We start from the raw sequence: 57,671 nt of genomic DNA, 5'->3' as shown, positions 1-57,671 counted from the left end.
TGATGAGTTCCTCCACGGTGACATCACCCTTGGTGAAACCGCCGATTTCGGGCAGCTCATTAACTTTAGGGACGCTCTTTTCCAGCTCGCGGTAGTAGTCGGGCACGTTCTGCTTGAGATCCGAGCCGATGGCTACAACCTTGTCGAGGGGGTCTTCAGCATTCAGGACGCCGGTGGCAAATACTGCGCGGCCCTCGCCCAAAATGACGCGCTCTGGCTCATGGTCCAGCTCCACGTGGCGGCCAGCCAGGTCCGTGAAACTCACGGCAGCGGTGCCGTCAGCAGATGCGGACTGCGTAGAGTCCTCGGCTGTTGTTCCGGCGGCGCAGCCTGCCACGGTACTGGCCAGTGCTGCCACTAGGGCGAAGGTTCCTACCGCTCGCGGTCGTGCTGTCAGATGCTGTGTGGGGCTGTGAACCACTGTTGTTCCTCGAACTTTCATCGTCGTGTGCGGAACCCACGTGGGGAGTGCGCACTCCAATCAGGACGAGTTCATATTACACATTCAGGTTAGGCTACCCAAAGCCGATATAGGGTAGGCTCCACTTTTCTTGGAGGCGGCAGAGCATAAAAAAGACCCTGCCGTGAAGGTGTCCACGACAGGGGTGCTCGCGCTGCGCCGTCGGCGCAGCGCACAAGGAGTGGCGTTTAGCGGCGCTCAGCCAGCAGGCGCTGCAGCTCCTTAATGTCGGACTTGCGGCGCCTGGAGCGGAAGACGGAGAAAGCGATGAGTCCTACGACGGCAGCGCCGACGCCAGCGAGCGCCATCTGCACGTTGCGGTCCTGCAGCTTCTGGGTGGCAGCTCCCTTGGCGTCGTCCACGAAGTTCTGCGGCTTGCTACGGTAAGCCAGCTCATCCAAGGTGCTAGCCAGCTGACGGCGGGTGCGCTCGATGTCGCGCTGGATATCATCAATGTTGCGTGCCACGGGAAATCTCCTGAGATTTTGACTGTGTTTTTGTTCTAACGTCGACATTCTACATTGACCCCAGCGTTGCCCGCATGTCTACTCGCGGGGAGGGTAGGGCCGCGATCACGGTAGGGTGGGGACCATGACTGAAGCACAACGACTGTCTGTAGGAGACACTGCACCAGCCTTTTCCTTGAGCGACGATGCCGGTAACACCGTAAGCCTGAGCGACTTTGCCGGCCAGCGCGTCGTGGTCTACTTCTACCCGCGCGCCAATACCCCTGGCTGCACCAAGGAGGCCTGCGATTTCCGCGATAGCCTCGAGCAGCTCAACGGAATGAATATCGCCGTCGTGGGCATTTCCCCCGACAAGCCGGAGGCCCTGGCAAAGTTCCGTGAGGACCACGAACTGAACTTCCCCCTTCTGTCTGACCCCGACAAGGAAGTTATGACTGCTTATGGCGCTTTCGGGGAGAAAAAGAACTACGGCAAGGTTGTCCAAGGCGTTATCCGTTCTACCTTCCTTGTGGAGGAAGACGGCACCATTGGCCAGGCCATGTACAACGTGAAGGCCACCGGCCACGTTGCCCGCGTGCTTAAGGGGCTCAACTAGACCGTGGAATCCAGCTCAAAGTCACCGGAGATACTGGTCCCGAGGCGTCGGCCAGCACAGGCGCGCAGCCGCGCCAAATATGACCGGATTTTGTCCTGCGCGCGTCAGACGCTCGTGGACCATGGCTTTGAGTCTTTTACCTTCGACGAGGTCTCGCGCCGCGCGGAGGTACCCATTGGCACGCTGTACCAATACTTTGCCAACAAGTATGTGCTAATTTGCGAGCTTGACCGCCAAGATACCGCGGAGATGTTGGCAGAAGTCGAGCGTTTCTCGCATCGCGTTCCAGCACTTCAGTGGCCGGACTTTCTCGAGGAATTCATCGACCGCATGGCGCGAGTGTGGCGCAATGACCCCTCACGCCGCGCGGTGTGGCATGCCGTGCAATCCACGCCGGCCACCCGTGCCACGGCCGCCGACACGGAGCTCAGCCTGCTCAAGCCCATCGCGGAGATCATCAAGCCCCTAGCCCCCGACATGGACGATGCCGCCCGGATAGAAATCGCGGCCTTCCTCGTCCACACGGTGGTGTCCTTGCTCAACTACAGCATCATGCGCTCCGAAGACAGCGTCGACGGCGTGGTGGAAGAAATTAAGCGCATGCTCATCGCTTACCTCTTCGCTATTGCGACTGGCGGCTAAGAATGACCGTGGCGGTGGCATAGTCGCCGTCATGGCTGATGGTGAGCGCTGTGGTGTACTCCCCCAAGGAGTCGTGGGCTTGGCTGGCTATCTCCCCGCGCAGTGCTAGGGCCACGCGGCCCCAGGCGTCGGGGCGGACCTCAATCTCTGCCCAGTCCACGTCCTCCTCTGCCATGACCGGAGCACTCCCATAGAGCGCCTGGGACCATGCCTTGATGAAGGCTTCCTTGGCGGCCCAGCGCCCAGCCAGGTGCTGCGCACGGGCCTCCCCATCCATCCCTCGGGACTGTGCGACGCGTAGCTCGAAGGCACTAAAGACCCGCTCGAAACTCGTGCCCGGGGTATCCAGCTGCTGGGCAAAGGAGGGAATGTGCACTAGGTCGGTGCCCACGCTCACGCCGCTTACTGTCATGCGGGCTAGCTTAGCGCGCCAGCTCCTGCTTGAGCTCCTCCAGCTCATCGCCGCCGGCCATCCACTGGGTCAACTCAGGAAGGGTAACGTCCGCCTTGGCGGCATCTAAGGACATCTCTCCAACGGTCAGGACCACGAAGTGGTCGCCCACCAGATAGGCGTGCTGTGGGTTGTGAGTAATAAACACCACGCCCATGCCGCGCTCGCGGGCAGCGTTAATGAATCGCAGCACCATGCCGGACTGCTTTACGCCGAGCGCGGCGGTGGGCTCGTCCAGGATGATGTAGCGCGCGCCGAAGTAGATGGCACGCGCGATGGCGACCACCTGGCGCTGGCCGCCGGAGAGTGCGGAGAGTTCCACGGAGACGTCGCCAAGCACAATGCCCATCTCAGCCAGCTGGTCGTGCGTAATGCGCTTCATTTCTTCCTCGCGTAAGAGCCCCAAGGGACCGGTCAGCTCCTGACCCAGGAAGAAGTTGCGCCACACCGACAGCGAGGGCACCAAGGCCAAATCTTGGTACACGGTGGCAATACCAGCATCGAGGGAATCGCGCGGACTATCGAAACGAACCTCGTTTCCATCGACAGTGATGGTGCCACCGGTGGGCTGGTTGAGGCCCGCCAGAATCTTGATCAGCGTGGATTTGCCCGCGCCGTTGTCACCTAAAACGCAGGTCACCGCACCTTCCTGCACGGTAAGGTTGATGCCGCGCAGGGCGTGGAAGTTGCCGAAAGTTTGGGAAATATCGTGCAGCTCAATCATGGTTTATCGCCTCTTGGTGAAGTTGGCTACCGACGTATTCGTCAGCACGGCAAAAAGCAGCATGGCGCCGAGGAAGAACTTGAACCAGTCCGGGTTCCAGCCGGCATATACGATGCCCTGATTGGTCATGCCGAAGATGAGCGCGCCGATGGCGGTGCCCACCGCGGTACCGCGCCCGCCGGTCATGGAACAGCCACCAATTACGGCGGCGATGATGTAAAGGAACTCGTTGCCAATGCCTTGGCCTGCCTGGATAGAGTCAAAAGCAAAGAGCGTGTGCATGCCCACAAACCACGCGGCAAAACCGACGAACATAAACAGCGCCACCTTGACGCGGCGCACGGGAACGCCTACGGCACGGGCGGCAGCATCGTCACCACCCACGGCGAAGATCCAGTTTCCCCAGCGCGTTTTGTACAGCACCCACGAGGCAATCGCCACGAAGAGGATCCACCACAAGACCGTGGCACGGATACTCAGCGAGCCCACGTGCAGGGTTCCGGCGAACACCACGCGCGCGGAGGGAAAACCTTCCATATCCGCGATGGTGGGCGTGGCCACCTGGCCGGTGACCAGCTTGGTGATAGCCAGGTTAAGGCCCTGCAGCATGAGGAAGGCCGCCAGGGTGATGAGGAAGGAATCAATCTTGGTGCGCGTGACCAACAGGCCGTTGAGTGCACCGATGGCCAGCGCGGTAAGCAGAGACAGTCCCACACCTACCCAGGAGTTGAGGTGGAAATTGTAATTGAGCATCGTGGCCACGAGCGCCGCAGAAGTCACGGCCACGCCGGAAGACAGGTCGAACTCGTTGCCGATCATGAGCAGGCCCACTGCGAGGGCCACAATTCCCAGCGTGGAGCTGGCATACAACACCGTGGAGAAGGCCTCCAGGGAACGGAAGGCAGGGGCGACAATCATGAACAGGGCAAAGATGACCACCGCGCCGAGCAGGCTAGCCAACTCTGGGCGGCGGATTAGACGGGAGAATCCGCTGCGTTGGGTCAGGCGGGTATCGCCTGTGCTTGTCGACGCCTCCTCGTCACCCCTTACCGGCACCGCTTGGCTCATCGCAGGCCCTCCTTTGCCGACTCAGAAATGATGTCGACATTGGTGGAATCCACGAAGGACGGACCCGTGTAGACCGGGCGGCCGCCGCCCAGCGTGGATCCGTTGCGGTGCGCTAGCCACAGGGCGTCGACAGCAAGGTAGCCCTGCATGTAAGGCTGTTGGTCCACGGCCCATTGCACCTTGCCGTCCGCGATGGCGCCGACAAGTTCAGCGTTGGTGTCGAAGGTGGCGACCTTCGCTTCAGAGCCAGCATCCGCCACCGCGGCGGTCGAGCGCATGGCGACCGAGGCCTGCAGTGCCATGACCCAGTCGATGGACTTGTCCTGCGCCAGCTTGGCGTTGATGGTGGACTGCGCAGCGGTGAGGTCCTTGCCGTTGACGTAGAGGATCTCCACCTTTCCGCCGGTCATTCCTTCCTTCAGGCCCGCGCAGCGCGCCTCCTGGGAGGAGTTGCCTTGCTCGTGAATGACACACAGCGCGTGTTTCGCGTCCTCGGATTTGAGGCGCTCGCCTGCCTTGGTGCCCGCGACCTTTTCTTCTTGTCCGAAGAAAGCACTCATGCCGTACTTTTGGTAATCATCCATGCCGGCGTTGAGCCCCACGGTGGGGATTCCAGCGTCGGCGGCCTTCTTGGCCACAGGGCCGATAGCGCCCGCATTCGGCATGGTCACGGCGATGCCGTCCACGCCAGAGTCGATGGCGGACTGGACCAGGTTGGCCTGGTTGGGAGCCTCCGGGTCGGAGGAATAGCGCAGTTCAATGTTGTCCTTGCGCGCGGCATCCTCCGCGCCCTTGCGTACGAGGTCCCAGTACGTGTCACCCGGCGCGCCGTGGGAGACCATGGCGACAACGAGGCGTTCGGTATCGACGCCTCCGGCTAGTTCGCCGTCGGCGCTGGGGCGGGGTGCCCCGCCGGTGGCGGAGCACCCCCCAATCGTGGCGGCGAGGGCAACAGTAATAACACCAAGTAAAGGTTTTGTGCTGATTTTCACCCTTGCATGGTGCCCCAGCCCACACCTTGGGTTCAACCCGTCTGACCTGCTTCTTTATCGTTTCAGACGGCGCACGCTGGGGGTATCCGGTGGCTTTCTACCCCCGCTCGGCGTCAGGTTGGAGTACGCCGTGACGCATGCGCGCGCCTTCACTGAGCAGCACGGCAGCCTCGCGTTCCTTGACCTCCGCGGCGTCGCCGCCGCCCAGGTTGCGATCGACCGGCCTCTGATACAGCGCCGAACCGCCCCGCATGGCTTCCTCGAGGCGGCGCAAGCCAGAGCGTTCTCGCGCCTCGGCTTTGTCACGCCATGCCTGTGCATAGTCCTCGCCGTGTTCAGCCACGAGTGCCGTCACGAAGGCCACTGGATGCACGACCGCAATGAGCGCGGAAACATGGCCGAAGCCCAAGGACGTCACCAGTCCTGCTTTGGGTGGGGTCCGGCGCAGGTCCAGCGGCTGGCGCAGCCACACGAGGTGCTCGTGCCGGCGCAGCTCAGGATCCACGCAGTCCAAGGAACGGTTCGGCGGAATGATACCTCCGCGCAGCACCTGGCAGAGTCCAATGAGTTGGAAGGCCGCAGCTCCACCTTTAGCGTGGCCAGTCAGGGTCTTTTGCGAAATAACGTAGAGCGGGTTCCCGTCGCTGCGCCCGAGGGCACGCGCGATGCGCTCATGTAGGTCGGACTCGTTGGGGTCATTAGCGCTCGTGGAGGTGTCATGTTTGGATACCACCGCAATCTCGTCTGGCACCACACCCAGTTCCTGCAAAGACTGCGCGAGGCGCGAGTCTGTTCCCCCGCGCGCGGCAGACAGCGCGCCAAGGCCCGGTGCGGGGATGGAGGTGTGCGCGCCGTCGGCGAAGGACTCGGCAAAGCCCACCACGCCGAGGACCGGCAGGCCCAGCTCCGCGGCTAAACTTCCGCGCGCAAGCAGCAGCGTGCCGCCACCTTCAGACTCGACAAAGCCGCCGCGGCGGCGGTCGTTGGCCCGGGAGAAGAAGCGGTGCTCGATCCCCTTGGCCTCCATTTCTGAGCTATCAGCGGTGGCTGCCATGTCGCCGAAGCCTGTAATCCCCTCGACGGAGAGCGCATCAATCCCGCCGGCGACAACGAAATCCGCCTTATGCAGGCGCAGCTTGTCCACCGCCTCCTCGACGGACACCGCCGCCGTCGCGCACGCCGCTACTGGATGCACCATCTGTCCGTAGCCGCCGACGTAAGACTGCATCACGTGCGCGGCAATGACGTTGGGCAGGGCTTCCTGCAAGATGTCGTGTTGGCGGGGATGGGCCAGGAGCTTATCGACGTACAACGAGCGCAATGCCTCCTGTCCCGCCATACCGGTTCCCTGGGTGGAGCTCACCCGCGCCGGGTGGACGTGGGCAAGCAGCTCGGCAGGGCTAAAGCCAGCGGCGAGGAACGCCTCGATGGTGCATACAAGGTTCCATAGCGCTAGGCGGTCCACGCTATCTAGCATGTCCGCGGGGATGCCGTAGACAGCGGGATCGAAGCCTTCCGGAATCTGGCCGCCGACGAATCGCGTCATGGCTACGCGCCGCGGCACGCGTACAGCGGATCCGGCAGGGCGGGTCACCTGCCATTCGGCCTCACCGCCAGGGCTCGTGAGCACTCGTCGCATCGTGGCACCTTCGCAGCTATCCACGAAGGACTGTGCGGTGGCTTCATCTTCCACGGCGAAGGTGAGCGGTTTCTCCAGGTAGATGGTGGTGAGTTCAGGCGCGAGGTTATCCACCATGGGCAGGTGCGGGCCAAAGTCATCGTGGAAGCGGCGCACTCCTATTCCGGCAAGGACCTCATCGTGGAAGCGGTCGTAGATATCTTCCTCTGCGATTTCTTCGCCCTCCGGTGTGGTCCACGTCGCCGAAGTGTCATCCCACGTCACGAGGCCACGGCTCCACGCCAACTCCAGCACGCCCGCCGCCGAAAGATCTCCGCCGACCTCCGCCTCGAAGCGCGTGCGCGAAGTGCCCAGCGGGCCCAACTCCCCTGCTCCCACGATGACGACCATGTCCTCCAGGGACTGGCTAACCCCCTCGAAGCGGGGTGTTGTCCACTCCAGTGGCGCAAGCACATTCGGCAGAGCCTTGACGGTGCGCGGCGCTGGGCTGGAGGACTTGGTGGGGGTCGGGGGGACGTCGCCAAGCGCGGCGTCGCGAGCAAGCGCAGCGAAGTCCAGGTCGGCCCCAGCCAAACCACCTGTGAAGTCCATAGCCACCGGCGCTTCAGCAGCCTGGATGAGTATGTCCTCGTTCGCGGCGTTATCCACAAGGCGTATCGCCATCTCCTTCGCCGAGAAAGTGCTCACGCCGTGGGACTCAACCTGCTCGACGAGTGGATCGTTGCCCGCCATGAGCCCTGTACCGCGCACCCAACCAATAAGTGCGTGGACCAGCGAGGTCCGCGCGCCCCAGGTGTTTTGCTCGGAGTGCCAGCGCTGTACCAGGGCGTCGAACGCTGCCTTAGCCTCGCCATAAGCACCGTCGCCACCGAAGCGCCCGCGATTGGGCGAACCCGGCAGCACCACGTGGAGGCGATGCCCCAGATGGGTATCCGCGCCGAGCGCAGACAGGCCCGCGATGAGCTTTTCTACCGACCACAGCAGCAGGCGCATCTGGGCTTCTGCTTCAGGACCAGCCTCCGCCACGGTGCCGCTTACGCGCGGGGCGGCGAAGGGGAAGAGCAGGTCCGGCACGAAGGCCGGCTTGCTCAGCTCGGTCTTTCCGCCCACGGTGGCCGTCTGTTCTGAGCCTATCCACTCCACCAGCGCGTCGATGTCGGCGAAGGAGTTGAGGTTGGCCGGTACTACCCACAGCGCTGCTGTGCCAACGGCACGGGTGCGGTACAGCTCCTTGAAAAACTCCAGGCGGCCCGGGGTAAGCTGCGAGGTCGTCGCGATAACGGTGGCTCCTTCGACGAGCAGCTCGGAGATAATTTCCGCGCCAATCGAGCCCGGCGAGCCACCTGTTACCACGGCCACCTGCCCGGAGTGAAGCAGGAATTCGCCGGGTACCTCAGCATCCACCGCTTGGTGGTGATAGCCCAGGTACTCGGCCATACGCGCGACCTCCGCGCCAGCCCCCAGGACATCAAGGGGCGGATCTTCTACGCCCGCCGCCGCAGCGCGGACGAGGTCTTCGCGGGCATAAGCCCAAAAGTCATCAAACAGCACGGCCTTCTTCGCGTCGAAGGCCGGCGCTACGCGCTGCGCCCAGTCCGGGCCCAACTCCGCGGACACAAGTTCAGCGAGGTGCTTGTCATGCACCGTCTCCTCACCGTGCTCAGTGTCGTGACCGTGTTCGGTCTCTTCACGGCCGAGAGCTTCCAGCAGCGTGTGGGCGGTACCCTCGAGCGCGGATTCGAGCCGCTCCGTGTATGCAGCCAGCGCTGCTGGATCCACGGTGGTGGCAGCGCTCGCGTGCGAAACCCTGGCTACCGTGACGCCGGCGCGGGTTGTGGTGGCTATGAGGGAGGCGTCGATAAGCTCATCCAGCTCCTGTGCGGTGCTGGCAGCGGTGACGGGTAATGTGGCCAGCTCCCCGCCGCGCAGGGACGCGCCCTCCCGGCTGCCCAGCACGAGCTCCGCCAGTGTGTGGTCGACCCAGCCCGGTCCCAGACCCCACTCACTGTTCACACGTTCGGCAATGTATCCCGGCTTCTTTCCCGCCGGTCCGGTCACACGGCGCACGGCCTGCGCTACCTGCTCGGTAAGCACTGGGCCGAAAGCGTGATAGCCCGGCGCGCGCTGTGTCACGGTCTGTGCCAGCTCGCTCACCGGCATGTCCGCCGCACCGTCGATGGCGGCGATGCCGAACTCTACGCCCAGGTCCAGCAGCAGCTGGTTGCGGCGGGAGGATACGCCCTCCACCAAACCTTCAATCGTGTCGGTAGCCGCAATCTGATCGGGACGCACCTTCGTCCACAGGGCGATGAGCATCTCAACCGCCTGCTGTGTGCTCAACGGCTGGTCAGGAACCTCTTCGGTCACGGCAGCCGGAGTAGCAGTATCGGCACTCGCCGGCTCATCGGTCGCGAGCTGCGACGTGGACTGTGACGGCTGAGAGTGCTCGTCAGCCGGCACGGTCTCACGCGCCGGGACTGAGTCCGTAACAGTGTCCTCGGCGAACACCCGGGCATGGTCGCGCTCGGTGTTGAGGACCTCGACCTGAACGCCGTCGTACTCCGGCAAGCTAAGAGTCTGCCCCATCATGTTGGCCACAGTGGGGGCATGGCCCACCCCAACCTCGACGAAGCGCTCTATGCCTAAGCCCGGAAGCCCAGCGGCAGTTTGCGCACCGCGCGGGGTCAGCAGCAGGTCCTGCGTTTCGATCCAGCGCACCGGGGAGGCAAACTGCCAGGCCAACAACTCCACCAGCAGCGTGCGGCCAAGCCTCTGCGGGTGCGCCGCGGCTGCTGCGAAGTCCTCCAGGATGGCCGTAATACGTGGCGAATCAACAACCTCTGCGATGGCCTCCACAAAGTCACGGTCCACGGCGAAAGGCCGGGCAACGAGGTTGGGCACGTATCGCCCCACCAGCACCTCCAGGTCGATGTCCTGCGGGATGAGCTCATCCAGGTGGGCGCGGAAGTCATCCACCCCGTCCACCAAACGTGAGGAGTGGAAAGGCACATCAATGCCCGGGATGGGGACAAAAGCGCGCTGACCGGGCGCCCAGTGCTCGGCGTTCTCCTCGATGGCAATAAGGCCATCCACCGTGCCGGCAATGGCGTACTGGCGCCCGGCCACGTTGTAGTTGACCACCTCGAGGAATTCCCCGGTGACCTCAATGGTTTCGGCGATGTAGTCCGTGACCTCATCAGCGCGCATCCCCATTTTGTGGGGTCTTAGCGCGCCCAGCCCGTAGCGCGAATAGCCCTCGGCGTCACGCTCCACGAGCCGGTCCATGGTGAGGCCGCGCACGTAGACGATTTCCAGGACGGCCTCGAGGGAAAGCACCTCGGCATAGGCAGCCAGCGCGTTGTACTCGCCTACGGAGTGCCCGCCAAAGGCCGCCGTGTTATCCAGAACCCCGGCTTCCTTCAGCGCAGCAATCTGCGCGCAGCCCAGCGTGGCCATGGCTACCTGTGTGAACTGGGTAAGGTACAGCACACCATCGGGATGGGAATACGTCGTTCCGTGCACGGCCACGGTATCCGGGTTATTCCGCACGATCTCCAGAATGGAAAAGCCCAGATTCTGCCTCGTGTGCGCATCGGCGCGCTCCCACACCGCACGTGCGGCGGGAGAAGTCCCATACTCCTGCATCCCCATCCCCGGAGCCTGGATTCCCTGGCCGGGGAAGGCATAAAACGTGCGTGGTGTGCTCATCGTGGCGCGTGCCTCCAGCACCACCACGCCGTCACTGGACGCAGTCACGGAGCGGACCTCGCCGTGGCCGCTGCGCTTATCGACGCCCACCCGGTCCACCACCAGCTCCACCTCACTGCCTGGACGTACCGGTGCGAGCATGGTCGCAGACCATTGCAGGACTCGGGTGCCATCGAAAGCGGCGGCAGTTTGCGCCAGCGCCGAGGTCCACATGCCATGTGCAATGGGGCCATTGTCTAGACCAGCCAGTGCGGCAGCAATAGCAGACGTGTGAATGGGGTTATGGTCCCCTGTCACCACAGCGAAAGGTCGCATGGAGTCAGGCGCCGTAACGGTGAGGCGGTGGCGGAAAGACCGCGGGGTCTCCCGAACGAACTCGAAAGCGCCCTCAGCGGCGTCGTCTGTGCCCGGCGCAACGCGAGTTCCGATGCGGCCCGGGATGAGGAAACGTTCGCGCAGCCGGGCAAAGTTGCCCTCGTGCTCAATGTTCACCGCCACCTCAACCACGCGGCCTGAGAGCGTATCCCACACACCGCGCAGGCGGGCGGTGGCCTGTACCTGTAGGGGATCCGCGCCCGGTGCAGCCGCGGCGGCGAGAAGTCCCGCAGCCCCGTCGGCCAGTCCCAGCGAATGCTCAAGGTGGACAAGGTTAAGCAGGCCCTCAACCACGGGTTCTCCCACCGCAGCATGCTCGCCGGCCGCACCCTGATCGCCATCCGTGCGGGCCTTTGCAATGACGGCGAAAATGGCCGGCCAAGCAGTACCTACCAAGACGTCGGGCACAACTGGGCCATCGGCGCTGCCGCCACTGGTCACGCAGACATAGTTCGCGATGTCCGCCGCATCGAGCGTGGCCGTGACCGTGGCGCTGCCGTGGTCTACCTCCGGCAGTGTTCGCCCAGCAGCCACGCGGGCTAGCTCCCGCATGGCAGAGGCCGCATCCTCGGCGCTGACGACGGGCGAAGCGCCCGGCACACTCGGCGCGGTGATGCGCACGCGCAGCGCGGCATCAGCGTCCACACCGCCGTGGGCGACACTGTGAGCACCGCCACCAGCACTGTGGCCTAGAGGAACGGTAAACCAGAAATCCGCGGAGTCTGTGCTCACCGGTTCAAGAGTCGCGCCGGGCAGGTTGAGACGCAGTGGGTTTGCCTGCTCGCGGCCCGCCCAGTTGAGGCAAGGAGCTTGGCGGATGAGTTCCTCGGCGCTGGGCACGGGAGCATCCTGGTCTGGAGTGGGAGCTGCTGAAAGCAGGTCGATGGTGGCCTGCTCGAAGCGCTTCAGCAACTGTGCTACCGGTTCGTCTGCATGTTCAATACCCTCGACGGCCGCAGGACCAGGGATGATGCAAACGCTATCGGCATCGAAGTGCTCGTCATGGGCCTGCCACAAGGAATCCTGGCGGAAGCGGCGGCGCACGGCAGCATCGATAATCGGCACAAACCCCGGTGGCTTACCGGGGCCGTCGACAAGGGAAACGAACCACGCAGCATCCGTCGGGTGGGGGGCAGCGTCGCCGTAAAGCTCAACAAGCTCGTCAATAGCGGCCGCGGGGTCGACGGAATCGACCGTGACCTGCAGGGCTATCTCACCGTGGTCGGCCTCATGCAGTCGGGCTTCAGTACGCGCCACCATCTGCTCGAAGCGAGTACACCACGATTCATCCGCCCAGCCGTCGTGGAAGGACAACTCCACATAGCGCTGCAGCCATTCGGCGTAGCTCATGGCGTCGAGGTCCCCAAAATAGGGTTTACACGTCTTCGCCAGGGCTGCACTGATCTCTTCGCGGTGATAAGACACCGCCTCCTCATCACCCGCGACCGCATCGAGCAGACGCCCGGCTTGGGCGAAGGAATTATCCAGCTCATGGATGCTAGCGCCGAGGTCGGAACGGCCCGAAATGACATCGTGTTCAGTGGCAGCAACGAGTGCCTGCTTCACCGACTCCGACGCCGTGGACTCCGCAGTGGCCATGGCAGCAGTGCCGATCATGATGGCGTCGACAGGCGCTGCAGGCAGGCCACGACGCCGCGACCACTCGCCGGTGAGGTACTCCGCGCCCTGTGTCGGGGTGGCGATGCCGCCGCCGACGGCCAGCAAGACGTTGGGGTGCCGGCGGATGTCGTCATAGGTGGCAGCCAGCAGCTCGTCGAGGTCCTCGGAGGAGTGGTGGCCGCCAGCTTGTCCGCCTTCGACCTGCATAATGAGCGTGGCGGGAACGGTACGGGCGATGGCCAGCACCTGCTTGATCTGTTCTACCGTGCCGGGTTTGAAGGCTACCCACGGGAAGTTCTCCGCGTGGAGGCGCCGTACCAGGTCACATGCTTCCTCGTGCGGCGGGATGCCCGCAGAAATGACCACGCCGTTAAGCGGCGCCCCTGCGGCCCGTGCCTGCGGAATAGCACGCTGGCCCTCAATCTGGCGCCGCCACTGCGAAGCAGATAAGTACAGAGCGTTGAACTGGGCGTTAACACCCGGCGCGAGGAGGCGTGCGAGCCTCTCCAGGTTTCTCGCCAGAATGTCATCGGTGTGCTGGCCACCGCCAGCAAGCTCCGCCCAGTGCCCAGCATTGGCGGCCGCGGCGACGATAGCCGGATCCACCGTGGTAGGTGTCATGCCAGGCAACATGACCGGGGAGTAACCTGTCGTTTCAGTAAAACGTGTGGAGAGGCGTCCGCCGACGAGGCGCGGCGCGAAATCAGACCAGGCTGCCGGCACAGCAGGGGCACGGCCGGGCTCGAAGAGCTGCGCCTGGCCTTCAGCGGTGCCCACGGCTAAGGTTCCCACGCCGCGTCCGGCCACCGCTTCGCGGGTTAGCGGCTCAACGCCGCGGGTGGGGCCCACCTCTAGAATCCAGCGCGCGCCGGCGGCAACCGCCTCGGCGACGCGAGCAGGCCAATCAACGGTATCCGTGAGCACCGCGCAGGCAAGCTCGCCGGCAAGCATGGCATCGAGCTCGAGGGCGGCGGCCCAGCGCTCCACCTGCTCCACAGCTATGGCTAGGGCCGGATGATGGAAGGCGGCATCAACATCAAGGTCCGTGAAGGTTACCTGTTCATCTGCCATGCTGCGGCGCACGCGGGCAAGCTCCTCCGGGGTGCCTACGATGACGCTGCGTTCACGGCCGTTGATAAGACCGATATGGGCACCTAGCTCGTGGAGTTGTTCCCGCGTAGCTCCGTCAACCGCCACCATGGGCGCTCCCTGCGCGGTACGCACAAGCCCGTGAATACGGGCAGTCGTCGTCAACGCGGCACCAATGAGCCGGGCTATGGCGAGCGCTTCGGCTGGGGTTGCGCGACCAGACGCCACAGCGGCGGCAAGCACGCCTTGGGAATGACCGATGCTCAGCACAGCCTCAGTTGTATCTAGGCCCTGTGCCCGCACAGACTCCAGGACTGCGAGCTGAGCGCACACGATGCCCGGGGTGGACGCAGCAGGGGAGGATAGCGCGAACCCAGGCTCGGCCTCCGCCCACGCTAGTGGTGCAAAGCCGTGCGGGGAGGAGGGAAGGAGGGCGGCGCCAAGCGGAGCGAGTATCTCTTCCGCGTCGGCGAGATACGTTGCAATCTGCGGCCGCACCCCCGCAGCGAGTGCCTCCCGGAGGGTAGGCAACCAGGCAAAACCCTGGCCGGAAAAGGACAGCGCATAAGGTGCCTCGCTTACTCCTGGCGCAGCGATGTTTGGGATATCCACGCGCGCTATTCCCCCAACACACGCGCTACACGTTGCGCCGCTTCCTCAAGGGAGGGCTGCGTATGGGGCTTGGGCAGGCCGCAAAAGACCTGGCAGGCGTGGTCCGGAACGACCTCGGCCGAGCGGGACAGGCCACGTTCAGCGAGGTACTCGTCAAAGAACATATCGATACTCATACCGACATCAGATTCTACCCACTAGGATCAATGCGTCATGGCCTCTCGCACCCCCTTCTTTCTCGCAGCTCTTCTCAACGTCCTCGTTGCTGCATTGGTGGTGTGTGGCCTCCTGCTCTCCTCCCCGACCGAGCAGTCAGACACTGCGCAGGGCAACGCGCCCTCATCAACGCGCGAGGAGCCCACGAGCACTCCTAAGGAGGACAGTCCCGAGGTTGACGCAGACAGACGCGAGGTGTCTAAAGCCTTGGCCGCGCTGGACTCCCTGGAGGTCAAAGGCCGCGCGCCGATGACGGATTACGATCGCGCGCAGTTTGGGCAGGCGTGGTCCGACGATGTCACCGTCGAGTTTGGCCATAATGGCTGCGATACTCGCAACGACATCCTCCGCCGTGACCTGGATAATCTCATAGTCAAGGAAGGCACCTTTGACTGTGTAGCGATGTCCGGCACGTTGGATGACCCATACTCCGGGCAGGTCATCGACTTTCAGCGTGGGGCGGGGACATCCGAGGCCGTGCAGATTGACCACGTTGTCGCGCTGGCCGACGCCTGGCAGAAAGGCGCCCAGCAATGGTCGCCCGAGCAGCGCCGCAATTTTGCTAATGATCCTCGCAATCTCCTCGCCGTCGACGGACCGCTTAACCAACAGAAGGGCGCCGGCGATGCCGCCACATGGCTGCCGCCCCACAAGCCTTTCCGCTGTGAGTATGCACAGCGCATCGTTGAGGTGAAGGCGGCATATGGCGTGTGGGTGACCGAGGCAGAGAAAGAAGCGCTCAGCCACCTCCTGCAGGAGTGTTGAGGGCTACCCCCTTCCTCCCCCGCATATTATTCACCCGCCCCCTATGCATTAACACAGGTTAACGGCCCTGCGAACAACATGCGCAGCATGCCGGTTTGCCCACTTCGCAGAAATACCTATAGGCCTATCAGTATGCAATTAATACAGAGCCCAGGCCGGGCAACTACCCCCTCATGAAAGAAAAATAATCATTATTCTTTAGCTGGCTCACATTTCTTTTATTATGTGATACAGCACCTAGTCTGAGGTCTAGGTCACAAGATCGGCGTTAATGCGTCGTGCTTCTCACAAGAGTTGTTTGCCAAAATTCACCTGCGAAGGAACCGTGATGTTCAAGTACATCATCAAGAAGACCGCCAGTTGGCTGGTAGTCATCTTCCTCGCGACTAATATCGCGTACCTCCTGGCCGCTACATTCCTCGATCCCAGATCGAACTACATGAGCCGCAACCCACCGCTAGAGCCCGAGGAGATCAGTCGCATCCTCACCCCGCTCGGGCTTAACCCGGAAACCCCGCTGGTGGAACGCTGGTGGGGCTGGCTGTCTAACATCCTCTTCCACTGGGACTGGGGTACCTCCCCTCTTGGTGACCCGGTCAGCGCGCAAATCGCGCACCGCGCCCTCGTCTCCGCACAACTGCTCCTTGTCGCCACTATCTTGTCTGTGGTGATCGGCGTAGGCCTCGGCGTGTATACCGCTTCCCGCCAGTACAAAGCCTCCGACCGCTTCTGGCAGGGCGTCTCCATCATCACCATGAACACCCACGTCGTCGTGGCCTCCATCTTGGTCGTGGCTGGTGGCCTGTGGATCAACCGCGTCACCGGCCACCGCGTGGTCTACGTGACAGGAGCCTCAAGCCTCGGCGTCGAAGGCTTCTTCCCCACACTCCTAGACATGGCGCAACACCTCATCTTGCCGTCCATCTCGCTCATCATCATCAGCTACGCCGGCTACCACATGATGCAGCGAACCCTCCTGCTGGATAATTTGAACGCCGACTATGTGCGCACCGCCCGCGCTAAAGGATTGACCCGTTCCAAAGCCATCCGCAAGCACGCCCTGCGCACCTCCATCATTCCGGTGGCTACCTCCGTGGCTTTCTCCGTCCCCGGCATCTTTACCGGCGCCATCATGACGGAAACCATCTTTGCCTGGAAGGGCATGGGCCAGTACTTCATCGAAACCATTAGCCGCAACGACATCAACGGCACCACTGCCGTTGCTGCCTTCGGTGCCGTCATGATTGCCTTCTCCGCAATCCTGGCAGACCTCGTCGTTGTAGCCCTCGACCCGCGAGTAAGGGTGAGCTAAATGTCTCCAGAGAAGAAATCCACCACCCCACGCTCCGCGGCGCGCCAGCCGCAGCGCCACCGCCGCAACGACCTCGCTATCGACACCGCAGCGGACAACCTCGGCGTGCGCCCGCATGCCGCCACGGCTGACTTTTCACCACAAACCGAGCCCAGTGCGCAGTCCGCACTCGGCTCCGGCGTCGACGTCGATGACGCACAGCGCAAGCAATTTTCCAGCAGCGATTTCCGCGGCACCTCAAAGCTCAAGCTCTACGTGCGCCGCTTCTTCCGCAACAAAGCTGCTGCCATCGGCCTCGTCATCTTCGTGCTGCTGGCCCTGCTATCGATGTTCGGTAGCTACCTCACCCCGTGGTCCTTCGACGAGCCGGACTTCTTTAACCTGGCCACCGGGCCATCCTCCGAGCACTGGTTCGGCACCACCGATTCCGGCAACGATCTCTTCGCGCAGACCGTCCACGGCCTGGGCCGCTCGCTCATCATCGCGCTCATCGTGTCGCTAGCCTCCACGGTGTTGTCCGCTTTCATCGGCGCGGCCGCAGCCATGTACGGCGGTGCGGTGGAAAAGGTCATCCTGGCCGTCATCCACTTCCTGCTGGCCATCCCGACCTTCCTGCTCATCGCCCTGGTGGTCTCCGATTCCGGCGGTGACTGGAAACTACTCATCGTCGTTCTCATTGCCTTCGGCTGGATGTACCCAGCACGCGTCATCTGGGCCATGGCGCTGAGTGTCCGCGAGAACGACTACGTCCGCGCCGCGGACTACATGGGTGTCTCGCGCCTGCGCACCATCTTCCGTCACGTGGTTCCCAACATCGGCTCGCTGCTCATCATCCAAGCGGCCCTGGGCGTGGTGTCCACCATCATGTCGGAGACCGCACTGTCCTTCCTGGGCTTGGGCGTGAAGCTTCCCGACGTCTCCCTGGGCACCCTCCTCGCCGGCGGCGCCAACGCTGTCGAGGCCTCGCCCTGGCTCTTCTACTTCCCTGCAGGCATCCTCACGCTGCTGACCGTGTCCATGGCATTTATCGCCGACGGCCTGCGCGACGCTATTGACCCCAACTCGAACTCCGGAGGCCGAGCATGACCCCGCAGAATACTGCACACACCGCCAACGCCGTCCCGGCTAGCCGCGGCAGCGATTTCGCTTCGTCCACCGAGCCAGTACTGTCCGTGCGTAACCTGTCCGTCACCTTCCCCTCGGAGGCCGGTTCCGTCCACGCGGTGCGTGGCGTCGACTTCGATCTCACGCCTGGGCGCACCCTCGCCATCGTGGGCGAGTCCGGTTCCGGTAAGTCCGTCACCTCAATGGCGGTTATGGGCCTGCTGCCCGACTACGCCAAGGTGGAAGGTTCTGTGGTCTATGCCGGCACCGAGCTCATCGGCAAGACCGACAAGGACATGTCGAAGATCCGCGGCAAGGACATCGCCATGATCTTCCAGGATCCGCTCTCCTCCCTGACTCCGGTGTTCTCCATCGGCGACCAGCTCATCGAGGCAATCCAAACCCACCGCGATGTCTCCAAGAAAGAAGCGGAAAAGGAAGCTATTCGCCTGCTCGAGCTCGTCGGCATCCCGGAGGCTGACAAGCGCGTGAAGTCCTTCCCGCACGAGTTCTCCGGTGGTATGCGCCAGCGCGTGGTCATCGCCATCGCCATGGCAAATAACCCGCGCGTCATCATCGCCGACGAGCCCACCACCGCCCTCGACGTCACCATCCAGGCCCAAATCCTGGAGGTCCTCAAGGTCGCGCAGCGCGAAACTGGCGCCGCGGTCATCATGATTACCCACGACATGGGTGTCGTGGCCGGCACCGCTGACGACGTCCTCGTCATGTACGCCGGGCGCCCGGTGGAGCTGGGCAATGTCGACACCATTTTCAACCACCCCAAAATGCCCTACACCGTTGGCCTTTTGGGTTCCACTCCGCGCGTGGACAAGGCCACCGATGAGCCACTCACTCCCATCGCCGGTACCCCACCACGCCTCATCGAGGTTGCTGCCGAGTGCCCCTTCGCCGACCGCTGCCCGGTCGTGAAGGATGAGTGCCGCACCGTGGAGCCAGAGCTGCGCGCGCTTGACGACGCCCCCAACCACTTCGCCTCCTGCCTACGCTCCGATGAAATTGAGGACGGCACGATTGGCGGCGAGCGCATGTACCCACTGCCGAAGATTTCCGCCGATACCTTGGGCGATACTCCCTACGACCAGCGCCCTGTGACCCTGGAGGTCAAAAACCTGGTCAAGGACTTCCCGCTCATCAAGGGAGCGATTCTCAAGCGCCGCGTCGGCACCGTCCATGCGGTCAAGAACGTCAGCTTCGACGTGCACCAGGGAGAGTGCTTCGCCATCGTGGGCGAATCCGGCTCTGGCAAGACCACCACACTGCTGGAAATCATGGACCTCAACCCGCCGGAGGGCTCCACCATCGTGGTCAACGGCACCAACACGTCCGGCTTGAGTGCGTCGGCACGCCGCAAGCTGCGCAAGGACATCCAGATCGTCTTCCAGGACCCAATGAGCTCGCTCAACCCGCGCATGACCATCCGCGAGATCATCGCTGAGCCGCTGGAGTCGCTGGGGTACGAGGGGGACGTCGGCCAGCGCGTGGCTGAGCTGATGAAACTCGTCGGCCTTGAGTCCCACCAGGTGGACCGCTTCCCCGGACACTTCTCCGGCGGCCAGCGCCAGCGCATCGGTCTGGCCCGTGCGCTCGCCACCAACCCCTCCATCGTCGTACTCGACGAGCCCGTCTCCGCCCTCGACGTGTCTATCCAGGCCGGCATCATCAACCTGCTGCACGACCTGAAGAACCGCCTGGGTATTTCCCTGGTCTTCGTGGCCCACGACCTCTCCGTGGTGCGCCACCTCTCCGACAAGGTCGCCGTGATGTACAAGGGCGACTTCGTGGAATACGGCCCCACGGACGAGGTCTTCGACAACCCGCAACACGCCTATACCCGCGCGCTGCTCTCCGCCATCCCAGTGCCGGACCCAGCCGTGGAACGTGACCGGGTACGCGAGATTTACCAGCCCGCCGAATCCCCGGCTCAACAAGACTTATAACTAAATACTCCCCGTCTCCATGTTTCCTCTCGAAAGGACACAAATATGAATATGAAGCTCCGCAGGACCGCTCTCGCAGTGGTTACCGCCTCTGCCCTCATCCTCACCGGCTGCGCCTCCGATGGCGGCTCCGGCAGCTCTGATGGCTCGAGCGACTCCGCCTCCGGCGAGAAGCTCGACGTCAAGCTGGACGGCTCCTATAACCCCAAGGACCGCTCCGAGCTCAAGGAGGGCGGCGAGCTGCGCCTAGCCATTGATGAGATTTCCCAGCAGCAAAACCCCTTCCAGGCCGACGGTACCCGCTACACCAGCGACGTCTGGAAGTACTACAACCCGCAAATTGGCCTCTTCGACGGCGCGGGTGAGTTCCATGTCAACAATGACTACATCACGGACGTCAAGGACGAGGAGAAGGACGGTAAGACCGTCGTCACCTTCACCATCCACGAGAAGGCGCAGTACAACGACGGCACCCCGATTGACTGGAAGTCCTTCGAAAACACCTGGAAGTTCAACAACGGTGAGAACAAAGAGGCCAATGTCTCCTCCACCGATGGCTACGAGCTCATCGAGTCGGTCAAGCCGGGTGAGAACGACAAGCAGGCCGTCATCACCTTCAAGCAGGCATACCCATGGTGGCAGGGTCTGTTCAACATCCTGCTCCCGCCGCAGGTTGATTCCACGGAGAAGTTCAACGAGGCATACCTAGGCAAGGTGCACCCCGAGTGGGGAGCGGGCCCGTTCAAGGTAGAGAACGTCGACTTCCAAAGCGGCAGCGCCACTTTCGTCCCGAACGAGAAGTGGTGGGGTGATAAGCCCTTCTTGGAGAAGGTCTCCTACCGCCAGATGGAAGATCAGGCCTCCATCAACGCGTTCAAGGCCGGCGAGATTGATGCAACTGGCGTAGGCAACAAGGAGCGTCTGGCTGCCGTCAAGGACATGCAGGACATCGAGATTCGTACCGCCATGGCTCCGTCTAAGTCTCTCTATACGCTCAACTCCAAGAACGAGATTCTCTCCGACATTAAGGTGCGCGAGGCCATTATGGCCGGCATCGACCGCTCCACGCTGTCTGAGATCCGCTTCAATGGCCTCAACGGCTACACCGAGGACCTGCCAGGTTCCTTCAACCTCTACCAAACCCAAGAGGGCTATGAGGACAACGTTGGCGCGGTCATCACGTTCGACCCAGAGAAAGCTAAGTCGCTCCTCAATGAGGCCGGATGGAAGGAAGGCAGCGACGGCATCCGCGAGAAGGACGGCAAGAAGCTGTCCATGCGCTACACGCTGCTGGGTGATTCTTCCACTGGCAAGGCCCAAGCCACTGCCACCCAGAAGATGATGAAGGACATCGGCGTGGACCTGAAGGTAGAGGAACGCCCAGCCGCTGATTTCTCCGAAATCACGTCCTCCTATGACTTCGACATTCTGCCTATGGGATTCTCTTCCGGTGATCCCTTCGGTGTGGCCTACTTCGGCCAGGTCTACCGCACCGGCTCTCAGCTCAACCGCTCCGGTACGGGCACACCAGAACTAGACAAGAAGATCGACAAGCTTTCCCAGATCGCCAACCCAGACGAGCAGATCAAGGAAGCCAACAAGCTGGAGAAGGAAGCACTGGCACAGTATGGCATCATTCCTATCTTCAACGGACCGGCCATGGTTGCGACCCACCCCGATATCGCAAACTTCGGCGCCAACTCCTTCGCCGTCATCGAGGTGGAGAACATCGGCTACACCAAGTAAGTAGCGTCCCGTCCTCGGCAGACCTCCCTGCTTAGGACAGGAAAAGGGGCCTTCCCGGTATATCGGGAAGGCCCTTCATCGTTGCTACGAGCGGTGTTTAGTTGCCGTTGTTGTTCTGGTTGAGCTGGTTGCGCAGCTGGTTGAAGTAATCACGCGCGGACTGCGGCTGGGCATTGCCCTGCGGAGGCGTAGGGAAGCCCGGCATGTTACCGAAGCCCTGCTGTTGCGCATTCTGGACACGTTCTTGAGCTTGCTGTTGGGCGCGCTTAGCCTGCTCCATGATTTCGGCATCGCGGCTGGCACGCTCTTCACGCTCACGGCGCTCCTTCTCCTCGCGGCGACGACGTGCAGCAGCTGAGTCCTCACGGCTATGCTTTGCTTCGCCGGCCGGAACCTTCGGCTTCGGGGCTTCATTAATAGCGTTGGTGGACAGGAACGTGTCGCGCATACCGCTGAAGAGGTCCTGCATGCCGCCCGGGTTAGACGGCATGTAGAGCACGTTGGTGTGAGCGCGGTCTGCCACGTCCACCATGGCATCGAGGTACTGGGAGACCAGCATGAGGGTCTCTGGGTTCTCCTCCACACCAGCAGCGCGCAGCAGCTCGTACTGCTGGGCAATACCTTCGACAATTTCCTTACGCTGGTCAGCCACACCGCGACCCTGCAGCTTCTTGGCCTCAGCCGCACCTTCAGCTTCCTTGACCACACGGATCTTCTCGGCCTCTGCCTGAGCCACGGCAGCCTCACGCTCTCGCTGTGCGGCGTTAATGGAGTTCATGGACTCACGCACACGGGCATCCGGGCGGATATCAGTGACGAGGGTGTTGACGAAGTTCCAGCCGTAGGCAGCCATGTTATCGCGCAAAGACATCGCTACATTGCGGGCAATGGTGTCCTTGGAGGAGAAGGAATCATCCAAGTCCATGTTCGCCACAGACGAGCGAACGTTGTCCTGCACGTAGGCCACAATCTGCTGCTCGTGATTGGACAAGGTGTAGAAGGCCTGACGCTCGCTGCCCTGAACCACCTCATACTGCACCGCCACGGGAATCTGAACGAAGACGTTGTCCTTGGTCTTTGTCTCCACCATGACGTCGAGCTGGCGAATCTGCAGGCTGATCTTGGCGCGGACGCGGTCGACCAACGGCACTTTGAGGTGCAAGCCCGCGTGGGCAACGTTGACGAACTTACCCATACGCTCAATGATGGCAGCTTCCTTCGTACGGACGATGAAGAAGCCATCGAAAGCGAGGGCGGCGAGAAGCAGGACTATCACGCCAAAGACAATGAGGGGACCCATGGATTAACCTTTCTAGGATCAGTTCACTTTTCGCAACTATTTTGCCATAACGCGACACCCGCCACGAGGCTGCGTGGAGCACTCCCCAGCAATCGTTGCTCATGAGCATTACGCCTGCGCCCCGAGTGCCCTAGCCGCTCCTCCCGAGCGCTCGCCCTCAGCGCTCGTCGGCCAATCGGAAGAGCTCGTCCAGAATCCCCGAACCGTCCTCAGCAATCCCGTTGTGCTGGAAATGATTAGTCACCATCGGACGCAGGTCACGGTAGGTCTCCCCCGTTGCCATGGAATCCTCGAAGGGGACGAAGATGTCGTCGAGGTAGATGGCGGCAGCAGCGATCAGGGGGACGTCGGCAAGCACTGCGGGATCATACGGGGAGCTGGTCCACTCATGCGCAGCCAGCTCCTCCGCGCCTTCTTTGAAGGGGCGCAACGCTGGGTCCTCGTCGAATTGCCAGGGGAAGATGTGTTCGCCGGTAAGGTACGTGCCGACTTCAGCAAACTCGGGAAACTCCTCGCGGATGCGGTGCGCCGCCCAGCCTGTAACGGCTTGGCCGCCGACGCCACCGTAGATGGATTCATGAATCGCCGCGTAGAGAGGCCCGGCCTGAAAACTGACGCGCTGCCCGACATCGTTGAGGAAGTCCGAGCGCAGGCGTTTCTCGCCACTCACGGTGCGGAAAGGTTGCTCCAGCAGGTAGGCCAAAGAATCAAAGCCAGTGCCGCGGCCCAATTCAATACCGATGGTGCGGAAGCGGCGCGCAGACAGGCGCTCCCCTGTCGGCAGCAGCTCCTCCGAGTTGTCTAGGTGGTGGAGGATTTCCTCGACGCGCGCTTGAGCCCACGGGAACTGGGCGTAGAAGCGCTCATGGCGGACCTTGAGCTTGGCAAAGGTCGTGCGGTAGAGGTCATCCGCCCCCTTGGTCAAGGTGGGCAAGCCACCCGTAAGGAAAGCCCGACCGATGGACTGTGGGAACATCGAGGCATAGGCGGTGATGATGAATCCCCCGAAGGATTGGCCGAAGAGATCCCAGGACTCCTCCCCTAGGTGCTCACGCAGGCGCTCGGCATCGCGCACAATGTTCTCCTGGCGCAGCTGCGCCAAGCGCTGCGCCGTGCGGTCCTCAGCCGGGCTAAGTTCGTCGATGCGGTGGCTGCGCCCGGTGCCACGCTGATCCATGAGGATCCAGCGGTAGCGCTCCAGGCCCTTCCCGATAAGCCCGGTAGCGTCAACCGGCCGCGGAGACGGGAAACCCGGCCCGCCCTGGTTATAGAGCAGTGCCGGGTAGTTCTCACCGCCCGGTGGGATGATCTCGCGCGCGTAGAGTTCGAAAGAACCTGCGGCGGGATTGTCATAATCCCAGGGGGCGGTGAGGGTGTGTTCCTTGATGGTGTGGCCGAAGCGTTTCATGCTTCTAGTAGACCACGAAACCCTCCTTACGGAACGCATCTCGGACAGATTCAACGTCTTCCGGTTTAGGTGGCTTGGTGTCCTCGAGAGTGTATGGGTAGCCCAGCTCGTGCCACTTGTCTGCGCCCATGTTGTGGAAAGGCAGTACCTCGACTCGCTCGACGTTGCTCTTCCAGCGGGACGCAATCTTGACCACGTTGGCGACGTTTTCTGGGGAATCCGTCAGGCCAGGGACGAGCACGAAGCGAATCCACACCGGCTTGCCCATCTCATTGAGACGGTCACCAAAGTCGATGGTGGGTTGCAGCTCGCGGCGCGTGACTTCCTTGTAAGTCTCCTCGTCACCAGCCTTGACATCCAAGAGAACGAGGTCAATATTGTCCAAGTCCTCATCGCGCAGGCGCGCACCCAAGTATCCCGACGTGTCAATCGTCGTATGGATACCCGCGTCGTGGACCTCCTTAAGCAAACGCCGAGCGAACGCAATCTGGAACAGCGCCTCGCCGCCAGACATGGTCAGTCCGCCCCCGGAGGCGGTAAAGACTGGCTTATAGCGCTTAATGCGCTTGACCACGTCTTCGATGCGCTCCAGAGTGCCGACCTTCATTTCCATCGTGTCAGGGTTGTGGCAGTACTGGCAGCGCAGCGGGCATCCCGACATGAACACCGTCATGCGGGTTCCAGGGCCATCAACGGCGGTCACCAGCTCCCAGGAGTGAACGAGGGCAATGTCGCCAGAACGGCGTGCCTGCATCAACTCCGGGCGGCTGAACTCGTCGAGGTCATTATTTGTGCCCAAACCGGCGGCGGCGCCGCGCACCTTGTCACCCTCTTCAGGGGACAGGTGGACGACGCCGGTAATGCCATCTGCCATTTAGGAGCCCTGGTGGAAGGTACGGGAGATGACGTCGAGCTGCTGCTCGCGGGTCAGCTTGACGAAGTTCACTGCGTAGCCAGACACACGGACAGTGAGGTTCGGGTACTTCTCCGGGTGCTCAACAGCGTCCTCCAGGGTGGACTTGTCCAGGACGTTGATGTTGGCGTGGTAGAGGCCCGAGTCCATGTTGTTGGCGGAACGGTTGGCCTTCATGGTTGCGAGACGCTCGTCGAAAGTTGGGGTAGCCATGATGTTTTCTCCTTTTCGGAAGTGGTGTGAAAGTGGTTTATTCGGAATCCATGATGAAGCCGGCGTCGAGGACACCCACCAGGTTGGTGATGCGTTCCTCAGGCGTGCGGCCCAAACCGGACGGGGTGATGGTGTTCGTCAGCGAGATGCCGTCGAGCGCATCCTTGTAGTCCAGCTTGCCCACCGACAGCATGGAAGCAACCATGCCGTGGTTGTCTGCACCGTTCTCCGGGTTTGCGCCCGGGGCGAACGGAGTACCTGCCTGGTGGCCAGACGGGAAGGAACCGGTGGCCTTGCCGTAGACCACGTTGGAGGTAATGGTCAGCACAGACTGGGTCGGGATGGCGTTGCGGTACATCGGGATGGCCTTAATCTTCGCCATCACGGTGTGGACGATGGTGGCGGCGATGTCATCGGCGCGGTCATCATCGTTGCCGTAGAACGGGAAGTCACCTTCCGTCTTGTAGTCCACGATGAGACCAGTCTCATCGCGCACCGGGTAGACCTTGGCGTACTTGATGGCGGAGAGGGAGTCAGCCACGATGGACAGACCCGCGATACCGCAGCCCATGGAGCGCACGATGTCAGAATCGTGCAGCGCCATCTCGATGGACTCGTAGGCGTACTTGTCGTGGCAGTAGTGGATGATGTTGAGGGCCTCAACGTAGGTGCCCACAACCCAGTCCAGCATCTCCTCGTACTTCTGCCAGACCTCGTCGAAGTCCAGCGGGCCATCGCCCTGGATAGCCTCGTAGCCGTCCACGACTTGCTTGCCGCTGACCTCGTCGCGGCCACCGTTGATGGCGTAGAGCAGGGCCTTAGCGGCGTTCACGCGGGCGCCGAAGAACTGCATTTGCTTGCCGACGGCCATCGGTGACACGCAGCAGGCAATCGCGGCGTCGTCGCCCCACTGCTCACGAATCTGCTTATCGGACTCGTACTGGATGGACGACGTCTCAATCGAGATGTGAGCACAGAATTCCTTGTAACCAGCCGGCAGCTGCGGATCCCAGAAAATGGTGATGTTCGGCTCCGGTGACGGGCCAAGGTTGACCAGGGTCTGCAGCAGGCGGAAGGAGGTCTTGGTGACCATATGGCGGCCGTCGGATCCGAAACCAGCATCGGTCCAGGTTGCCCAGTACGGGTCACCAGAGAAGATCTGGTCGTAATCCTCGGTACGCAGGAAGCGCACGATGCGCAGCTTGAGCACCAGCTGGTCGATGATCTCCTGAGCGTCTTCCTCAGTGATGATGCCAGCGGCAAGGTCGCGCTCGAAGTAGCAATCGAAGAAGGCGGAGAGTCGGCCGATGGACATGGCGGCGCCATCCTGAGACTTGATGGAAGCCAGGTAGCCAAAGTAGGTCCACTGCACAGCTTCGTGAGCGGTCTTGGCCGGCTTAGAGATGTCAAAGCCGTAGGATTCAGCCATGACCTTGAGCTTCTTCAGAGCCTTGATCTGCTCGGCGTGCTCCTCACGGTAGCGAGCCCAGTGCTCGGAGAATCCGACATCGCCCACTGCATGCTTGGACGCTTCCTTCTCAGCGATGAGGTAGTCCACACCGTAGAGAGCCACGCGACGGTAGTCACCGATGATGCGGCCACGGCCATAAGCATCCGGCAGACCGGTAATGATGTGGGAGGAACGAGCAGCGCGGATGCGCGGGGTGTAGATATCGAAGACGGCGTCGTTGTGCGTCTTGCGGTAGCGGGTGAAGATCTTCTCCACCTCGGGGTCGGTTTCCTTGCCGGCCTCCTTGATAGCCTGCTTGACCATGCGCCAGCCACCATTCGGCATCATGGCGCGCTTCAGCGGGGTATCCGTCTGCAGGCCGACAATGACGTCATCCTCTTCGCAAATGTAGCCAGCGGGGAAAGCGTCAATATCAGTTGGGGTGTGGGTATCGACATCGAAGATGCGCTTCTTGCGCTCGATGGACAGGTAGTTTTCTTCCAGGTGCTCCCAGACGCGCTTAGTCTTTTCGGTCGGGCCTTCCAGGAAGGAAGCATCTCCGTCATAGGGGGTGTAGTTGCGCTGGATGAAATCGCGGACGTCGATATTCTCGGTCCACGGGCCTTCTTCAAAGCCCTTCCATCCCTCAAACTGGACGGATTGCTCAGTTGCGGTGGTCACTATAATGACTCCCTTCGTACTTCATACGACGTGTGGAAAATCTGCCACAGAAGGGTTTTGGTGACTCCAGTTCACGGGCAATTCGGTCATCACGGTTGTCACCGAACCCCTCTCTGCAGCCCATAGTAAGGGCAAAGCTGTAAAAGCTCATATCCTGCGTTTTATGGGACAAATCACTAAAAACGCCATTTTGTGGGCACCCCGCTGGTCACCGGATCCATGGGTAACGACCGTACTGTTGACTCACGGGGGTGCCGTACCCCCTAAAGTGGCATTTACCACAGATTTTCCCGTTAATTTCATGCGTTGAGGCTCCATCTTGGTGTGTGTCCACGCAGCGCTCTATTGTTATGCGCAGTATCCTCGTCTCGCCCTTCAGCAAGGAGCTCTTCGCGTGTCTGACACCGCCGCTACTGCTAGCCCTGCCACTGCCCCCACCCACCCCGTGGATGTTGTCCCGCCAGCGCCCAAGCTGGCGGCTCTCGGTCTCCAGCACGTCCTCGCGTTCTACGCCGGCGCAGTCATCGTGCCGCTGCTCATCGCTGGTTCTTTGGGCCTCGATGAGGCAACCACGATTCACCTCATCAACGCCGACCTGTTGACCTGTGGTCTGGCCACGTTGATCCAAGCGGTGGGCGTCGGCAAGCACGTCGGCGTCCGTCTCCCCATCATCCAGGGCGTGACCACCACAGCGGTGAGCCCCATCATTGCCATCGGCATGAGTGCAGGTGACCAGCCGCTACCCACGATTTATGGCGCGATTATTGCCGCCGGTATCTTTACGTTCTTCGCCGCGCCGGTCTTTGGACGCGTGCTCAAATACTTCCCACCAATTGTCACCGGCACTGTACTTCTGGTCATGGGTACATCTCTGCTCGCGGTTTCCGCCAATGACTTCGTGAACTACGCTGACGCCACCCCCGCTTCGCGCGACCTTCTCTATGGTTTCGGCACGCTCACCATCATTATTATCGTGCAGCGCTTCTTCCGCGGCTTCCTAGGCACACTCTCCGTGCTCCTCGGCCTCGTCATCGGCACGGGCGTGGCCTTGGCACTGGGTGATACGTCCTTTGATGGCGTGCGTGAGGCCGATGCTATCGGTATCACCACGCCTTTCTATTTTGGTATGCCGAAGTTCGACATCATGGCAATTCTTTCCCTCATCATCGTCATGATCATCACCATGGTGGAAACCACCGGCGATGTCTTTGCTACCGGTGAGATTGTCAAGAAGCGCATCAAGCGCGATGACGTTGTGCGTGCCATTCGCGCCGATGGCCTCTCCACCACCCTTGGCGGCGTGATGAACTCCTTCCCCTACACCTGCTTCGCGCAGAACGTCGGCCTAGTTCGCTTAACCGGTGTGAAGTCCCGCTGGGTTGCCGTGTCTGCTGCCGGTTTCATGATTGTTCTGGGCCTGCTACCCAAGGCAGCTGCCGTGGTGGCAGCCATTCCGTCCCCCGTCCTCGGTGGTGCCTCCTTGGCTCTCTTTGCCAACGTCGCGTGGGCCGGCCTGCAGACCATTGCGAAAGAAGACATCACCGACGGCCGCAACGCCGCCATCGTCACGACCGCGCTGGGCTTGGCCATGCTCGTCACCTTCAAGCCGGACGTGGCAGCGGCTTTCCCGGAGTGGGCACAGATCTTCGTTTCCTCCGGCATGTCCATTGGCGCGATTACGGCGATTCTGCTCAACCTGCTGTTCTTCCACATCGGTACGCAATCCGGTGACGATATCAGCCGCATCGACGGCGAAGGGGTGTCTCTCTCCGAGCTCAACGCCATGGAGCGCGACGAGTTTGTCAATGCACTGCGCCCACTCTTCAACAACGAGACGTGGCCACTGGAGGCTGCCTGGGAGTCCCGCCCCTTCGACGACGTCAGCCGCCTGCGTGAGGCTATCCAGGTCGCCGTGCTGACTGCGCCGCGCGAGCAGCGCCGTGCACTTATCCACGACTATCCGGCCATGGATGAGCTGCTGCTTGCCGACGCTACCGAGGCCGCCACCATCTCCGCCGACCGCGGCTCACTTGCCCTCGATGACTTGGACGATGTCCAAACGCAGCAGCTTATCGACGTCTCCCGGGCCTACCGCGAGCGCTTCGACATGCCCTTCGTGGCCTACCTAGACACCAACGATTCTGCCGACCGCGTCATCGACGGAGGCGTGCGCCGCCTCGCCAACTCCGACGAGCTGGAGCAGCGCGTCATCTTGAGCGAAATCATCGAGATTGCCAACGACCGCTTCGACATCCTGCTGGCCGATGCCAACCCGGTGCGCGCTTACTGGGACCGCAAGTTCACCGAGGTGGAGTGACCAGAGGTCACTCCACGTTCGATCAGGTCATTCCACGTAGATTCGGGTCACTGGAATTCCATGGTGACCTGAGCTTCCGGGTCCACGCCGCGGATGATGCCCTCATAGAAATTGCGAGCTTGGTCCTGCAGGAGGTCGCGGTTATCGTTGATGTCCTTGCGCTTCTTATCAGCACTGAGGACATCAGACACCGTGGAGGCAGCATCAAGTGGCTGCGTGGTCCAACTCAGCACGCCGTTGTCCTCCACTGCGGTCTTGAACTCCTCATCGGTATGACCGATGAAGATAAACTCCGGGATGCTGACGGTATAGGCGTGCTCACCGGTCTCCGTGACGCGAACATCCTTGCCTTCAATTCCCAGCTTCGCCTTGTAGGAATACTGCACGAACTGTGTGCGATCAGTCCACGGCACCCGCACCCCAAAGACTTCGCCGGCGGAGGACTTCTCCGCCAGTCCCTGGATGCCCAGGCTGAGCAGCACTACCTGCTCCTGGCGCTCCACTGCAGTGACTACTTGGGAACTCGTGGATTCGACAGGGGCGCTATACACATCGCGCGGCTGACGCACGATATACATACCCAAAGCGGCACAAACGAGGGAAAGAAGCACCACGACGGCAATAAGCGTGGTGCTGAGCTTGCGGTTAGACATGAGCTTAAAGCTGGAACTGCTCGGTAACCTCAACGCGGCGCTTGTGCTCCATCCAGAAGGACAGGAACGGCACCACACCGGCCAAAGCGGTAGTGATGAGCTTGCCCACCGGCCACAGTGCACGAGGGCCAAGAATCAGAATCGACACCAAGTACACCATGTAGGCCACTCCATGTGCCTGGGCGATGAGCGTGGCCCACGACGGCATTTCCATGCCCACGCCGTACTGCAGAATCATACGAACGACCAGAATGAGCAAGAAGATACCCGTAACCGTGGCTGCAATGGAGAAGAACTTCAACGGTCCGCGAATGCGCTCTTTGCGGTCTGGGTGCACGGCATTGTTCGCTGGGTTAGTCATGAGTTCTCCTCTTCGGTGCCGCGACGGCGGCGCTGTTTATTCATGGCATTAAAGGTCTCGACGTCCACCTGCGGGCGCGGCGGCAAGAAGTCTTCGTCGATTTTAGTCACCTGTTGTTCCTTGGCTGCGTCCTTGGATTTAGCTTCATACTGAGCCGGCTCCTGCCCCATTTCTAGGGCCTCATTCTCCGCATCGATGCGCTCGTTCTCATAGCGCATCGCGGTGCGGTAGGCATAGACCACGAAGACAGCAAACAGCGGCCACTGGAAGGCATAGCCCAAGTTTTGGAAGGTTCCGGAGCCAGATTTAAAGCGGGTCCACTGCCAATAGGCAAGGAACAAAAAGAGCACGACGAAAAACGCGATGAGGACGATGTGCCACCATCGGACCTTCATCTTCTTTCTCGGGGCTTGGTTGGTGCTCACGCGTATCAGCCTACCCACCATGGTTCGAAAAGTGGATTTCCATCGTAGGCCTGCCGCCCTGTAAGCTATTCAGCGTTGCTCCGAACACAGTGTGTTTCGCGGCTACGTCTTTCAGCGCCCGTGGCGGAATTGGCAGACGCGCTAGATTTAGGTTCTAGTGTCTTATGACGTGTGAGTTCAAGTCTCACCGGGCGCACACCATCAAGGTCTGCGTTGAAGCTTCATACTTCAACGCAGACCTTGTTTCTTACCGTGGCTTTCTTTCTTGAGGGGCGATGGCCCCGTGCATGGTTCTAGTCATGAGGTTTCCTTCATCGGGTTCCTCTGGGGGCAAACAAACCATGTACCAGACCGCACAAGGTTCGTTTGGGGGTAAGGAAACCTTATGAGTGCAAGCATGTGAGGAGAGACCAAAGTTACGGGACCATCTGCTCGCATTCTGCGAATTGAACCTGGGGAAACACAGAAGCCGATTCGCAGATGGTCCTTCTAGTTTGGTCTCCTGCCCAACAAGGCCAGCTGGTGGAAGCCGAGGCTGGCGGTAATGGCTTTGCGGCTGCTTAGGCTTGGCGGGCGAGGGCTGCTAAGGGCTCGCGCAGTTGGGCTAGGGCCCGACCACGGTGCGAGACCGCGTTTTTCTCCTCAGGCATCATCTCGGCAGCAGAGCGCTGCTCGCCTTCGGGTCGGAAGAGGGGGTCGTAGCCGAAGCCGTTCTCTCCCTGCGGTGCGGTGAGCAGCGAACCGGGCCAGCGGCCCTCCACCACGTGTTCCTCACCGTCGGGAGTGACCAGTGCACAGACGGAGACGAAGGCTGCCGAGCGGCGCTCAGCAGGAACGTGCGCCATCTGGCCCAGCAGTAGGCGGTTATTCGCTTCATCATCGCCGTGGGCGCCCGACCAGCGGGCAGAAAGCACTCCCGGCATGCCGTTAAGCTCTTCGACGGCGAGACCGGAGTCATCTGCAATCGTGGCAAGCCCGGTGTGTTGTACCCCGGCGCGGGCCTTGATCAGAGCGTTGTCAGCAAAGGTGCGGCCATCCTCGACGGGCTCCGGATAGGGATCCACGGCCGACAATGGGAGAAGCTCGATACCTTCAATTCCGGCATCAGCCAGGATCTTCTCCAGCTCTTTTAGCTTCTTCGCGTTATTGGAAGCAACGAGAAGCTTTACCATCCCAGGGCCGCCTTCTGTGCCTCAATGAGCTGAGCACAACCTACCTGGGCCACATCGAGCATCTCGTTGAGCTCCGCACGGCCAAACAAGCCGTGCTCGCCAGTGCCCTGAATCTCCACAAAGTCGCCGCCTTCCTGCATCACCACGTTGAGATCAACCTCCGCGCGGGAGTCCTCCTCATAAGGCAGGTCCAAGCACACGTGGCCGTCAATGATGCCAACGGAGACCGCAGCGATGGGGTCGAGCAGTGGCTCGCCCGGTACAACGCCTTCCTCCTTGAGGTAGGCAATCGCATCCGCCAAAGCCACATACGCACCGGTAATAGACGCGGTGCGAGTACCGCCGTCTGCCTGCAGCACATCGCAGTCCAACTGAATGGTGTTCTCCCCCAGCTCAGACAGGTCCACCGCTGCACGCAAGGAACGGCCCACGAGGCGAGAGATCTCGTGCGTGCGGCCCTTGACTTTGCCCTTCATGGACTCGCGCGGCATGCGCTCATGCGTAGCGGAGGGCAGCATAGCGTATTCAGCAGTAAGCCAGCCTTCGCCGGAATCCTTCTTAAAGCGCGGGACACCGAACTCCACGGAGGCGGTGCACATGACGCGGGTGTTGCCGAACTCTACAAGCACCGACCCAGCCGGGTTAGTGGTGAAGTTACGGGTAATGCGGACGCTACGGAGCTGGTCGAGCGCGCGACCATCAGCACGAGTGAAATCAGTCATGCCCCCTACCCTACCGCGCGGGCTTAGAGCTCGAATTCCATCCCCGAGGCGCCCAGAACAATCTCGCCATCAAACTCACGCGCGGCAGCCGCGTACGTCGCGGCGGCATCGCCCCACGGCTGCAGGTGAATAAGCACAAGCTTCTTTACCCCAGCTTCGCGGGCCAGACGGCCAGCTTCTGCACCGGACATGTGCATGTTGGGAGCTTTGTCCTCTGAGGTTTCGCCCCACGCGGCCTCACAGAGGAAGATATCGGCGCCCGAGGCAGCGTCAATCAGCGCCGGCGTATACGCCGAGTCCGCGGAGTAGCACAGCGTGGCACCGCTCTTTGCGTGTTCCATGCGTAGCGCATAGGTTTCCACCGGATGCACGGTGCGGAAAGGGGTGATGTAGACATCGTCGACCAATTGGCGTTCGCGGTCTACCCACGGGCTAAACGCGAAGGTATCACTCATATCATCCACGCCGTTGGGCTCATCCGAGGAAAGGCGACCCAAATGGTCTTCCGTGGATTTCGGGCCAAGACAGAAGTTGCGGGAGGCCGCCGGAGCGGTGGGGTGGAAGCGGCGCCACACCATCAGTGACGGGAAGTCCAGGCAGTGGTCTGCGTGCAGGTGAGTCAACGCCACATGGGCATCGCACGGATCCTGATGCTCCTGCAGGCGTGCGAGGGTTCCCGGGCCCAAGTCCATAACGATGGAGGGGGCCGAGTCGAAAGACACGAGGTAGCCAGAGGCCGGGTTACCAATAGTAGGCACCGAGCCTGAACAGCCGAGGATGGTCAACTTCATGCGTTCAATAGTTCCACGAAACAATGAGGATTGCTGGATTTGAATCGATTGTACCTGCTGATCCGCCATTAAATCTGGGGCCCGAGAAAGCGGGCCGCCAATCGCGAGAAAGACTCGTGGTCACCGGTGCATTCAAAGCTGCGGGTGGGCGTTTGTCCTGTGGGCGCGAGCATGTCGGTGGTGGTGAGGATGCGCATGACATCCTTCGCGGTCTCTTCGGCAGAGGACACCAGTGCGACATTGTCCCCGATAGCGAGCTGAATAACACCAGTCAGCAGCGGGTAGTGTGTACAGCCCAACACGAGGGTATCCACGCCCGCTGACTGCAGCGGAGCGAGGTAGCCCTCCGCCACGCCGAGGATCTGGCGGCCAGCGGTAATACCGCGCTCCACAAAACTCACGAAATCCGGGCAGGCCACGGCGAAGGATTGAACGTTCGGGTTCACCGCAAACAGGTCCTGATAAGCCCCGGAGGTGATAGTACCTTCGGTGCCGATGACGCCAATCTTGCCGTTGCGCGTCGTGGCGATAGCGCGGCGCACCGCCGGACGGATAACCTCGACGACAGGGATGCTGTAGCGCTCGCGGGCGTCGTGGAGAAATGCGGCCGTAGCGGTATTGCAGGCGATGACGAGCATTTTGCAGCCGCGCTCCACCAGCTCGTCGGCGATCGCCGTGGACAACTCACGTACTTGTGCGATGGGGCGTGAGCCATACGGCGCGTGGGCGGTATCGCCAATATAAATGATGGACTCGTCCGGCAGCTGCTCCATGATGGTGCGCGCGACGGTCAACCCGCCCACACCGGAATCAAAAATACCAATGGGAGAAGAGGCGTCAGGCATCAGCGCATCCCCGCCTGCGGTTGCGGCTTTACCTTTTTAATTGGGTCATCGGAGGTAATCACCATGCCCGCCACAATGCCGCCGATGGCGCCAAAGAGGTGCCCTTGCCAGCTCACACCTTCATAGATGGGCAGCACGCCCCAAATGAGACCGGAGTAAGCAAAACCCAAGCCAAGGCCCACAAGGAACTGACTGAGCGAGCGGTTAAAAATGCCGCGCACGATAAGGTAAGCCAACCAGCCATAAACCATGCCCGAGGCGCCGATATGGGAGGTGCCCGGCCCGCCGAGGAGCCACGTGCCTACACCAGCGATGAGCACAACGATGATCGTGACTTCCCACCACGCCTTGCGGCCGGACAGACCAATAAGGAAGCAGAAGATAGCTCCTGGCAGTGAGTTTCCGATGAGGTGCTCAAAGTTGGCATGCAACAGCGGGGCGGTGAAGATTCCCCAGATGCCGTTGAAGTCCAGCGGGTGAATGCCGTACTGCCCCAGGTCATTGCCGAAGAAGAGGAAGTTGATGATGTGGATAATCCACTCGATGGCAAGGAAGCCTACGGTGAGCGACAGGGCCGTTTTAAGGCGTCCGGCGCGTGTGTAGTTCTTCGAATCGCCCGCATTAACGGTGCGTTTCTGACCTACTCCGGCGCTGTCCGGAGTGGGTTGGAAGGGATTGGGCTGATAGGAATTCTGCTGGCCAAACGGTCCACTGCTCGTCATAATGCCCCAACTTTAGCAAGAGAGCAGCGAGGAGTACGCCTCCAAGCCCAAGCCAGGGGCAGCTTTGACCACGGCATCCACGATGGCAGCCTCCACGGCATCGGCCGCCGCGGCGCTGAGGGAGGCGAGAACTTCGGCATCGACTCTGGGTGCGGTTCCCGCCGTGCTTGCCGACGTCTCCCCCACCTTTCCCGTCGACGCAGCAAAGATCGTGTCGCCATCCAGCGGCGAGTGAGCCGGGCGCACCGCGCGGGCGATGCCATCGTGGCCGGCCAAGGCAAGGCGCTTGGCTTGGGCTTTGGTGATGGGAGCATCTGTCAAGACAGCACCGATGGTGGTGTTGAGATGGGCCTCCGCAAGGCTCTTCGCAGCGGCGAAGCGCTTGATGTCTACAGCTGGCTTGTCGGGTGCGCCAAAGAGCCGGCCGGTCGCATCATCGATAACCTGGCCCACGGGGTTGGCTACGACGACGGCGGCGAGGGTGTAGGGGGAGACGTCGACAAGCGCCATGCCCACCCCGCCCCGGACTTTTCCGGCACAGGCACCCACGCCGGCGCCGACGCTACCGGTGGTGTCATCATGCCCCGCCAATGCGGAGCGCAGCGCCTGCGCGCCATCTGCTGCGGTGGGACGCTGGGGACCTGCAAGTAGGTCGAAGATGACGGCACCGGGCACGATGGGAACGCGCGGGCCTGGTTTATCTTCGCCGAAGACCGGAAACCCGATGCCGGCCTCCTCAAGTCCCCTCATGACGCCATCGGCCGCGGCCAAGCCAAAAGCCGAGCCACCTGCAAGGACAATAGCGTGGACGCGCTCGACGGTGTTGTGCGGCTGAAGCAAATCAGTTTCGCGCGTGCCGGGACCGCCGCCACGTACATCAACGCTGGCGACGGCTCCCTGCTCACCGCAATAGATAACGGTAACGCCGGTATCATCACGCGTGGCATGACCAACAGAAAAGCCAAGCTCAGGCACAGTTCGCATGGTCTTAGTCCATGATGACGTTGAGCAGGGAGTCCTGGCAGAAGGCTAACCACTCCACGAGGGTGTCGCGGTCCGCTCCCTGAGAGCCGTGCTCAACATCGCCCGATGCCACGAACAATCGCAAATCATTGAGACCCGCGAGGAAAGCATGGGCTTCTTCCTCGCTAATGGTGACCTCAACCCCGCCGGTTGGGCCGAGCGCTGTGTTGATGACTTGGAGGTTCTCCAGCTTGGCGCGGGCAATATCGTTTTCGTGCAAGGAGCGCAGCAACGCATTATCGCCATCAAACTCCTCATCGCCGGGCTTCTGAAAATCCGGGAAGAGGCGGGCAAGGGACGGGTCCTCCGGCGCTTCCGTGTGACCGGTAGGCATATCCACCATGTCCGCCAACTCATCCTTCGGCGCCGATTGGGCGCGGGCAATGATGGCCTCCGAGACCGTCGCGGTGAGATCCCCTATCACCTCGCGCTCCATGGGCTCAAAAACAGCGGTGTACTTAGCACCGCGCATGAAGGACTTTTTCTTCTTCCAGGCCTGCATACTGTCCTCTCCTTAGCCTGCCTGCTGCATCGTGGCCCACAGTCCCGCGACCTGCAGCTTCTTCACATCGGCCTCGACCTTGTCACGCTCACCACTGGAGACGGCGGCCTTGCCTTCGGTGTGAACCTGCATCATGAGCTCGTTAGCTCGCTTCTTGTCGTAGCCTAGGACCGTCTGGAAGACATACGAGACGTAGCTCATGAGGTTGACGGGGTCATCCCAGACGATGCACATCCACGGCAGGTTTTCGCTCGTGGCGACGTCGACCTCAATGGCCTCATCCAATTCCGGGGTGGCCATGGGCGAACTCATCACCACGCCCGCGGACGTTTCTCGGTGCGCATTCATGTCCTCTACACTAGCCAAAAACTGTAACGCTGTGAGCGGCTATACTGACGGGGACTCAATATGTGATTATCGTTTCCAGGTGGCTGCCGTCGATGAATTCTTTTGCTCTCCCCACCGCCCTGGCGGATATTCTTGCTGGTCGTACTCCATCCCGCGAGGATCTTGCTCGCCTTCTCCAGCTTGTGCTCACCGCCTTCGTGCTGGGCGGCACACTAGTAGCCGCAGTGGCCAGCCTGACGTCCCCTTCACAGAGCGGAAGCTCAGATGACAGGCCAGCTCCAGAACCCACTCCGGCGTCCTGCGACTATGAGCTCCCTGAAGGCCGCATCCAGACCAAACTGGAGACTATCCAATACGAGCTTATCGAGGCCCTCAATACCTGGCGCGCAGAAGACAACCAGGGCCCACTCGTGCCGTGGATCGACCGCCAGACCGCGGCCCGCGAAAAGGCCGAGTGCAATGCGGTAACGAAGACCGAAAAGCCAGCAGACGAGAATATCCAGATGGTGCAGCATCACCTGCCTCTGGACAAGGCCAGTGCTTATGAATTCGTGGAAGCCTTCCGCCAGTCCCCGTCCCACGTCGCGGCTCTCCGGGACCGCCGCATGTCCACCGCTGCCGTCGGCGTGGCATATAACGACGGTCAAGTTTACGTAGTCATCCAGCTGGAAGAATAGATTGGCTGAATTTTTGCTGCACGCTGAGTAGCATCTTCGATGTGACTAGTACCTCAGACAACGTCGTGAACGCTGGAAATGTCCCTTCTGACCGTTCCACGGCCCTGCTCACCGATAAATACGAGCTCACCATGCTGCAGGCAGCACTGCGCGATGGTTCCGCTCACCGCCAGGTAACCTGCGAGGTTTTCGCCCGTCGCCTGCCCAACGAGCGCCGCTATGGTGTCGTCGCCGGCACCGAACGCGTGCTGCGAGCAGTGCGGGATTTCCGCTTTACCGCGCGCCAGCTGGCGGAGATGGACTTCCTCGATGAGGAAACCAAGGACTACCTCGCGCATTATCGTTTCTCCGGCCAGATTGATGGCTACCGTGAAGGCGAGATTTACTTCCCTTACTCTCCGCTGCTGACCGTACGCGGTACCTTCGGCGAGTGCCTCATCTTGGAGACGGTCATTCTCTCCATCATGAATTCTGACTCTGCGGTGGCCTCGGCCGCCTCGCGTATGGTCGTGGCTGCCGATGGCCGCCCGATTATTGAGATGGGCTCACGCCGCGCCCACGAATACGCCGCGGTGACGTCTGCGCGTGCCGCCTACCTGGCGGGTTTTGAGGCCACCTCCAACCTCGAGGCAGGCTACCGCTACGATATTCCGGTCTCTGGTACGGCAGCGCATTCCTGGACCCTGGCGCACGTCAACGACGACGGCACGCCGAATGAGGAAGCTGCATTCCGCGGCCAGATCGAGACGCTTGGCGTGGGCACCACGCTGCTGGTCGACACCTACGACATCACCAAAGGCGTAGAAACCGCCGTGAAGGTGGCCGGCCCGGAACTCGGCGGCGTGCGTATCGACTCGGGTGATTTGGCCGCGGTCACGCGCCGTGTGCGCAAGCAACTCGATGACTTGGGCAACCACAGCACCAAGATCGTGGTCTCCTCCGACCTCGACGAATTCGCCATCGCCGGCCTGCGCGGAGACCCCGTCGATGTCTATGGAGTGGGCACCTCCGTGGTGACTGGCTCGGGTGCGCCGACTGCCGGCATGGTGTACAAGGTCGTGGAGGTCGACGGTCATCCGGTGGCCAAGCGCTCCTCCTCCAAGAAGTCCCAGGGCGGAGCCAAACGTTCGCTGCGTACGTACCGCTCTTCCGGGGTGGCCGTCGAGGAGCTCGTGCTGCCTTTCGACGCCGAGGATCCGGACACCGGCACCCTCACCGCCCGCGCTATGACCGTGCCGCTTATGCGCGATGGGGAAATCGTCGACGGACTTCCCTCCCTCCACGAATCCCGCGATTACCTCGCCAACGCCATCACGACTCTGCCGTGGGAAGGCCTAGCGCTTACTCGCGATGAACCGGCGGTGCCGACGCGTTTCATCGGCTTCTCCTCCTAAAGGCATACCCGTTCCGCCCGGCTTAAGCGGGGCACTACACTGGGGCAAATGGACGAGCACTCAGCAACGATTGACCTTCTCGACGCCGCCGTCGCCGCCCTCGGCGGTGCCCGGCGCGAGGGCCAAGTGCGCATGGCCCAAGAGGTCACTTCCGCCCTGGAGAAGGAACGCCACCTCGCGGTGCAGGCAGGCACCGGTACCGGTAAATCTTTGGCCTACCTCGTGCCCGCATTCCGGCATGCCCAGGAAACCGGCAGCACTGTTATCGTGTCCACCGCTACGTTGGCCTTGCAGCGTCAGCTGGTGGAGCGCGATCTTCCGCGCTTGGCCGAGGCCCTCGAGCCACTCTTGGAGAAGAAGCCGACCTTCGCCATCATGAAGGGCCGCTCCAACTATGTTTGCCTTAACAAGGTTGCTCGTGCCTCCGAGATGGAGGATGAAGAAGCTCTGCTCGATGCTGCCGACTCCCCTTCCCACTTGGGCCGCCACGTCCAACGCATCTATGAGTGGGCTGAGGATACGGGCACTGGTGACCGCGAGGATCTCGAACCGGGCGTGCCGGATCTCGCCTGGCGGCAGGTCTCGGTGACGTCTGCCGAGTGTGTTGGGGCGACGCGCTGCCCGCACGGCGAGGACTGTTTTGCGGAGCTGGCGCGGCGCCGCGCTGCTGACGTCGACGTGGTAGTCACCAACCATGCGCTGCTGGCTATCGACGCCGTTGCAGACGTGAATATCCTGCCGGAACACGACGTTGTCATCATCGATGAGGCCCACGAGCTTGACGGCCGCATCACCTCGGTGTCAACCTCAGAAATTACCGGCCGCGCCCTCAAGATGGCTGCGACCCGTGCCAAGGCGCTGGGCGCCAACGGCAAAGACCAACGCTTAAGTGAGCAGGCAGCCGAGCTTACCCAGCTCTTGGGAGAATTCCTCCCCGGCCGCTGGACCGACCTTCCGGAGGAAGCCAAGCAGCAGCTCATGTCTTTGGCCGACACACTTTCTTCCTGCCGCGAGACTATCGCCCGCACCCCAGAGGGCGAACAGGCTAACGACCCCGAGAAATTTGCCGAGCGCCAGAATCTGGCCAACCACCTCTCCACCCTCGTCGAGGCCATCGCCCGCATCCTCGATGTTTTCGCCACCGGGGATCCGGCCGCGCATGCGGATGTGGTGTGGCTGGAGCGCGATGAGCGCACGCTGACCGATACCCTCGCCGTTGCACCGCTCTCCATCGCCGGCATGCTGCACGAAAAGCTCTTTGGCGAGCAGACCGTGGTGCTTACCTCCGCAACTTTGGCCTTGGGTGGTCGCTTCGATGCCATGGCGGCACAGTGGGGCCTGCCGAAAGGAACATGGGATTCCCTCGACGTGGGCTATCCCTTTAATCCTGCGCGCAGCGGCATCCTGTACACCGCGAGCCACTTGCCACAGCCGGGCCGTGATGGGCTAAGTCCGGACACCATCGAGGAAATCCGCGAGCTCATCATGGCCGCTGGCGGGCGCACCCTGGGATTATTCTCGTCGCGCCGCGCCGCTCAGCAGGCGGCCGAGGAACTCAAGCCGAAGATTCCTTTCGATATCTTCCTCCAAGGTGAGGACTCCATCGGTGCGCTGGTGGATAAGTTCACCAAGAATGAGAATTCCTGTCTCTTTGGAACCCTGAGCTTGTGGCAGGGAGTCGACGTGCCCGGTCCCTCCTGCTCGCTTGTACTCATTGACCGCATCCCCTTTCCCCGCCCGGATAACCCGCTCATGCAAGCCCGCACAGAGGCCGCGAAGGCAGCTGGCCGAAACGGATTTATGGAGGTCTCCGCCACGCATGCAGCGCTGCTCATGGCGCAGGGAGCGGGAAGACTGTTGCGCTCCGTCGATGACCGCGGCGTCGTCGCTGTGCTTGATAACCGCCTCGTGACCAAGCGCTATGGCTCATACCTGTGTGATTCCATGCCGCAGATGTGGCGCACCACCGACCCGGAGGTCGTCCGCAGCGCACTTAAAAGGCTCATCGAAGCCCGCTAAGGACGGCGCAGCGCGCACACCGTGGCCGAGTCTGGTGCCACCTCGGTAAAACCTGCATCCCGGACCACCACGGCGTCCTGCCGGGCGCAGGCTTCAGCGAAGCCCTCGGGGTCTACCTCACGCACGCACAAAGCGAAGTCCTGCGCTGCCCACTTTTCCACCTCGTCAAAGCTCATCGCCGCGGCCAGCAGCATGGAGCCATGCCCCACCTGGGCTGCGGCCTTGCCTGCGCTCATCTCGAGGGAGGCATCGATGAGGATGAGGGGGACGTCGCCAAGCGCCGGCCGCGGTGCATCCTTCGGCAGGTCCGTGTGACCGATCTGTAGCTTGGCCACGAGCGGATCGACCTCGGAAACCGAAGAGGGCACGAAGGCCCGGGCGCGATCTGCCACCGTCACACCAGGCAAGCCCTGCACATCGCGCCATGCCTTGTTGCGCGCACGACGTGCAATCTTACGGATGCGATGCCCATACCACTGCCCCAATGCTTCGGCGAACGCACCATCCTGGCCGGCACGCTCATCCAAGCAGAGCTTGACGACGGCCCTCGCCGCCGCCTCCAGCACCTCCGTGCGGCTCGGCGGCTCCTGCTTAGGCAGGTTCAGCGCAATCTGCATGGCCTGGACGGTCTCGGGCTTATTAGGGTCCTCAGGATCATCGCGCCAGCTGCGCTCGCTACAAGCGTCAACCAGCTGGCGGTGCGCCTCGCGGAGGTTAGTCAACGACGACCTCTTCCATGGGAATACCTAGGATTTGCAGGATTTCATCCATATACGGATGGTTAACGGAGGTGTCCGCAACCTCACGCAGCGCAGGTTTGGCGTTAAAGGCAATGCCGAGGCCCGCCGCAGAAATCATGTCAATGTCATTGGCACCATCGCCTACTGCAACCGTCTGTCGCATGCTCAAACCAGAATCGGCGGCGAACTCACGAAGGAAGTTTTCCTTGGCCTTGCGGTCGACAACGTCTCCGATGACCCGGCCAGTAAGCTTGCCATCTTCAATTTCCAAGGTATTGGCGCGAACGTAGTCAAGGTCGAGCTCCGCTGCTAGCCCCTCAAGGACTTGGATAAAGCCGCCGGACACAACCGCAACACGGTAGCCCATGCGCTTGAGCGTGCGGATGGTGGTGCGTACACCCGGAGTGAGCTCAATATCAGCGGCGGTCTGCGCGATGACGGATTCCGGAAGACCAGCCAAGGCGGCTACGCGCTCACGGAGGGATTCTTCGAAATCCAATTCTCCGCGCATTGCGCGCTCGGTCACCGCGGCCACTTCTGCTTCCTTACCGGCATGGGCGGCGAGCATTTCGATGACCTCGCCCTGAATCAGCGTCGAATCACAATCGAAGCAAATCAGGCGCTTGGAGCGGCGCTGAAGGCCGGAGCGCTCAATGGCAATGTCCACGCCCTGCTCCGTGGCCAGACGGGCTAACGCGGCGCGGACGGGGTCCGCCGAACCTTCCACGGTGATGTACAGCTCAAGACCGTTAAGTGGGTACGTCGAGATTCCGCGGATGCGGTCAATGTTGGCGTTGAAGTTAGCCAGTTCTTGCGCAATCGCAGAGACATGGCTGGCGTTGAGTTGGCGGCCGAGCACCACGACGACGTGCGTAGACCGCGGACGGGATGTGGTTTCATCCTCGCGCAGCTCGACGGTGAGCGACTGGGCATAGATACTGAGGGTGTTGCGCAGTCCTTTCTCCATCGCCTCGACGCGCGAGCTATCAACGCGCACATAAGCCGACAGAGAGATACGCCCAGAGAAGATGGCCTGCTCGACATCGACGAGCTCAACGTTATAGGAACCAAGGACGCGGAAGAAGGCCGCGGATACGCCTGGCTTATCGGGACCGGACGTTGTCACAACGGCGAAAGCGGTCTGGTTGGGGTAATCGATCTGGTTATCCACGCTGTCATTATCGCATGGCCAGTTTGTTCACCGACAACCTCCCAACCAACGCATACAGAACACACGAGAAACGCCGCCTCCCCATCGCGGTGATGGGGAGGCGGCGTTTTCAGGAGTTCGCGTCTTTCTCCGCACCCTTCTGGGCTAGCGCGGCAGTTAGCTCAGTGGGAGCGCGAGACCCGCGGAATTAGTGCCCGTAGTGTGCTTCCTCACGGATACGCTTGACCATGTGCGGGTAGTGGAGCTCGAAGGCCGGACGCTCAGAGCGGATACGCGGCAGGGAGACGAAGTTGTGGCGCGGCGGCGGGCAGGAGGTAGCCCACTCCAGGGAGTTACCGTAACCCCACGGGTCGTCCACGGTAACAATCTCACCGTAGCGCCAGGACTTGAAGACGTTCCAGATGAGCGGGATAACCGAAGCACCCAGGACGAAGGAGAAGATGGTGGAAATCTGGTTGAAGACCGTGAAGCCATCAGACTCCAGGTAGTCAGCGTAACGACGCGGCATACCCATGTTGCCGACCCAGTGCTGAATCAGGAAGGTGCCGTGGAAGCCGATGAAGGTCAGCCAGAAGTGGATCTTGCCCAGACGCTCATCCAGCATGCGGCCGGTCATCTTCGGGAACCAGAAGTAGAGACCTGCGAAGGCGGAGAACACCACGGTACCGAACAGGGTGTAGTGGAAGTGAGCGATAAGGAAGTAAGACTCAGCCAGGTGGAAGTCCAAGGCCGGGGAAGCCAGCATAATACCGGTCATACCGCCAAAGAGGAAGGTAGCCAGGAAGCCCATGGCGAAGATCATCGGGGTATCCCAGGTGATGTGCCCCTTCCACATGGTGCCAACCCAGTTGAAGAACTTCACACCAGTCGGGACCGCAATAAGGAAGGTCATGAAGGAGAAGAACGGCAGCAGGATGGCGCCAGTCACGAACATGTGGTGAGCCCACACCGCCATGGACAGTGCACCGATGGCAAGAACAGCGAAGACCAAGCCGATGTAGCCGAAGACCGGCTTACGGGAGAAGACCGGAACGACCTCAGAAATAACACCGAAGAACGGGATAGCGAGGACGTAGACCTCCGGGTGGCCGAAGAACCAGAACAGGTGCTGCCACAGGATGGCGCCGCCGTTAGCGGAGTCATAGATGTGGCCGCCCAGCTTGCGGTCGTAGAGAACACCGAGAGCTGCTGCAGTGAGCAGCGGGAAGATCATCAGAACGATGATGGATGCGGTCAGCACACACCAGGTGAAGACCGGCAGACGGAACATGGTCATGCCCGGTGCACGAAGGGTCAGAACCGTGGTGATCATGTTGACTGCGGAAGCAATGGTGCCGACACCGGTAGCGCCCACACCGACGATCCACATGTCCGCACCAATACCCGGAGTGTGAACGGAGTCAGCCAACGGCATGTACATGGTCCAACCAAAGTCAGCTGCGCCACCTGGGGTGACGAAACCGAGCAGCATGACGATACCGCCGGTCAGGGTGATCCAGAAACCGAAGGCGTTCAGACGCGGGAAGGCCACATCCGGTGCACCAATCTGAAGGGGCAGAACGTAGTTACCGAACGCCCAGACAACCGGCGTTGCGAAGAGCAGCAGCATCACGGTGCCGTGCATGGTGAACAGCTGGTTGAACTGCTCGTTGGACAGGAACTGCAGGCCCGGGGTGAAGAGCTCAGCGCGGAGCAGCAGTGCCATGAAGCCACCGAGGAAGAAGAAGCTGAAGGCCATGATCATGTACATGATGCCCAGCTGCTTGTGGTCGGTGGTGGTCAGTAGCGTCCAAGCCTTGGAGCCAGTCTTAGCGTTACCAGTCGGCTCTGGACGTGTAGGCGCGACGTAATCGTCGAGCCGTGGCGCCACAGCGGTCATAAAATCCTCCTGAAGAACAAGTGCCTCACCACGTGGTGCGTAGCGCCAGTTTTCGCGCCAAGATCCACATGATCAAACACCTAGGTTTACTCGCATTATATTAGGGCACCGCGCAGGCAAATTTCCAGCGCTCTCTAAACTTCCGCCAACCTTGCTAACCCCGTTTGGAGCAGGAAAGGTCCACGAACTGCCTGCACGACGGCAGCCACTGTGCCGATGCTCGCCCCTAGCCACACTCGCCAGGTGATCCAGAACACAGCACCAAGACCGTGCCCGGCCCAAAACGCGAAAAACGCACCCCCTGAAAGAATCAACCTTTCGATTGATCCTTTCGGCAGGTGCGTGTCATGCCCGAGGCCGAGATGAGCGCTGGTGCGCACGTGATCAGCGCCCTTTCGCGCCGGTGACTTGCGTGTCCGGGTGTGGGGCTTCTTTAGAAATCCCAGTCCTCATCGGTCGTCTCCTCCGCCTTACCAATGACATAGGAGGAACCGGAGCCAGAGAAGAAGTCGTGGTTCTCATCGGCGTTCGGGGACAGCGAGGAAAGGATAGCCGGGGAGACACGAGTTTCGTCCGCCGGGAACAGCCCCTCGAAACCAAGGTTGTTGAGCGCCTTGTTGGCGTTGTAGCGCAGGAAGCGCTTAACGTCCTCGGTCCACCCCAGCTCGTCGTAGAGATCTTCGGTGTAGTCAATCTCGTTCTCATAGAGGTCGTAGAGGAGATCAAAGGCGTAGCCCTTCATCTCTTCTTGGCGCTCCGGGGAGAGCTGCTTGTAGCCCTGCTGGAATTTGTAACCGATGTAGTAGCCGTGCACGGCCTCATCGCGAATGATGAGGCGAATAATATCGGCCGTGTTCGTCAGCTTGGCGCGGGACGAGAAATGCATCGGCAGGAAGAAGCCAGAGTAGAAAAGGAAGGACTCCAACAACGTGGACGCGACCTTCTTCTTCAACGGATCATCACCCTGGTAGTAGGACATGACGATCTTCGCCTTGCGCTGTAGGTTCTCGTTTTCCTCAGACCAGCGGAATGCATCGTTGATCATCGGGGTCGATGCCAACGTCATGAAGATGTTGGAGTAGGACTTCGCGTGTACCGACTCCATGAAAGCGATGTTGGTGAGGACAGCCTCTTCGTGCGGCGTGACGGCGTCGGGAAGCAGCGAAACCGCACCCACGGTGCCCTGGATGGTATCCAGGAGCGTCAGGCCGGTGAAGACACGCATGGTAGTCTCCTGCTCCTTTTCCGTCAGCGTCTTCCAGCTGGGGATGTCATTGGACACTGGAACCTTTTCCGGGAGCCAGAAGTTACCCGTGAGACGGTCCCACACCTCGGAATCTTTCTCATCCGGGACGGTATTCCAGTTGACCGCCTTCACCGGAGCTTCGTGGCTGGCGATGTAGTCGTCATACTCGTGAGACACGCGCGTTACCTCGTCTTTCTAGTCTGAGTGTTCCTGTGGCCATCGTACCCACTTGGCCTGCATTCCGGTAAGTGTCGCCACTCCCCATGCATCCAGTAGCGACGACGGGCTTATTTATACTGACGTTTTATGTGTTCCGAGTTCGCGTATCCCACACAGAGGGAGGTTGTGGCATCGTGACGACGTCGCAAGAGCCGCACACTCCGCTGCTAAGCACCGTGCTGGACACCATGGGATCAGACATCGTCAGCGGCACCCTCCCCGCTGGTGAGCGATTCACCCTGAACGATATTTGTCTGCGCTTTGATATTTCACGCACCGTTGCCCGCGAAGCTATGCGCGCACTTGAGCAACTGGGCATGGTGTCGTCCTCGCGGCGCGTCGGCATTACGGTGCTGCCGATTAGTGAGTGGGCCGTCTACGATTCCTCCATCATCACGTGGCGCCTCAACTCAGAGAAGTCACGGGACGAGCAGCGCAGCTCACTTAATGAACTGCGCCTAGCCATCGAACCTATTGCAGCATCCCTGGCGGCTCAGCATGGTTCCCCGGCAGACAAGGCAGAAATCCTCGAGCTAGCACAGCGTTTGCACTCTTTTGAGGAAGCTCCCGCGCGCCGAGTCGGTGAACAGCTAGCAACAGACCTGCGCTTCCACACCATGGTGCTGCATGCCTCGGGCAATGAAATGTTTGCGGCTCTGAGCCCGTTTCTTTTATCCATGGTGCGCGGTCGCTCAGTGTTTGGCTCGCGCAAGCGCAATCCCACCGCGGGAACGGCGCGCCTCCACTTGGATCTAGCGGAAGCTATCCATCGTTGTGACGCTACAGAGGCAGAAAAAATCGCACGCGCCATCCTGACGGAGGCACGTGCGAACGAGACCTAGCTCAAAGGTTTAAAGCATGCAGGATACGCAGCCCTCAACCTCAGTTCCCTCCAGCGCCATCTGGCGCAGGCGGATGTAGTAGAGGGTCTTAATGCCCTTGCGCCATGCATAGATCTGCGCGCGGTTGATGTCACGGGTAGTGGCGGTGTCCTTGAAGAACAAGGTCAACGACAAGCCCTGGTCCACGTACTTGGTGGCAGTAGCGTAGGTGTCGATAATCTTCTCGTAGCCGATCTCGTAGGAATCCTTGAAGTACTCAAGGTTGTCATTATCCATGTGCGGCGCTGGGTAGTAGACGCGGCCAATCTTGCCTTCCTTACGGATTTCAATCTTGGAGGCAATCGGGTGGATAGAGGAGGTCGAGTTGTTGATGTAGGAAATCGAACCAGTCGGCGGCACCGCCTGCAGGTTACGGTTGTAGATGCCATGCTTGGCGACGTCCTCCTTCAACTGCGCCCACTCCTCCGCCGTCGGGGTGTGGATGGAAGAAGCCGCGAACAGCTCCTTGACGCGCTCGGTACGGGGCGCGAAGTCAGCTGGGTCGTAGCGGTCGAAGAATTCACCGCTTGCGTACTCGGACTCGGGGAACTCGGTGAAGTACTCGCCGCGTTCACGCGCCAGTTTGTTGGATGCTCGCAGTGCGGCGTACATGATGGCTGCGAAGTATGCATTGGTGAAGTCCAAGCCTTCTTCCGAGCCATACTCGATATGCTCGCGACCGAGGTAGCCGTGCAAGTTCATCTGGCCCAAGCCGATGGCATGGGAGTCATCGTTGCCCTTGCGCACCGACGGCACGGAGTTGATAGACGTCTTATCAGCCACTGCAGTCAAGCCACGGATAGCGGTTTCCACGGTCAGCGCAAAGTCCGGGGAATCCATGGTGGCCGCAATGTTGAGCGAGCCCAGGTTGCAGGAGATGTCACTGCCCAGGTTCTTGTAGGTCAGGTCTTCGTTGAGCTCAGAAGGAGCATTTACCTGCAGGATCTCAGAGCACAGGTTCGACATGTTGATGCGGCCGGTCTTGACCGGATTCGCGCGGTTTACGGTGTCCTCGAACATGATGTACGGGTAGCCGGATTCGAACTGCAGCTCTGCGATGGTCTGGAAGAAGTGGCGGGCGTTGATCTTCTTCTTGCGAATGCGCGGATCCTCCACCATCTCTTCGTAGTGCTCAGTGACGGAGATATCTGCGAAAGGCTTGCCGTAGACGCGCTCAACGTCATACGGGCTAAACAGGTACATGTCATCGTTCTTGCGGGCCAGCTCGAAGGTGATGTCCGGAACGACGATACCTAGCGACAGGGTCTTGATACGGATCTTTTCATCCGCGTTTTCACGCTTGGTATCCAAGAAGCTCATGATGTCCGGGTGGTGCGCGTTAAGATACACCGCACCAGCGCCCTGGCGCGCGCCAAGCTGGTTGGCATAGGAGAAGGAATCCTCCAGAAGCTTCATCACCGGAATGACGCCGGAAGACTGGTTCTCGATGTGCTTGATCGGCGCGCCCGATTCGCGGATGTTGGTCAGCAGTAGCGCCACGCCGCCACCGCGCTTGGACAGCTGCAGTGCGGAGTTGATGGAGCGGCCAATGGACTCCATATTGTCCTCGATACGCAGCAGGAAGCAGGATACGAGCTCGCCGCGCTGGGCCTTGCCAGCGTTGAGGAAGGTTGGGGTTGCCGGCTGGAAACGGCCGGTCATGATCTCGTCCACGAGGTGCTCAGCCACCTCGGTATTGCCGTCCGCGAGGAACAGCGCGGTCATGGACACGCGATCCTCGAAGCGCTCAAGGTAGCGGCGACCATCGAAGGTCTTCAACGTGTAAGAGGTGTAGTACTTGTAGGCACCCAGGAAGGACTTGAAGCGAAACTTGTAGGAGTACGCGCGCTTGAACAGGGACTTGATGAATTCGAAGTCGTACTGCTCGAGCAGCTCCGGCTCGTAGTACTTGTTTTCCACCAGGTAGTGCATCTTTTCTTCCAGGTCATGGAAGTAGACGGTGTTCTGGTTGACGTGCTGGAGGAAGAACTGGTTCGCGGCCTCGCGGTCTTTGTCGAACTGAATCTTGCCGTTCTCGTCATAGAGGTTGAGCAGTGCATTCAGCGCGTGATAGTCCAGCTGCTCTTCAGGCTTCACAGGTTCGGCGACGGTCTTACCCAGTTGCGTGGTCACGACGTTCACGGGCCTTTCTTTTTATGGCGAAATTAGAGAGACGAAATCTACAGGGAATATAAGGCGAAGCCCTAGGCTGCGAGGCCTAAGGCTGCAGCGTTGGCCAACAGGCCTTCGCGGCAAATTGTGACATCTTCCTCGGTACCAAGAAGTTCGAAACGGTACACATAAGGCACCTTACACTTGGCGGCGATGACGTCGCCGGCCTTGCCAAAGTCGGTCCCGAAATTACTGTTTCCTCCTGCTACGACCGCACGGATAAAGCTGCGGTTGTGCTCATTGTTGAGGAAACGGATGACCTGCTTGGGCACAGGCCGCGTGTTCTGCTTACTTATCGACGCCCCTCCCCCATACGTCGGACACACCAAGACGTAGGGTTCGTTGACGATGAGCGGCTCATCAGTCAGGCGCAGCGGAATGCGGGCGCTGGGAAGGCCGAGCTTCTCGACGAAGCGGTGGGTATTTTCCGTGGCGGAAGAGAAATACACGACCAACATGATGAGTTGTTATGCAGTTGCCGCCAGGGAGGTCAGGGCCTTGATGCGGTCAGGGCGGAAGCCGGACCAGTGCTCGCCATTGGCCTCGACGACCGGCGCCTGGACGTAGCCAAGGGCCATGACATAGTCGCGAGCCTCGTCGTCCATGGAGATATCCACCATGTCGTACTCAAGACCTGCACGGTCGAGAGCCTTCTTGGTGGCGTTGCACTGAACGCAGGCGGGCTTGGTGTAGAGAGTGATGCTCATGTGACGGTTTCCTTTGACGCTGCACACGTAGTGACTAATGAATTCTGCTGAGTGACTTTTAGCTCTGGCTACGCGGTGTAGGGCCGCCGCCTGAGCAACATCAACGACACTATACTTTGTGCCGAAACCCCGCAACTAACACTACATATAGTAGTTACGCCAGTGATATTCCCAGGATGTAAGTCCCCCGGACCCCACATATTGACCTCGTGCACCCCGCTTCTTCGCCAACGCCGTAACTACACGCGTGGTATTTCCCGCAAGTTAACCAAACGTTCACCCGTTTTGTGGCAAACACCACAAACGGGCGCGGCCGGTGCCGCGCCCGTTAAGTCTGATTCACGAAGCAGTCAGGAGACCTCAGTCCCTCATACACGTTGACGGGTCCGGCCCCTGCCCCTCTTCACGGGTCAAACCAAAAAGCACTTGGCTCATCACCGTGGTGTCGCGAGGCAAATCTGGATGTAGCGGCTCTGCCCCACACAGCTCACCGAGGTCGATATTAACCACGTCAGCGCCGCCCACAGCCTCCAGCACAGAGGTCGAGTTGGGCGTCACGGTGACATCAGCAGGCGAGTAAATCGAGGTATACAACGGGCCCGGCGCTGTGTCCGGCAAGGCATTGAGATTTTCCATGAACTCAGACCCCACCACCTGCTGGATACCAGCGCTGCTTGCAAAGAAGCGCGCCAAGTTCGGCATGGCCGCAATCATCTTCGCCAATACCGTCCCCATACCGTCGAGCGTGGTGCCATGGAAATTGCCACCGAGTGCCACCGCATGGGAAACATGCTCCGGCGAGCCATACATCTGGGTGTAGGTCTTAATGTGCAACCCGCCCTGCGAGTGCCCCACGAGGTTCACCTTCTCGCTTCCGGTCACTTCCCGTACATAGTCAATCTGTTCTGCGACCTCACGCGCCGACTCGTCGAGGTCGGCAATCCCCTTCGTGCGTGCACTTGCGTTCTGCAGCGTCACATCATAAGCCCCGTAGTCAAACGCCCACACGCACATCCCTCGGTCTTGCAGAACTGGGATGAGTTCGTCCCACGTAGAGGCATTGTCAGATGTTCCATGTATGAGCACAACCGGCTCACGCACCTCACCGCTCGCCACACAGGAGGGATCGTTGATGCCCAGTGACGGGTCAGCCGTACTGACCAAATCGATGTCTACAGCGTGGGCCACCGGTGCCGAGAACCCAACGACGGCAGCACACATCGCCGCCGCGATACGCCTTTTCATACGCTATTTCTTCCTTCTATTGTCCGCTGGGGAATGTTCTAAACCCACCCAATAATTATATTCATCGGAGCTAATTTGGCGAGGCAGACGGGTATAAAAAATTCCGCCTCCCCCAAACTAAGTGGAGGAGGCGGAATGAGAATCCCTCGATTCTTAGCCCTGGCGAGCCTTGAAGCGCGGATCCTTCTTGTTGATCACGAAGACCTTACCGTGGCGGCGAATAACCTGGGCGCCCGGCTTCTTCTTCAGCGACCGAAGCGACTTGCGAACCTTCATCGGGCGCTCCTTTCGTTATGCGCAAACTTCATGCGAATGGTTAGTTCATAGCATAGCTGGGCGAGGGCCCAGCAATGACACGAGGAAAAATGTTACCGCACAAGCGCGTCATTACCAAAACACTCACCTTTGAGAGTATCTCGACTGCAATTCCTGGGAGACCTCGCCCAGCGTCTTGCCCATCGTTTCCGGCACGAGTGCCCGCGTATACCCCAGCGCGACCACACCCAGCACTGCAAAGACACCAAACGCCAGTGAGCCACCGAGCCACTCCACCACCGGCAGGAAGAACTGCGCAACTACCCAGTTGCTGACCCACAGCGCTAGGCCCGCAAGGCCCATTCCCAGTCCGCGTACCTGCGTCGGCACGATCTCAGATATAAGCAGCCACGTTGCCGGTGACACCGCCGCTTGTTGGCAGGCGATGAACGCCGCCATGCAGGCCAACGACACCATAGCCAAGGGCGTCGAATCCTGCGCAAAGTAGTACACCACTGCAAGCACCACGAGCGATACTACGTTGCCGCCCAGCCCCACCATGAGCAGGCGACGCCGCCCCACGCGGTCTACAACGCGCATACCGACCACACAGGCAATAACCGACACCACGCCGATCACCATGGACGTGTACACCGAGTTTGTCGTCGACAAGCCCACCTGATTCATCATGGTCGGCGCGAAGTACACAATCGCATTAACGCCCGTAATCTGCTGCGTCAGCCCCATGAGCATGGCCAGCCCGACTGCCCAGCGCATCCAACTGTGCGCGGACAGTGCGGCCCATTCGCCTGTGCTTGGCGACGCCCCCTTCTCCTCCCCCGCCCCTACCCGTGCGCGCACAGCGGCGGCGTCGTCGTGACGGCCCTGTGCAGCGAGCCATACCGGCGTATCAGGCAAGAAGAACATTCCAATGGCCAACGCGGCGCCCGGCACCGCCGCGAGTCCCAGCATCCATTGCCAGCTGCCCGTTGAGGCAAGCGCGGAGTTCACCCCATAAGCCACCAACTGCCCGACAACGATCATGAGAGTATTTAGTGAGACCATCCGACCACGTACCGCGGCCGGAGTGATTTCTGAGATGTACATCGGAGACACGATGGACACCGCGCCCACCGCCAGTCCCAAGACGGTGCGGGCTGTAGCTAGTTCCGCCGTCGATCCCGCCAACGCACACCACACCGATCCCGCTAAGAAAATAAGGCCGCCGGCCATGAGGGTGCGCCGACGGCCAAGCCTATCCGCTACACGCCCCGCAGCCAGCGCACCAGCGGCAGCCCCGACGAGCAGCATCGAGGTCACCAGCCCCTCCTCCTGAGCTGACATATCGAATTCTGGGCCCACAAAGAGCAGTGCGCCAGACATCACACCGGTGTCATAGCCAAAAAGGAGGCCACCCAGCGCTGCCACGCCGGCGACGACCAACACGTAGGAATCTTTCTTCACGAGTGCATATTGTCGCAGGCGGCTACCATGGTCGTCATGTCACACGAAACCGCAAACCTCCAACAGGACATCATAAAAGCCCTGGGTACCAAGCCCTTAATCGATCCAGCCGAGGAGGTTGAGCGCCGCGTCACATTCCTCGCCGACTACCTGCGCACCACCGGCGCGAAAGGTTTTGTTCTCGGCATTTCCGGCGGCCAAGATTCCACGCTGGCCGGCCGCTTGGCTCAGCTAGCCGTCGAACGCGTCGACGGCGCGCACTTCTGGGCCCTTCGCCTTCCCCACGGCGTGCAGGCAGATGAGGAGGATGCCCAGGTAGCGCTCGACTTCATCCGGCCCGATTACCGCCTGACCATCAATATCGCTGAAGCCACAGCGGCCCTCGATAGCGCGGTGGCCTCTGCCCTCGAGACTTCCACGCTGGGTGACTTCAACCGTGGCAATCTCAAGGCCCGCCTCCGCATGGCTGCCCAGTACGCGGTGGCCGGGGAGGTCGGCGCCCTGGTAATTGGTAGTGACCATGCCGCAGAAAACGTCACTGCATTCTTTACCAAATGGGGAGACGGCGCTGCCGATCTCATCCCATTAGCCGGCCTCAACAAGCGCCAGGGCGCCCAGCTTCTTGAGCACCTCGGTGCACCTGAATCCACGTGGACAAAAATCCCTACCGCGGACCTTGAGGATGATCGCCCGCTGCTTTCGGACGAAGAAGCCCTCGGCGTCACCTATACCCACATCGATGATTACCTCGAGGGCAAGAACGTGCCTGACGACGCCCGCGAGCGCATCGAAACCCTCTGGCGCCGCGGCGCCCATAAGCGCGCCATGCCGCCAGGACCCACTAGTGCCTAACGCCTCACAAGGAAGACTATCCGCCCAACGCTTCGAGCGTGGCACGTGCGGCCCGCTCGAGCGGTGCATAATACGCGGGACCATGCGTCATCGAATGAACCGCCAGCGGGTGTAGTTGATGCACCGGCACCCACTGGTGATACTCCTCCCCCACCCCATAACCACGCAGTATCTCGCCATAGTACGGCGTGCCAAATAGCTCCAGCATGGCCAAATCCGTCCACGGGTGTCCGCCGTGTGCGGCTGGGTCGATCATCACGGCCGACGAGGCAGTAAACAATACGTTTCCTGCCCACAGGTCGCCATGAATTCGCGCCGGTTTCACGTCCCACTCAACGGCTTTTATAGCCTCGCATGCTTGCCGAACTATCCCCTGTAGCTCTTGAGGCAGTCCTCCTATAAAAGGCGACACCCGCTGCTCGGCGTAGAACTCGCCCCAGACTTCACATGGTTCGCAGGGTTGTTCCACGCGTCCAATGAAGTTCGCGCCCTCCCAGCCCGCCGGCGGCGCGCCGAAAGCGGGCGCTCCTGCTTCATGGACCGTACGGAGCGCAGCACCAAAAGCGCGGGCAGCGAGGACACTCGGTCGCGACTGCTCAACCCGCCGAGTGCTAATAGATGTGGGAGTGACTTCGGCGACGTCCACGACGACGTCGCCATGCGCCTGCGCCAGCCATCTCAACCCAGCAGCCTCGGCACCAGCTTGATCAGGACGGGACACGGTCTTGGTGAAAACATCCATGTTCCCAGCATAGGAAAAGGCCGCCTCCATAACAGAGACGGCCACTGGTGGAGCTAACGGGATTCCATCGGTTTCTAAATATTACCCCTTGCCTAGCTGGCATTATGCTTATTTAACCTGCATTTATATTAGGTAATTTCTAACGTCATTACGTCATTAGGTCATTATATGACACAAAACGGCGCTAGAGTTCCCCGAAGGTTCCCCAATATGCAGAACGAAAACGAAAAGAAAAAGGCCCGAAGTAAACCCAGGACGCTTCACACACTCGATTAAGCTGCCCTTGATCAAATAGGCGTTTCACCAGGTCTTCAAGCGTGGACTTCCGCTTAGATTGAATCGTCAATGAACTCGCGGATGCCGTGCACCTTTCCCCCTTCCACTTGTATCCGACGAGTCCATGCACTGGAGGACGCTGGAATTATTCGGGGTTACGTTGCCCTGCTTGATCCCACAAAGGTCGGCAAAGGATTTACCGCCTATGTCAGAGTTTGGCTCACCAGCCAGGACCTTGAGACTGTTGAGCGATTCATTCAAGAGATTCAGCCACTTCCAGAAGCCGTGGAATGCCACCTCATGGCTGGTGAATGCGATGCCATACTGCGAATAGTGGCGGCCGATCTCACCGCTTATCGTCAATTTCAGATCGACCATCTCACCCGCATCGATTGCGTCCACAACGCGAAAACTGAGGTGCACATGGAACAGGTAAAATTAATGTCAGAATTATCTGTCTGAATTTGATACTTGGTGGCTCCACGTTGGGATCATCAACGGTGCTCCAGACTCTGGGTCAGCGATGATCTTAGAATCCACACCAAATACGGTGCGCACGAGCTCTTCAGTAATAACGGTTGCAGGAACGCCGGTGGCTACAACTTCGCCGTCTTTCATGGCGATGATGTGATCGGCGTAGCGCGCTGCCTGGTTCAAGTCATGCAATACGGCGACCAGTGTGTAGTCCCGTTTCCGGTTGAGCATGCGGCAAAGTTCCAGCAGCTCAATCTGGTAGCTGACGTCTAAGAATGTGGTAGGTTCATCGAGAAGCAAGATTGGCGTCTGCTGCGCCAACGCCACCGCCATCCAGACGCGTTGGCGTTGACCGCCCGAGAGTTCATCGACAAGCCTGCCTGAAAGCTCCCTAATTCCGGTTGCCTCCATGGCCTCTTTCACCGCCTGCTCATCCTCGGGCGACCAAGGCTTGAACAAACTCTGGTGCGGGTAGCGTCCTCGTGAGACCAGATCGATGACGCGAATGCCGTCCGGGGCAACCGGGCCTTGCGGCAGAAGACCCACTTCACGCGCTACTTCTTTGGTGGGCTTTTTGTGCAAAGACTGCCCGTCTAAAAGAATCTTCCCCTCTTGCGGCGCAATCAAACGGGTCAAGCTCTTGAGCAAAGTGGACTTGCCGCAGGCATTGGGGCCAACGATGACCGTGAACTGGCCATCTGGAATCTGAAGATCCACGCCTGGGCAGATAACTTTGTCGCCGTATCCAAGCCGGGCGTTTTCTACTAGAAGTCGTGTCATTTGCGTCGGCCTTCTCTCATGAGCAACCACAGGAAGTACACGCCACCGATGGATACGGTGACAATACCTACTGGGAGCGGGGATTCAGGGTCAATTCTTTGGGCAACCGTATCGGCGAGTATTAACAGGAAAGACCCCACGGCTGCGGTGGGGGCCAGCGCCAGGCCATCAACGTGTACCAGGCGACGGGCAATCTGGGGCGCGGCCAGCGCGATGAAGGAAATCGGCCCGACGGTGGCAGTTGCCAGCGCCGTTAATCCGATGCCGGCGACAACTGCCAATAGTTGCACCCTGCGGACGTTTTGTCCCAGCGCAACCGCGAAAGGAATACCAATCTGCATCAAACGCATCGGGCGTGCCAGCAGTGCTGCCATCAGGATGAGCACGGCAGAACCACAAAATGCCAGCAGCAGCGAATTCCAGGAGGTACCGGAGAGATTTCCCGCGCCCCACAAACTCGCCATGATGGCATCTTCCACCGTGGCAGTGAGCAAAATCCACACGTTGACCGAGGCCAGCATGGCGCTGACAGCAATGCCAACGATGATAAGACGCACGCCACCAGCGAATCCGCGCTTGGAGGCAAGGAAGAACACCACCATCGCGGTAGCGATACCTCCAGTGAGAGCCCCCAACAACGTAGCGGTGGTGCCACCGCCGAGAATCAACATGACGATGAGCGCGCCAGTGTAGGAACCGGTCTGAAAACCAATCACATCCGGTGAGCCCAATGGATTCGTGGTGAGGTTTTGAAAGATAGCTCCACTCATGGCCAGTGTTGCGCCCAGCAGGATTGCCAGAAGCGTGCGCGGTGCGCGCCATTCCACCACAATCATGTTGGTGTAGGAATCACCGTTGCCGGTCAACGCCTGGAACGCTTCACCAACGGTGATGGATGCAGAACCATCAACCAAGGAGTACACCGCAATCAGCGCAGTCGCCAATAAGAGTCCACCTGTGACGACAGCTGTGCGCACCCCGATAAGCATCACCGGGCGTTCTTTGGGACTGAAGCGTCCTGGGTTTAGTTCCTACCTCAGCTAAGGAAGGATTGAACTATGCCTAGAAAGTATTCCGTTGAGTTCA

51 protein-coding genes and 1 tRNA gene (1 of these 52 running past the window's edge) are annotated in these 57,671 nt (G+C 60.7%); 15 read left to right on the top strand and 37 right to left on the bottom strand.

Annotation, left to right across the window (positions count from 1 at the left end; translation table 11 throughout):
• On the bottom strand, positions 1-358 hold the beginning of the coding sequence (locus QP922_RS01905) for an ABC transporter substrate-binding protein (RefSeq protein ID WP_284807584.1). The gene continues 788 nt to the left of window position 1, outside the view; the window shows 358 of its 1,146 coding nt (coding positions 1-358); it begins with the start codon at positions 356-358; its stop codon lies off the left edge, out of view.
• A 290-nt stretch (positions 359-648) separates the two neighbouring features.
• The gene (locus tag QP922_RS01900; RefSeq protein WP_284807582.1) at positions 649-927 is read right to left on the bottom strand and encodes a DUF3618 domain-containing protein; all 279 of its coding nucleotides are present in this window, start codon (positions 925-927) and stop codon (positions 649-651) included.
• Positions 928-1,051: 124 nt separating this feature from the next.
• Between QP922_RS01900 and bcp the strand changes: the two genes are divergently transcribed.
• Both bcp and QP922_RS01890 read left to right on the top strand, forming a co-directional pair.
• Entirely contained in the window at positions 1,052-1,522 is a 471-nt protein-coding gene (bcp, locus tag QP922_RS01895; RefSeq protein ID WP_070673076.1) for a thioredoxin-dependent thiol peroxidase, read from the top strand.
• 3 nt (positions 1,523-1,525) lie between these two features.
• Complete coding sequence (locus tag QP922_RS01890) at positions 1,526-2,164, top strand: TetR/AcrR family transcriptional regulator (RefSeq protein ID WP_070673075.1); 639 nt, start codon at positions 1,526-1,528, stop codon at positions 2,162-2,164.
• Here the strand turns inward: QP922_RS01890 and acpS are convergent.
• The 6 genes from acpS to QP922_RS01860 form a co-directional block, all read right to left on the bottom strand.
• Positions 2,145-2,576 carry a holo-ACP synthase AcpS gene (acpS, locus tag QP922_RS01885; RefSeq protein WP_284807581.1) on the bottom strand — a complete coding sequence of 144 codons (432 nt, stop codon included), beginning with the start codon at positions 2,574-2,576 and terminating at the stop codon, positions 2,145-2,147. The genes QP922_RS01890 and acpS overlap by 20 nt on opposite strands.
• 10 nt (positions 2,577-2,586) lie before the next feature.
• A complete protein-coding gene (locus QP922_RS01880; protein WP_284807580.1) occupies positions 2,587-3,339 on the bottom strand; it encodes an ATP-binding cassette domain-containing protein in 753 nt (250 codons plus the stop codon).
• A gap of 3 nt (positions 3,340-3,342) precedes the next feature.
• On the bottom strand, positions 3,343-4,407 hold the full coding sequence (locus QP922_RS01875; RefSeq protein WP_284807578.1) for an ABC transporter permease: 1,065 nt from the start codon (positions 4,405-4,407) through the stop codon (positions 3,343-3,345).
• Complete coding sequence (locus QP922_RS01870; RefSeq protein WP_448314850.1) at positions 4,404-5,393, bottom strand: substrate-binding domain-containing protein; 990 nt, start codon at positions 5,391-5,393, stop codon at positions 4,404-4,406. Before QP922_RS01870 ends, QP922_RS01875 begins: the two co-directional genes overlap by 4 nt.
• A 103-nt stretch (positions 5,394-5,496) precedes the next feature.
• On the bottom strand, positions 5,497-14,442 hold the full coding sequence (locus QP922_RS01865; RefSeq protein WP_284807575.1) for a type I polyketide synthase: 8,946 nt from the start codon (positions 14,440-14,442) through the stop codon (positions 5,497-5,499).
• A 5-nt stretch (positions 14,443-14,447) separates the two neighbouring features.
• Entirely contained in the window at positions 14,448-14,618 is a 171-nt protein-coding gene (locus QP922_RS01860; protein WP_168165582.1) for a hypothetical protein, read from the bottom strand.
• 37 nt (positions 14,619-14,655) lie between these two features.
• Between QP922_RS01860 and QP922_RS01855 the strand changes: the two genes are divergently transcribed.
• The 5 genes from QP922_RS01855 to QP922_RS01835 all read left to right on the top strand — a co-directional run bounded on the left by QP922_RS01855 (position 14,656) and on the right by QP922_RS01835 (position 21,546).
• Complete coding sequence (locus QP922_RS01855) at positions 14,656-15,423, top strand: HNH endonuclease family protein (protein ID WP_070673062.1); 768 nt, start codon at positions 14,656-14,658, stop codon at positions 15,421-15,423.
• Positions 15,424-15,751: 328 nt separating this feature from the next.
• The gene (locus QP922_RS01850; RefSeq protein ID WP_070673060.1) at positions 15,752-16,735 is read left to right on the top strand and encodes an ABC transporter permease; all 984 of its coding nucleotides are present in this window, start codon (positions 15,752-15,754) and stop codon (positions 16,733-16,735) included.
• A complete protein-coding gene (locus QP922_RS01845; protein WP_070673058.1) occupies positions 16,736-17,821 on the top strand; it encodes an ABC transporter permease in 1,086 nt (361 codons plus the stop codon).
• On the top strand, positions 17,818-19,800 hold the full coding sequence (locus QP922_RS01840; protein WP_284807572.1) for an ABC transporter ATP-binding protein: 1,983 nt from the start codon (positions 17,818-17,820) through the stop codon (positions 19,798-19,800). Before QP922_RS01845 ends, QP922_RS01840 begins: the two co-directional genes overlap by 4 nt.
• 45 nt (positions 19,801-19,845) lie before the next feature.
• On the top strand, positions 19,846-21,546 hold the full coding sequence (locus QP922_RS01835; protein WP_284807571.1) for an ABC transporter family substrate-binding protein: 1,701 nt from the start codon (positions 19,846-19,848) through the stop codon (positions 21,544-21,546).
• A 97-nt stretch (positions 21,547-21,643) separates the two neighbouring features.
• On the opposite strand, the gene QP922_RS01830 is transcribed toward QP922_RS01835, so the two are convergent.
• The 5 genes from QP922_RS01830 to QP922_RS01810 form a co-directional block, all read right to left on the bottom strand.
• The gene (locus tag QP922_RS01830; protein ID WP_284807570.1) at positions 21,644-22,846 is read right to left on the bottom strand and encodes an SPFH domain-containing protein; all 1,203 of its coding nucleotides are present in this window, start codon (positions 22,844-22,846) and stop codon (positions 21,644-21,646) included.
• A gap of 157 nt (positions 22,847-23,003) precedes the next feature.
• A complete protein-coding gene (locus QP922_RS01825; protein WP_284807569.1) occupies positions 23,004-24,254 on the bottom strand; it encodes an alpha/beta fold hydrolase in 1,251 nt (416 codons plus the stop codon).
• Positions 24,255-24,258: 4 nt separating this feature from the next.
• Positions 24,259-25,128: a pyruvate formate-lyase-activating protein gene (gene pflA / locus QP922_RS01820; protein ID WP_070673047.1), complete on the bottom strand. Its 870-nt coding sequence runs from the start codon at positions 25,126-25,128 to the stop codon at positions 24,259-24,261.
• On the bottom strand, positions 25,129-25,380 hold the full coding sequence (gene grcA2 / locus QP922_RS01815) for an autonomous glycyl radical cofactor GrcA2 (RefSeq protein WP_042532094.1): 252 nt from the start codon (positions 25,378-25,380) through the stop codon (positions 25,129-25,131).
• A 37-nt stretch (positions 25,381-25,417) separates the two neighbouring features.
• Positions 25,418-27,511 (bottom strand): pyruvate formate lyase family protein, encoded by a 2,094-nt coding sequence (locus QP922_RS01810; RefSeq protein ID WP_284807567.1) that lies wholly within the window; start codon positions 27,509-27,511, stop codon positions 25,418-25,420.
• 394 nt (positions 27,512-27,905) lie between these two features.
• Here QP922_RS01810 and QP922_RS01805 point away from each other — a divergent pair, with 394 nt between their 5' ends.
• Positions 27,906-29,828, top strand: a complete 1,923-nt coding sequence (locus QP922_RS01805) for a solute carrier family 23 protein (RefSeq protein ID WP_284807566.1) — start codon at positions 27,906-27,908, stop codon at positions 29,826-29,828.
• 47 nt (positions 29,829-29,875) lie between these two features.
• Here QP922_RS01805 and QP922_RS01800 read toward each other — a convergent pair whose 3' ends face one another.
• The 3 genes from QP922_RS01800 to QP922_RS01790 are packed head-to-tail and all read right to left on the bottom strand — an operon-like array spanning position 29,876 to position 31,237.
• Positions 29,876-30,481, bottom strand: coding sequence for a hypothetical protein (locus QP922_RS01800; protein ID WP_284807564.1), 606 nt, complete (start codon positions 30,479-30,481; stop codon positions 29,876-29,878).
• Positions 30,482-30,485: 4 nt separating this feature from the next.
• A complete protein-coding gene (locus QP922_RS01795) occupies positions 30,486-30,842 on the bottom strand; it encodes a DUF3817 domain-containing protein (protein WP_039676715.1) in 357 nt (118 codons plus the stop codon).
• Positions 30,839-31,237, bottom strand: a complete 399-nt coding sequence (locus QP922_RS01790; RefSeq protein WP_284807838.1) for a hypothetical protein — start codon at positions 31,235-31,237, stop codon at positions 30,839-30,841. The genes QP922_RS01795 and QP922_RS01790 overlap by 4 nt, the downstream gene beginning before the upstream one ends.
• A gap of 144 nt (positions 31,238-31,381) precedes the next feature.
• Between QP922_RS01790 and QP922_RS01785 the strand changes: the two genes are divergently transcribed.
• A tRNA-Leu gene (locus tag QP922_RS01785) sits at positions 31,382-31,463 on the top strand.
• A 364-nt stretch (positions 31,464-31,827) separates the two neighbouring features.
• Here QP922_RS01785 and rdgB read toward each other — a convergent pair.
• The 8 genes from rdgB to clpS form a co-directional block, all read right to left on the bottom strand.
• Positions 31,828-32,439: an RdgB/HAM1 family non-canonical purine NTP pyrophosphatase gene (gene rdgB / locus QP922_RS01780; protein ID WP_284807563.1), complete on the bottom strand. Its 612-nt coding sequence runs from the start codon at positions 32,437-32,439 to the stop codon at positions 31,828-31,830.
• Complete coding sequence (rph, locus tag QP922_RS01775) at positions 32,433-33,161, bottom strand: ribonuclease PH (RefSeq protein WP_284807562.1); 729 nt, start codon at positions 33,159-33,161, stop codon at positions 32,433-32,435. Before rph ends, rdgB begins: the two co-directional genes overlap by 7 nt.
• A gap of 23 nt (positions 33,162-33,184) precedes the next feature.
• Positions 33,185-33,952, bottom strand: a complete 768-nt coding sequence (locus QP922_RS01770; protein WP_284807560.1) for an MBL fold metallo-hydrolase — start codon at positions 33,950-33,952, stop codon at positions 33,185-33,187.
• Positions 33,953-34,020: 68 nt separating this feature from the next.
• Entirely contained in the window at positions 34,021-34,797 is a 777-nt protein-coding gene (murI, locus tag QP922_RS01765) for a glutamate racemase (protein WP_284807558.1), read from the bottom strand.
• Positions 34,797-35,519 (bottom strand): rhomboid family intramembrane serine protease, encoded by a 723-nt coding sequence (locus QP922_RS01760; RefSeq protein WP_284807557.1) that lies wholly within the window; start codon positions 35,517-35,519, stop codon positions 34,797-34,799. Before QP922_RS01760 ends, murI begins: the two co-directional genes overlap by 1 nt.
• A gap of 12 nt (positions 35,520-35,531) precedes the next feature.
• On the bottom strand, positions 35,532-36,503 hold the full coding sequence (locus QP922_RS01755; RefSeq protein ID WP_284807555.1) for a P1 family peptidase: 972 nt from the start codon (positions 36,501-36,503) through the stop codon (positions 35,532-35,534).
• Between the two features lie 4 nt (positions 36,504-36,507).
• Positions 36,508-37,044 carry a DUF2017 domain-containing protein gene (locus tag QP922_RS01750; RefSeq protein ID WP_284807554.1) on the bottom strand — a complete coding sequence of 179 codons (537 nt, stop codon included), beginning with the start codon at positions 37,042-37,044 and terminating at the stop codon, positions 36,508-36,510.
• A 12-nt stretch (positions 37,045-37,056) separates the two neighbouring features.
• Positions 37,057-37,392 carry an ATP-dependent Clp protease adapter ClpS gene (clpS, locus tag QP922_RS01745; RefSeq protein WP_239107410.1) on the bottom strand — a complete coding sequence of 112 codons (336 nt, stop codon included), beginning with the start codon at positions 37,390-37,392 and terminating at the stop codon, positions 37,057-37,059.
• Positions 37,393-37,484: 92 nt separating this feature from the next.
• Between clpS and QP922_RS01740 the strand changes: the two genes are divergently transcribed.
• Genes QP922_RS01740 through QP922_RS01730 form a run of 3 tightly spaced genes read left to right on the top strand, consistent with a single transcriptional unit; the run spans position 37,485 to position 41,482 of the window.
• On the top strand, positions 37,485-38,069 hold the full coding sequence (locus tag QP922_RS01740; RefSeq protein WP_284807551.1) for a spore germination YkwD domain-containing protein: 585 nt from the start codon (positions 37,485-37,487) through the stop codon (positions 38,067-38,069).
• Between the two features lie 41 nt (positions 38,070-38,110).
• A complete protein-coding gene (locus QP922_RS01735) occupies positions 38,111-39,463 on the top strand; it encodes a nicotinate phosphoribosyltransferase (RefSeq protein ID WP_284807550.1) in 1,353 nt (450 codons plus the stop codon).
• A gap of 48 nt (positions 39,464-39,511) precedes the next feature.
• Positions 39,512-41,482 carry an ATP-dependent DNA helicase gene (locus tag QP922_RS01730; protein WP_284807548.1) on the top strand — a complete coding sequence of 657 codons (1,971 nt, stop codon included), beginning with the start codon at positions 39,512-39,514 and terminating at the stop codon, positions 41,480-41,482.
• Here QP922_RS01730 and QP922_RS01725 read toward each other — a convergent pair.
• From QP922_RS01725 to nrdF, 4 genes are all read right to left on the bottom strand, one after another.
• Positions 41,479-42,204, bottom strand: coding sequence for a peptidyl-tRNA hydrolase (locus QP922_RS01725; RefSeq protein ID WP_284807547.1), 726 nt, complete (start codon positions 42,202-42,204; stop codon positions 41,479-41,481). The two genes, QP922_RS01730 and QP922_RS01725, sit on opposite strands and share 4 nt — an antisense overlap.
• Positions 42,197-43,393: a phosphoserine phosphatase SerB gene (serB, locus tag QP922_RS01720; protein WP_284807544.1), complete on the bottom strand. Its 1,197-nt coding sequence runs from the start codon at positions 43,391-43,393 to the stop codon at positions 42,197-42,199. Before serB ends, QP922_RS01725 begins: the two co-directional genes overlap by 8 nt.
• A 187-nt stretch (positions 43,394-43,580) precedes the next feature.
• The gene (gene ctaD, locus QP922_RS01715) at positions 43,581-45,272 is read right to left on the bottom strand and encodes an aa3-type cytochrome oxidase subunit I (RefSeq protein WP_070673015.1); all 1,692 of its coding nucleotides are present in this window, start codon (positions 45,270-45,272) and stop codon (positions 43,581-43,583) included.
• Between the two features lie 433 nt (positions 45,273-45,705).
• On the bottom strand, positions 45,706-46,695 hold the full coding sequence (nrdF, locus tag QP922_RS01710) for a class 1b ribonucleoside-diphosphate reductase subunit beta (RefSeq protein WP_284807543.1): 990 nt from the start codon (positions 46,693-46,695) through the stop codon (positions 45,706-45,708).
• 230 nt (positions 46,696-46,925) lie between these two features.
• On the opposite strand from nrdF, the gene QP922_RS01705 reads away from it, so the two are divergent.
• On the top strand, positions 46,926-47,579 hold the full coding sequence (locus QP922_RS01705) for a FadR/GntR family transcriptional regulator (RefSeq protein WP_284807837.1): 654 nt from the start codon (positions 46,926-46,928) through the stop codon (positions 47,577-47,579).
• Positions 47,580-47,588: 9 nt separating this feature from the next.
• Here the strand turns inward: QP922_RS01705 and nrdE are convergent, their stop codons facing one another.
• The 6 genes from nrdE to QP922_RS01675 form a co-directional block, all read right to left on the bottom strand.
• Positions 47,589-49,751 (bottom strand): class 1b ribonucleoside-diphosphate reductase subunit alpha, encoded by a 2,163-nt coding sequence (nrdE, locus tag QP922_RS01700; RefSeq protein ID WP_284807542.1) that lies wholly within the window; start codon positions 49,749-49,751, stop codon positions 47,589-47,591.
• Between the two features lie 71 nt (positions 49,752-49,822).
• The gene (nrdI, locus tag QP922_RS01695) at positions 49,823-50,248 is read right to left on the bottom strand and encodes a class Ib ribonucleoside-diphosphate reductase assembly flavoprotein NrdI (protein ID WP_284807541.1); all 426 of its coding nucleotides are present in this window, start codon (positions 50,246-50,248) and stop codon (positions 49,823-49,825) included.
• Between the two features lie 9 nt (positions 50,249-50,257).
• Positions 50,258-50,497, bottom strand: coding sequence for a glutaredoxin-like protein NrdH (gene nrdH, locus QP922_RS01690; protein WP_284807539.1), 240 nt, complete (start codon positions 50,495-50,497; stop codon positions 50,258-50,260).
• 360 nt (positions 50,498-50,857) lie between these two features.
• Positions 50,858-51,742: an esterase/lipase family protein gene (locus QP922_RS01685; RefSeq protein WP_284807538.1), complete on the bottom strand. Its 885-nt coding sequence runs from the start codon at positions 51,740-51,742 to the stop codon at positions 50,858-50,860.
• 153 nt (positions 51,743-51,895) lie between these two features.
• The gene (gene ykgO / locus QP922_RS01680) at positions 51,896-52,018 is read right to left on the bottom strand and encodes a type B 50S ribosomal protein L36 (RefSeq protein WP_003847162.1); all 123 of its coding nucleotides are present in this window, start codon (positions 52,016-52,018) and stop codon (positions 51,896-51,898) included.
• A 123-nt stretch (positions 52,019-52,141) separates the two neighbouring features.
• The gene (locus QP922_RS01675) at positions 52,142-53,461 is read right to left on the bottom strand and encodes a sugar porter family MFS transporter (RefSeq protein WP_284807536.1); all 1,320 of its coding nucleotides are present in this window, start codon (positions 53,459-53,461) and stop codon (positions 52,142-52,144) included.
• A 27-nt stretch (positions 53,462-53,488) separates the two neighbouring features.
• Between QP922_RS01675 and nadE the strand changes: the two genes are divergently transcribed.
• Positions 53,489-54,313 carry an NAD(+) synthase gene (gene nadE, locus QP922_RS01670; RefSeq protein ID WP_284807535.1) on the top strand — a complete coding sequence of 275 codons (825 nt, stop codon included), beginning with the start codon at positions 53,489-53,491 and terminating at the stop codon, positions 54,311-54,313.
• A gap of 16 nt (positions 54,314-54,329) precedes the next feature.
• Here nadE and QP922_RS01665 read toward each other — a convergent pair whose 3' ends face one another.
• Positions 54,330-55,055 (bottom strand): fructosamine kinase family protein, encoded by a 726-nt coding sequence (locus tag QP922_RS01665; protein WP_284807534.1) that lies wholly within the window; start codon positions 55,053-55,055, stop codon positions 54,330-54,332.
• 345 nt (positions 55,056-55,400) lie between these two features.
• On the opposite strand from QP922_RS01665, the gene QP922_RS12920 reads away from it, so the two are divergent.
• Positions 55,401-55,793: an Lrp/AsnC family transcriptional regulator gene (locus QP922_RS12920; protein WP_350309346.1), complete on the top strand. Its 393-nt coding sequence runs from the start codon at positions 55,401-55,403 to the stop codon at positions 55,791-55,793.
• Here QP922_RS12920 and QP922_RS01655 read toward each other — a convergent pair.
• Both QP922_RS01655 and QP922_RS01650 read right to left on the bottom strand, forming a co-directional pair.
• Positions 55,782-56,585, bottom strand: coding sequence for an ABC transporter ATP-binding protein (locus QP922_RS01655; protein WP_284807531.1), 804 nt, complete (start codon positions 56,583-56,585; stop codon positions 55,782-55,784). The two genes, QP922_RS12920 and QP922_RS01655, sit on opposite strands and share 12 nt — an antisense overlap.
• Positions 56,582-57,529, bottom strand: coding sequence for a FecCD family ABC transporter permease (locus tag QP922_RS01650; RefSeq protein WP_284807530.1), 948 nt, complete (start codon positions 57,527-57,529; stop codon positions 56,582-56,584). Before QP922_RS01650 ends, QP922_RS01655 begins: the two co-directional genes overlap by 4 nt.
• Between the last annotated feature and the right edge of the window lie 142 nt (positions 57,530-57,671).

The sequence above is a fragment of the Corynebacterium sp. MSK218 genome, from assembly GCF_030232655.1.
Classification (GTDB): Bacteria; Actinomycetota; Actinomycetes; order Mycobacteriales; family Mycobacteriaceae; genus Corynebacterium.
Note: the sequence above shows the minus strand (reverse complement) of the source record. Positions and strands in the feature narration are given on the sequence as shown.

Excerpts from the sequence above, each read along its gene's own strand:
- bcp (WP_070673076.1), top strand. The coding sequence starts at position 1,052 with ATGACTGAAGCACAACGACTGTCTGTAGGAGACACTGCACCAGCCTTT.
- acpS (WP_284807581.1), bottom strand. The coding sequence starts at position 2,576 with ATGACAGTAAGCGGCGTGAGCGTGGGCACCGACCTAGTGCACATTCCC.
- QP922_RS01880 (WP_284807580.1), bottom strand. The coding sequence starts at position 3,339 with ATGATTGAGCTGCACGATATTTCCCAAACTTTCGGCAACTTCCACGCC.
- QP922_RS01875 (WP_284807578.1), bottom strand. The coding sequence starts at position 4,407 with ATGAGCCAAGCGGTGCCGGTAAGGGGTGACGAGGAGGCGTCGACAAGC.
- QP922_RS01860 (WP_168165582.1), bottom strand. The coding sequence starts at position 14,618 with ATGAGTATCGATATGTTCTTTGACGAGTACCTCGCTGAACGTGGCCTG.
- QP922_RS01855 (WP_070673062.1), top strand. The coding sequence starts at position 14,656 with ATGGCCTCTCGCACCCCCTTCTTTCTCGCAGCTCTTCTCAACGTCCTC.
- QP922_RS01850 (WP_070673060.1), top strand. The coding sequence starts at position 15,752 with ATGTTCAAGTACATCATCAAGAAGACCGCCAGTTGGCTGGTAGTCATC.
- QP922_RS01845 (WP_070673058.1), top strand. The coding sequence starts at position 16,736 with ATGTCTCCAGAGAAGAAATCCACCACCCCACGCTCCGCGGCGCGCCAG.
- QP922_RS01840 (WP_284807572.1), top strand. The coding sequence starts at position 17,818 with ATGACCCCGCAGAATACTGCACACACCGCCAACGCCGTCCCGGCTAGC.
- QP922_RS01835 (WP_284807571.1), top strand. The coding sequence starts at position 19,846 with ATGAATATGAAGCTCCGCAGGACCGCTCTCGCAGTGGTTACCGCCTCT.
- QP922_RS01830 (WP_284807570.1), bottom strand. The coding sequence starts at position 22,846 with ATGGGTCCCCTCATTGTCTTTGGCGTGATAGTCCTGCTTCTCGCCGCC.
- QP922_RS01825 (WP_284807569.1), bottom strand. The coding sequence starts at position 24,254 with ATGAAACGCTTCGGCCACACCATCAAGGAACACACCCTCACCGCCCCC.
- pflA (WP_070673047.1), bottom strand. The coding sequence starts at position 25,128 with ATGGCAGATGGCATTACCGGCGTCGTCCACCTGTCCCCTGAAGAGGGT.
- grcA2 (WP_042532094.1), bottom strand. The coding sequence starts at position 25,380 with ATGGCTACCCCAACTTTCGACGAGCGTCTCGCAACCATGAAGGCCAAC.
- QP922_RS01800 (WP_284807564.1), bottom strand. The coding sequence starts at position 30,481 with ATGTCTAACCGCAAGCTCAGCACCACGCTTATTGCCGTCGTGGTGCTT.
- QP922_RS01795 (WP_039676715.1), bottom strand. The coding sequence starts at position 30,842 with ATGACTAACCCAGCGAACAATGCCGTGCACCCAGACCGCAAAGAGCGC.
- QP922_RS01790 (WP_284807838.1), bottom strand. The coding sequence starts at position 31,237 with ATGAAGGTCCGATGGTGGCACATCGTCCTCATCGCGTTTTTCGTCGTG.
- rdgB (WP_284807563.1), bottom strand. The coding sequence starts at position 32,439 with ATGGTAAAGCTTCTCGTTGCTTCCAATAACGCGAAGAAGCTAAAAGAG.
- rph (WP_284807562.1), bottom strand. The coding sequence starts at position 33,161 with ATGACTGATTTCACTCGTGCTGATGGTCGCGCGCTCGACCAGCTCCGT.
- QP922_RS01770 (WP_284807560.1), bottom strand. The coding sequence starts at position 33,952 with ATGAAGTTGACCATCCTCGGCTGTTCAGGCTCGGTGCCTACTATTGGT.
- murI (WP_284807558.1), bottom strand. The coding sequence starts at position 34,797 with ATGCCTGACGCCTCTTCTCCCATTGGTATTTTTGATTCCGGTGTGGGC.
- QP922_RS01760 (WP_284807557.1), bottom strand. The coding sequence starts at position 35,519 with ATGACGAGCAGTGGACCGTTTGGCCAGCAGAATTCCTATCAGCCCAAT.
- QP922_RS01755 (WP_284807555.1), bottom strand. The coding sequence starts at position 36,503 with ATGCGAACTGTGCCTGAGCTTGGCTTTTCTGTTGGTCATGCCACGCGT.
- QP922_RS01750 (WP_284807554.1), bottom strand. The coding sequence starts at position 37,044 with ATGCAGGCCTGGAAGAAGAAAAAGTCCTTCATGCGCGGTGCTAAGTAC.
- clpS (WP_239107410.1), bottom strand. The coding sequence starts at position 37,392 with ATGAATGCGCACCGAGAAACGTCCGCGGGCGTGGTGATGAGTTCGCCC.
- QP922_RS01740 (WP_284807551.1), top strand. The coding sequence starts at position 37,485 with ATGAATTCTTTTGCTCTCCCCACCGCCCTGGCGGATATTCTTGCTGGT.
- QP922_RS01730 (WP_284807548.1), top strand. The coding sequence starts at position 39,512 with ATGGACGAGCACTCAGCAACGATTGACCTTCTCGACGCCGCCGTCGCC.
- ctaD (WP_070673015.1), bottom strand. The coding sequence starts at position 45,272 with ATGACCGCTGTGGCGCCACGGCTCGACGATTACGTCGCGCCTACACGT.
- QP922_RS01705 (WP_284807837.1), top strand. The coding sequence starts at position 46,926 with ATGGGATCAGACATCGTCAGCGGCACCCTCCCCGCTGGTGAGCGATTC.
- nrdI (WP_284807541.1), bottom strand. The coding sequence starts at position 50,248 with ATGTTGGTCGTGTATTTCTCTTCCGCCACGGAAAATACCCACCGCTTC.
- nrdH (WP_284807539.1), bottom strand. The coding sequence starts at position 50,497 with ATGAGCATCACTCTCTACACCAAGCCCGCCTGCGTTCAGTGCAACGCC.
- QP922_RS01685 (WP_284807538.1), bottom strand. The coding sequence starts at position 51,742 with ATGAAAAGGCGTATCGCGGCGGCGATGTGTGCTGCCGTCGTTGGGTTC.
- ykgO (WP_003847162.1), bottom strand. The coding sequence starts at position 52,018 with ATGAAGGTTCGCAAGTCGCTTCGGTCGCTGAAGAAGAAGCCGGGCGCC.
- nadE (WP_284807535.1), top strand. The coding sequence starts at position 53,489 with ATGGTCGTCATGTCACACGAAACCGCAAACCTCCAACAGGACATCATA.
- QP922_RS01665 (WP_284807534.1), bottom strand. The coding sequence starts at position 55,055 with ATGGATGTTTTCACCAAGACCGTGTCCCGTCCTGATCAAGCTGGTGCC.
- QP922_RS12920 (WP_350309346.1), top strand. The coding sequence starts at position 55,401 with ATGAACTCGCGGATGCCGTGCACCTTTCCCCCTTCCACTTGTATCCGA.
- QP922_RS01655 (WP_284807531.1), bottom strand. The coding sequence starts at position 56,585 with ATGACACGACTTCTAGTAGAAAACGCCCGGCTTGGATACGGCGACAAA.